Below are 57,671 nucleotides of genomic sequence, written 5' to 3' on the forward strand. Positions count from 1 at the left end.
TCGTAGATATAGCGGCTGAGCAGCGCGGCGCGGTCTTTTCCCAGCGTGGGCAGCGCCTGCACCACGGAATTTTCCAGATTAAGGATGAGCGTGCCCTGCGGCGCTGGCGCGGCCGGGCCGCCCTGATACATCCGGCTCATCTCCTGGAACCGGCGGGCATTTTCCTCGAGAAGCATGACGGCGGGCGTGGCGGAATTTTTGAGCCGCTCGGCCTTCACCGTCAGATCGTCTTTGCCCAGCAGTTCCTTAAAGGAAGACGCGACTGCTTCGGCATTTCCACCCGCCTCGCCGTCCTTGACCGCATAGCTGATGTCCGCGTCGATGCGCACGAATTTCATCTCTTTTTCCTTATATTCCAAAAAACTGATGAAATGGCTGTCGATCATATGCGACAAGACGGCGGCGTCTTTGCCCTCTTCCTTGAACAGGCGGACATACTGCGCCTGAAGATCCAGATTAGAGACATAAAAGATCTGATTGTCTTTGTCTTTGGGGAAATCCATCAGCGTTTTATACCCGCCGTTGATGGATTTGAGCAATACGATATCCTTCACGCGCTCATAGAAGCTCTCGTCGCGGATGCAGCCGAACTTAATGAACGGGGCGATGTCGTCCCAGTATTTCTCGTAGTTCTCGCGCTCGTTGTTGAAGATCTCGTGCAGCTTGTCGGACACCTTTTTAGTGATGTGCCTGGAGATCTTCTGCACATCGCCGTCGTTCTGCAAAAAGCTGCGCGACACGTTCAGCGGCAAATCGGGGCAGTCGATTACGCCCTTGAGCAACAGGAGAAATTCCGGCACGACTTCCTTGATGTTGTCGGCAATATAGACCTGGTTGTTATACAGCTTGACCTCGCCGGGCTGAACCTCCACCTTGTCGGCCTGCTGCGGAAAATACAGGATGCCCTTGAGATTGAACGGGTAATCCACGTTGAGGTGAATCCAGAATAACGGCGGATTGAAATCCATGAACAGCTCGGTGTAGAACTGCTCGTATTCCTCCTTGGTGCAGTCTTTGGGCGCTTTCAACCAGAGGGGATGGGGGTTGTTCACCGGGCGGGATCCGGCGGGCGCTTCCTCACCCTCTTTGGCTTCTTCCGGCGCTTTGGGGTTGAGGAAAATCTCATACGGCATGAACTGGCAGTATTTGCGCAGCATGCCCCGGATGCGGCCTTCCTCCAGAAATTCCACTTCTTCGCCCGAAATATGCAGCGTCACCGTCGTGCCGCGCGTGGTGCGCGTACCCTCGCCGATCTCGTAGGCCGACTCGCCCTTGGACTGCCAATGCACGGGTTTGGCGTCTTTTTGGTAGCTCAGCGTGTCGATCTCCACTTTGTCTGCCACCATGAACGCCGAATAGAACCCCAGGCCGAAGTGCCCGATGATGCCGCCCTCGTCGCCGGGCTGATCCTTGTATTTTTTTACGAATTCCTCGGCGCCGGAGAACGCCACCTGCGTGATGTATTTTTCCACTTCCTCCTCGGTCATGCCGAGGCCGTTGTCTTCCACGCGCAGGGTTTTGTCGTCCTTATCCACGAAAACATGGATGAACGGCTTGGCGTCGTCCTTTTCCGCCTCGCCCATCCCGGCCAGCCGCTCCAGCTTGCGGATGGCGTCCGAGCTGTTGGAAACCAGTTCGCGCAGAAAAATATCCTTGTCGGAATACAGCCATTTTTTGATGATGGGCAGAATATTGTCCGAATGTACCTGAATGTTGCCTTCACGCATGATATTCGATTCCTCCTGTTTGTTCGATGAGGGGATTTCCCCATATGATGACGGGCGCAGGCCCGTGTTTTACGATTGGTTTATTTGGTGGTGTCGATATACCTCCGGTAGGCCCAGAGGTATTGCAGGCCCGAAATAACCGTGAAGACCGCCGCTGCCCACACCAGCAGATAGCCGATCCAGAGCGGACCGCCCAGCCCCGCCACCAGCAGTGCAAGGATGATGGCGTACATCTGGCTGTTGGTCTTGACCTTGCCCCAGATATTGGCGGGGATGACTTCGCCGCTGCCGGCCGCCAGCAGGCGCAGGGACGTGACCAGAAATTCACGTGCGATGATGAGCACCACCGCCCAAGTGCTGGCCAGCCCGATCTGCACGAAAACGACCAACGCCGCGCAGACCAGCAGCTTATCGGCCAGCGGGTCCATAAACTTGCCGAAGGTGGTAACCTGGTTGTACTTGCGGGCCAGCTTGCCGTCGATGAGGTCGGTCACCGAGGCGACGATGAACACCGCCAACGCGGCCAGCAGCCGCCAGCGCCCGGCGGGCAGCAGCGCGAACACCATAAATACCGGCACCAGGATCATGCGAAATACCGTAAGCTTGTTGGGTGTATTCAAGCCTGCATCTCCCCTTCTTCCAGACTGCCGATCAGGTCGTCCCCACACACCTCATCGAGATGCACGGACACGAACGTGCCCGGCCGGTTTGTCTTCTGCGAACGGATGAAGATTTTGCCGTCGATCTCCGGGGCTTCCGCCGCACTGCGCCCGAACCAGCACCCGGCATAGCGGTCATAACCCTCCACCAGCACCTCGACGGTGCTGCCCAGACGGCGCTGGTTGTTTGCGTCGGCCACCAACATCTGTTCTTCCATGATCTGCTCCTGCCTGCGCTTCTTCACGTCCTCGTCGATCTGGCCGGGCAATTCGGCGGCGGGGGTGCCCTCCTCCTGCGAATAGGCAAACGCGCCCAGCCGCTCAAAGCGCGTCTCCCGCACAAACGCGGCCAGCTCGGCGAACTCTTCCTCCGTTTCGCCCGGGAAACCGACAATGAGCGTGGTGCGCAGCGTTACGTCCGGGATGCGTGCGCGCAGTTTGCACACCAGCGCGGTGATCTCCGCTTTAGACATCCGGCGGTTCATGGCGCGCACCACCCGCGGGCTGACATGCTGGATGGGCATATCGAGATAGGGCACCACTTTTTCCTCGGATGCGATGGTGTCGATCAGCTCGTCGTCGAGGGCTTCGGGGTAACAATAGAGCAGGCGCACCCAGTGCAGGCCGTCGATGCGGCAAAAGCGGCGCAGCAGCTCCGGCAGCATTCGTTTGCCGCCGGATAGATCCGTGCCGTAGCGGGTGGTGTCCTGCGCCACCAGCGTCAGCTCGCGCACGCCGCGCGCCGCCAACTGCTCCGCCTCACGCACCAGATCGTCCAGTGGGCGGCTGCGATACCGGCCGCGCAGTTTGGGAATGATGCAGTAGGTGCAGTGGTTGTCACAGCCCTCGGCGATCTTGAGGTAGCTGTAAAACGGCAATGTGGTGAGGACGCGCGTACCGCCGGCCGCCAGGCTTTCCGGCCGCCCGGAGAAATCGAGCGTGCCGCCGTCAGCCGCCGCGCGCACGGCCTCGGCGATGTCTCCTGCCCGGCCCACCTGCAAAATGCAGTTGACCTCCGGAAACTCCTGCCGCATCTCCTTGAAATACCGCTCGGACAAACAGCCGGTGACCACCAGCCCGCGGATGGCGCCCTCTTTTTTGAGCTGCGCCATTTCCAGTATATTTTCGATGGACTCCTTTTTGGCGTCCTCGATGAAACCGCAGGTATTAACAATCACCACATCCGCTGCGTCGGCGTGCGGCGTGAGAGTGAACCCCTCACCGGTCAGCTTCGCAAGCATTACTTCGGCGTCCACCTGGTTTTTAGGACATCCCAGCGAGATCATTCCCACCCGGATCGGTGTGTTTTCCATTGATTCCTCCCGGCGTGCCGGAGCACACCCGTTCAGCCGCCCGACGGGCGGCGCGGCTCACCATACGACAAAACACAACTGCATAACCCAAGCGTTACGCGGTCGTGTCCCACCCCAGCGCTTCGCGCGCCGTATCCCAGTCATAACCCGCGCGTTCCAGCGCCGCGAGCGCGCGCCGTCTGTCTTTCTCATCAGCGGACGCGTGCGGGTATTTCTTTTCCAAAAACGCCGCCGCACGGCGGACCGGCTCACCGTCCAGCTCCGCGCAGATTTCTTCCGCGAGCGTTCGGGCCACGCCGCGCCGGCAAAGCTCCAGCACGGCGCGCCGCCGGCCGTACAGCCTCCTGCCATACAGCTCGCGCGCAAAGCGCTCGGCAAACGCGCGGTCGTCCAGCAGGCCTGCGCGCTCCATCTCGTCCGCCGCCGCTTCGGCCGCTTCCGCGCCCTCGGTGCGGGCGATTTTACGCGCCAACTCCGCCTTGGCGTGGTCGCGCCCCGCCAGCAGGCGCAGCGCTTTGTTGCGCGCCTTGTCCGCCTGTGCGCGGGCAAACAGGCTTTCAAGTTCCTCATCTTCCAGCGCGTCGCCTTTGGCGACGCCCGCCTCCAGCAGCGCGCCGCCGCTGAGCGAACAGAGGAATCTATCATCCGAAAACAGGCCGTACCGCCCGTTTTTGAGCAGGCGGACCGCAGTGACCACCGTACTCAAATATCGTCTGCCTCCACATCTATGCTGGCCGCCTTGGAGCGGGCCGATACCGCCGTCGGCTCATCGTCCCCCACGCCCAGCAGTGCGTCCAGGTCGTCGTCATCCGCCTGCGCCGCAGGCGCGGCGGCTCCGGCCGGGGCCTTTTTGCCCTTTACCGGTTCTTCGGCGGGTTCTTCCTTACCCGCGGCGCGCACCTGCTTCTCGATCTCCTCGGCCAGCGCGGGGTCTTCTTCCAGCAGCTTCTTCACATTGTCGCGCCCCTGCCCCAGCCGCCTGTCTTGATACGAGAACCATGAGCCGCTCTTGTGGATGATGTCTTTCTCCACGGCGAGGTCGAGGATCTCGCCCTCGTGGGAGATGCCGGTGCCGTACATGATATCGAATTCGGCCACCTTGAACGGCGGCGCGACCTTGTTTTTCACGATCTTGACCTTGGTACGCGTACCGATGACCTCATCCCCGTTTTTGATCGCTTCTTTTTTGCGCACGTCCATCCGCACCGAAGAATAGAACTTCAGCGCGCGGCCGCCGGTGGTCACCTCGGGGTTGCCGTACACCACGCCGACCTTTTCACGCAGCTGGTTGATGAACACCGCCGCGCAGTTGAATTTGGAGAGCGCGCCGGCCAGCTTGCGCAGCGCCTGCGACATCAGGCGCGCCTGCAGGCCCACATGGCTGTCGCCCATATCGCCCTCGATCTCCGCACGGGGTACCAGCGCGGCCACCGAATCCACCACCAGCACGTCGATGGCGCCGCTGCGCACCAGCGCCTCCGCGATCTCCAGCGCCTGCTCGCCGTTATCCGGCTGCGAGACCAGCAGCGCGTCCACATCCACGCCGAGCGCTTTGGCATAGACCGGGTCAAGCGCGTGCTCGGCGTCGATGAACGCCGCGCTGCCGCCCGCTTTCTGCGCCTGCGCAATGATATGCAGCGCCACCGTGGTCTTGCCGGACGACTCCGGCCCGTAGATCTCCACGATGCGCCCGCGCGGCACGCCGCCGATGCCCAGCGCCAGATCCAGCGAAACGGAACCGGTGGAGATGGACGCCACATTCATCGCCGCATTCTGCCCCAGACGCATCACCGCGCCCTTGCCGAACTGCTTTTCGATGTTGGCCAGCGCCGTGGCCAGTGCCTTCTGTTTATCGTCTGCCGTATTGGCAGGAACGGCCGCCGCCGTACGTTTTCTGGAATCCATTCCGCGCCCTCCTGACATGCCGCTTTCTTCCTGTTATTATAGCGTTTTTTCAAAGCAAAAGCAACAAAACCGACGGAACCCGCCTTCGTTTTTTCTTTCCGCGCCGCAGACCGCAAAACTGCTAGGATTCCTGCCGCGGCGGGTCGGAAATGGCGCCGCGCGCTTTTTCCGCCAGCCGACGCAGCAGGCCGGAAAGCACCTGTTCTTCCTCTTCGGTGAGTTCCGCCGTCACCAGCGCGTCCCATTCGCGGATGGCCCCTCGGATGGCGGGCAAAACGGCGTGCCCGGCCTTGGCAAGATACACCCGATAGGCACGGCGGTCGCGCTCGTCCACCTCGCGCCGGACATACCCCTGCCGCTCCAGCTTCTGCAGGGCCTTGCAGGTGGTTGCCTTGTCGATGCCCAGCCGCTCGGAGATCTGCTCCTGGTTCTGGCCGTCGTGCCGCTCAAGCGTGAGCAAAAACACATACAGTCCCGCCACGCGTCCGAAATCGCCCAGCCGCCTGCTCATAAAGCTCTTCCGAAACCGGTAGAGCATGGAAATATACCGCCCGATGAACTGTTCACTGTCCACTGTTTCGCACCTCTGTCCGCCCGCCGGCGCGCGGGCTGTTCCTTCAGAATTATACAAAACCCTTGTAAAAAGCAGCCTGCTTTTTGCGTAAAATCCCGTATTTGATTCATATAGTTGCATACTCAACTAACTCTAGTTATAATGGAAACGGCTGTGATTGTCAAGTACGCGTGCGGGGGCACCCGTGCCCCGCGCCGATGAAATACAGGACTTTCGTGGCAAAACCCCCAAAGGAACCACCGATTCATTCCGAGCGCACGGCTGCGTCCAAAATGCTCCGCATACGGCAAGTATTCGCGCGCCTTCGTCCTTGCCGAACAAAAAACAGTCTCGGCCAGCCACGCACTCTCCATGCAATCCGCGGTTTCCAAAAGAAAGGACTGTTTGCCTTGCAAGACCAAACCGTTTCCACCGCGTCCGCCGGACGGCCTCTCCCTTCCCATTACAAATGGCTGGCGCTTTCCAACACCACGCTGGGCATTTTGATGGCGGCGCTCAACAGCAACATCATCCTCATTTCCCTGCCCGCGATCTTCCGCGGGATGCATGTGGACCCCATGCAGGCGAGCAACGTGCCCTATATGCTCTGGATGCTGATGGGCTACACCGTGGTGACCGCCACGCTGCTCGTTTCATTCGGCCGCATATCGGACATCTACGGCCGGGTGCGGCTGTATAACATGGGATTTGCCGTGTTCGCCGTCACCTCGGTGCTGCTGTTCCTCGTGCCCGGGCGGGGCGTGGCCGGTGTGCAGCAGCTCATCGTACTGCGGCTGCTCCAGGGCGTGGGCGCGGGCTTTCTCTTTTCCAACAGCACCGCCATCATCACCGATGCCTTTCCCTCCCATCAGCGCGGCATGGCCATGGGCATCAACCAGATCGCAGGCATCGGCGGCTCTCTCGTTGGGCTGATCGCGGGCGGCCTACTTGCGGACATCAACTGGCGGTTGGTGTTTCTCGTCAGCGTGCCGGCCGGCCTGTTCGGCACCGTCTGGGCCTATCTCAAACTAAAGGAAACCACCCGCCCCGACCGCTCGCAGAAGATCGACTGGCCGGGCAACATCACCTTCGCGGTGGGGCTCACCGTGCTGCTGCTCGCGCTCACCTACGGCATCATGCCCTATGGCAGCGACAAAATGGGCTGGCGCAACCCGTTCGTCATTGTGGGCTGCATCGTCGGCGTGCTGCTGTTGGCCGCGTTCATACTGGTGGAGCTGCGGGTGAAAAACCCCATGTTCCACCTGCGCCTGTTCCGCATCCGCGCGTTTTCCTGCGGGTGCATCAGCCTGTTCCTTTCCTCTGTGGCGCGCGGCGGCCTGCAGTTCATGCTCATCATCTGGCTGCAAGGCATCTGGCTGCCGCTGCACGGCTTCAGCTTCGCATCCACACCGCTCTGGTCGGGCATTTACATGCTGCCGATGATGGCGGGCTTCTTCGCCATGGGGCCGCTGAGCGGCATGCTTTCCGACCGTTTCGGCGCGCGCTGGTTCTCCACCGGCGGCATGGTACTCACGGCCGTCGGCTTCATCCTGCTGACATTCCTGCCCGCCAATTTCAGCTACGGCGTGTTCTTCCTCCTGCTGCTTGTGCTGGGCTTCGGCATGGGCATGTTCTCCGCACCGAACACCACCGCCATCATGAACGCCGTGCCGGCCAACCAGCGCGGCGCGTCGGCCGGCATGCGCTCCACCATTCAGAACACCGGCATCGCCCTGAGCATGACGCTCTACTTCACCATTCTCCTGCTGGGGATGGTGCACCAGCTGCCGCCGGTGCTGGAGCAGGGCATGGCGGCACAGGGCGTGCCGGCGGCCGCGGCGGCGCGCATCTCCCAACTTCCGCCCACGGTGGCGCTGTTCTCGGCATTTTTGGGATACAATCCCATGAGCAACCTGGTACCCGCATCCATCCTCTCGGCGCTGCCCGCCGCTTCGCGCGCCACGCTGCTGGGCACCCGGTTCTTCCCGCTTACCATCGCGCCCGCAGTGATGTCCAGCCTGCGGCTGGCATTTTATATGTCCGCGGCCATGTCGGTGGTGGCGGCGGTGGCCTCGTTTCTGCGCGGCGGCCGGTATGTCTATGGCGAAAACGAAAACAGGGCAGGCAAATAAAACGCCCGCATCCTACAACACAGAAGGCTTTCCGGTCACGGGTGGACCGGGAAGCCTTCTGTGTTTTGTCTGTTTTTATTTGAGAAAGCCGCCTTTGCGCAGCGCCTGCGCGGCGCACTGCACGCCCAGCATGCCGGTCTCGAACGTCAGGCCGCCCTGCATCCACACGGCATAGGGCGGGCGCAGAGGCGCGTCGGCCGAAAGCTCGATGGACGCGCCCAGCGTGAACGCACCCGCCGCCATGATCACCGGGCTGTCGTACCCCGGCATATCCCACGGCTCCGGCCGCACAAACGCATCAATGGGCGAGCCGCTCTGCAGCCCCTGGCAGAACGCCACCAGCGCGTCGGCATTTCCAAGCTCGATGGTTTCGATGATGTCGGTGCGGGGCGCATCCCAGCGCGGCGTGGCGCCAAAGCCAAACTGCTCGAACAGCGCCGCCGCGAACACCGCCGTTTTCAGCGCCTGCGCGGTGACATGCGGTGCAAAGAACAGTCCTTTGAACATTGCGCGCGTGTTGCCCAAACTGGCGCCCACCTCGCGCCCCACGCCCGGCGCAGTGAGACGGTAGCCCGCCAGTTCGACCAGATCGTGCCGCCCGGCGATATATCCGCCCGAATCGGCCATGCCGCCGCCGGGGTTCTTGATGAGCGAACCGATGATGAGGTCGGCGCCCACCTCCGGCGGCTCTCTGTCCTCCACAAACTCGCCGTAGCAGTTATCCACCACCACGAGCGTATCGGGGGAAACGCGTTTGACCGTCTCGCACAGCGCTGCAATGACGTCGATGCAGAGCGACGGACGCAGGCTGTAGCCGCGCGAACGCTGGAGATAGGCCACTTTCACCTTGCCCCTGCGCAGGCGGGCGGCCACCGCATCCAGATCAGGTGCGCCGTCGGGCAGCAAGTCGATCTGCTCATAGAGCACGCCGTAATCCTTCAGAGAGCCCTGCCCCTCGCCCCGCAGGCCGATGACGCCGTGCAGCGTATCATACGGCAGGCCGGAGCAGGAAAGCAGCACGTCGCCGGGGCGCAGCACCGCAAACAGCGCGGTGGAAATGGCGTGTGTGCCGGAAACAAAATGGTGGCGCACCAGTGCGTCCTCGGTGCCCAGCGCCTGCGCAAACACCGCATCCAGCGTGTCGCGCCCGCGGTCGCCGTAGCCGTAACCGGTGGACGGCGCGAAGTGCGATTCGCTCACGCGGTTTGCGGCGAACGCCGCCAGCACTTTGCGGCTGTTCTGTGCCGCCATCCGCTCGATACGCGCAAACGCGGGCGCGCAAACGCGCAGCGCCTCCTCCGAAGCATCCTCAACAGATTTGTCGATTGCAAAAATATCGTTCATAAGCCGAAGCCGGCCCTCCTATTGTTATTGATCGGCTTTCGCCCGGTATCCCCGGACCATCCGCCCGATGCCCGCATAGTCGTTACGCACCGCCACATTGCAAAGTCCCGCGTCTTCCAGCAGGCGCGCCACATCTTCCGCCTGCCCCATGCCCACCTCGCAGGCAAGCAGGCCGCCGGGGCGCAGCACCGGCACCCACGCGCAGAGCGCCCGGTAAAAACGCAGGCCGTCCGGCCCGCCGTCCAGTGCCAACACCGGCTCGCGGCGCACTTCCGCCTGGAGCGCGGGCAGCTCCTCCGTGCGGATGTACGGCGGGTTGCAGAGCAGCACGTCAAACGAGCCGGACAATACGCCGCGCGGCGGCAGGAGCATGTCCCCCTCCACCGCGCGGACACGGTCTTCCAACCCGTGCAGGGCGATGTTTGCCCGCAGATAACCCAATGCGTCGGCGGAATATTCGAGACAGACGGCTTCGCAACCGGTGGCGCGCGCCGCCGAGATGGCCACGCACCCGCTCCCCGCGCAAAGCTCCAGCAGGCGCGGCGCGGCGGCATCCGGCGGCTGCACGTTCAGATACGCAATAGCCGCTTCCACCAGCAGTTCCGTCTCCGGCCGCGGGATGAGTACACCCGGCCCCACCTTGAACGGCAGGCCCATAAACTCCCATTCGCCCAGCAGGTATTGCAGCGGCTCACCCGCCGCGCGGCGCTCCACGTCGGCCCACAGCGCGGTGCAGACGTCTTCCGCCACGGGCGTGTCGCCGCGCAGGGGCAGTTCCTCCCGCCGGAGACGCACATGCTTCTCAAGCAGGCAGGCGGCGTCGAACGCCGGTTTATCCGCCTGCGTCAGCCGCTGCCGAATAGCGCGGTAGAGCGCGCGCGCCGTCATACCGCCGCCCCGCTCACCACGCATCGTCCGCGCGGTTGCCCGTGAGCACCGCCTGAAGTGAACGGATGGCTACTTCCAACTGGCTGTCGTCCGGCTCGCGGGTGGTCAGCTTTTGCAGCCAGAGTCCGGGCGCCAGCACGGCGCGCATCAGACCGGTGTCATGCCGTCCCGCAAACTTGATGATCTCATACGAAACGCCCACCACCAGCGGCAGCAGCAGCAGCTTGAGCAACACCCGCACGGCCAGATTATCCCAGGTGATGAACGAGGAAACCACGATGCCGATGATGATGACAATAAGCAGGAAACTGGTGCCGCAGCGCGGGTGCAGGCGGGTGTAGCGGCGGGCGTTCTCCACCGTCAGCTCGTCCCCGTGTTCATAGCAGTAGATGGTCTTGTGCTCCGCGCCGTGGTAACCGTACAGGCGCTTGACATCCTCCATACGCGAAAGCAGCGCCAGATAGCCCACGAACAGCCCCAGCCGCACGGCGCCCTCCGCCAGCGAGCGGAAGGCGCCGTAGTGGACGACGCCGGATGTATATTTGACCAGCACGGCCGGCAGCACAAGAAACAGCCCCACAGCCAGCAGCAGGCCCAGCACCATGGAGAAGCCCGCCACCGCCGTCATCCCTTTGGAGGACGGCGCATCCGATTCATCTTCTTTTGCCGCCGCGGCGGTGTCCGTCTGCTCCGAAGGCGATGCGGCATCCGCCCGCACGGCCTCCTGATCGGTTTCCTCCAGCATGCCGGAGATCTCGGCCGAGGTCATCAACGTCTTGTAGCCGAACACCAGCATTTCCACAAAACTGACCACCCCGCGCAGGATAGGCAGCCCCAGAATGGGCCAGCGGTCGCGGATGCTGCTGTTTTCCCAGGTTTCCAGATGGATCTCGCCGCCCGGTCTGCGCACCGCCATGGCGGTGGACTGCGGGCCGCGCATCATCACGCCCTCGATCACGGCCTGCCCGCCGATCATCGTGCGATGGTTCGTCGTTGTCACTTGCAAACTCCTCCGTTTGTCGGCCGGCCCACAACCGCCTATTTGGAAATGACCGGCAGCGTAATGGTAACGGCCGTGCCCTTGCCTTCCTCACTGGCGATCTCCAGCGTGCCGCCATGCAGGCAGACGATCTCGTCCGCTACCGCAAGCCCGATACCGGAGCCGCGCCGCGTGGCGTTGCCCTTGAAAAACTTCTGTTTGACACGGGAGAGATCCCTTGCCGGGATGCCGCATCCCGTATCGCTGACAATAATGCGGACATGGTTGCCGCAGTCGATCGCATCCACCTTGACCACGCCGCCCGCGTCTGAATATTTGAACGCGTTGTCCAGGATATTGACGAACACCTGCCGCAGCCGGTTGCGGTCGCCCATCATGGGCGGCAGGCTGGCCGGCTCGTTGTATATGAACGTCAGGCCCTCGCGGTGCGCGCGGTCGGAAAACATCAGCACGGCCTCGCCCATTTCCGCGAGGATGTCGATCTTGTCGATGGCCATGCGGAAACGGCCGCTCTGCATCCGCGAAAAATCCAGCAGGTCTTCCACCATGGCGGAGAGCCGCCCGGTTTCATCCGTGATGACGCGCATGCCCTTATGAATGGTGTCGGTATCGCCGGGTGCGCAGCCCTGGATGGTTTCCGCCCAGCCTTTGATGGCGGTAAGCGGCGTGCGCAGTTCGTGCGAGACCGAGGAGATGAAATCGTTTTTGATGCGGTCGGCCGTGCCGAGCTCCCCGGCAAGGTTGTTGATGGTGTCGCAGAGCGCGCCGATTTCGTCGTCATAGCTTTTGCCGATGCGGGCGTTGTAATCGCCGGACGCGATGCGCCCCGCCATGGCGGTCACTTCGCGCACCGGCACCACGATGGAATTGATGAAATACATCCCCGAAAACAGAACGAACAGAATGATGGCAATGCAGATGATGCCGCTGATGAGCGAGAACAGAGCAATCTGCCAGTCCACCTCCGTCATCGAGACCACATAACGCGCGGCGCCCAGCTCTTTACCCTGAGAATCGCGCAGGATGCTGGTGACCGCCATCACCTTTTCCCCTGTGGAGGCGTTCACGCCCATCCAGTTGCCAAGGCCCTGCGCGGATGCGCTCGCCTGCGTGAAATCCGGCATGGAGAGCTTCTGGTCGGGCAAGAAATCGCTGGAGGTGAGCAGAACGTCGCCCTTTTTGTTCAGGATGAGCAGCTCCATAATACCCCTGTCCGAGAAGCTGGCCACAAAATCCTTCGCGGTAGCGTAGAAATCCGGAGTCTGCGGGTCGATGTCGCGCGTGAACTGGGTGGCGCGCACCCGCGCCTCGGTGGTGAGATAACTCTGCACCGCGCTGTAATAGTAGTTGTGCACGGCAAAGGCAAATACGACCCACACGATGCCGAGGATGGCGACGATGATGCCCATGCTGTTGAACACCCACCGCCGGGTGATGCCTTTAAATATGAAGACCTGCCTGAATTTCATGGATGACGCTCCTGCCGTCCGCGCAGAGCAGCCCGCCGGGCTGTGTCTTTACGCGGGTTCTCCTTTGCTCCACTTGTATCCGAACCCCCATACCGTGAGAATATGGCGGGGGGCCGACGGATCTTCCTCCACTTTCATCCGCAGCCGGCGGATATTGACGTCCACAATCTTCAGTTCGCCGAAATAATCCTCGCCCCACACATGGTTGAGAATATCCCCGCGGGAAAGCGCCGTGTCCGGGTTCTCCAGAAAATATTTCATGATCTGGTATTCCATCTGTGTCAGTTCAATGGGCTGGCCGCGCCGGTAAAACGTGCGGCTTTTCGTATTCAGCACAAAATCCCCCGACACGATGCCGTTTTCGTCCTCTTTTTCACCGGCTTCGAGGTTCAGCCGGCGATAGAGCGCATCCACCCGCGCCACCAGTTCGGACGGGCTGAACGGCTTGGTCACATAGTCGTCCGCACCAATCATCAGCCCGCCCACTTTGTCCATCTCCTGCGTGCGCGCCGTGAGCATGATGATGCCGAGCGTCTTGCTTTTCTGGCGCAGTTCCCGGCAGACGGCAAAGCCGTCTATCCCCGGCAGCATGATATCCAGCAGCGCGATGCGGATCTCGTTCCCGTGTGACTCATACAGCTTGAGCGCCGCCTCGCCCGTGCCTGCTTCCAGCACTTCATAGCCGGCCCGTTTGAGATTGATGATGACAAACTCACGGATGGCCTGCTCGTCTTCCACCACCAGGATGGTCTTGGTCATGCAATCTCCTTCTTTCCGTCTGCCCGCCGCCGCGCCCGGGGCGCCCGTCTGTTTCAAAGCCTGCCGCTCAGTCCACCAGTTTGAACTGCTGGCGCACCGTACCGATATCCAGCATATACGGGCTGTTTGCGCCCGCTGCATCAGCCTGATAGGCATACACCATGCCGTCGCTTTCGTCTATACGCTGCAAAGCGGTGTTTGCGCTCACGGTACTCCACACATCGCTGGAATACGCCAGGATATCAAACAGGTGCGCGCCCACCGTCCGCGTGGCGGGGTTCCATTCATAAAACGCCCAGTCGGAATCGCCGTTCTCCCGCTGAACGGTGATCGTCTGCGTGCCGGTCTCCCATTTTGCCGGAAAAAGAAACGTGTATCCCTCCGTGCTGTTGATGACCGAGGAGAGTTTGGGGACCAGCGCGCCGTTTTTCCAGATCATCCACTGCACTTTCCAGATTTTTTCGGCGGATTTTGTGCCGCTGATCTCTTCATAGCCGGGAAGCTCGATCGGTACCGGGATCTCGATGCTGCCGTCCCCGTCGATATCCTGGCAGGTAACGGACACATCGCGCAGGGTCTCCGCATTCGCCATTTTCTGGTCCGGGTCATACAGCGGGGAGGTAAGCTGCCCGTTTTTCCAAAGCACCATCTCCGTCACCATCTTATCGGGGCCCTTACGGCTGTCGATCAGCACGGCCGGAGACCCGTCCTCACTGGTGGGATACAGGCCGGCGTAACCGGTCACGGTGCTGTCGAGCGGTGCCTGGCTGACCGGCCCGACCGAACCGGCGGCGGCGCCCACCAGCTCTGCAGATGCCTTTTTGTCGGCGCCGTCAAGCTTCAGCAGCAACAGATCGTCGCGGTTGCCGCCGGTCATGTTCGCGCGGATCATCTCCGTATAGGTGTCGCGGTAGATCTTCTCATAATTGTTGCCGTGGAACGCATAGATGCCCAGCGCCATGTCGGTGCTTGTGAACGAGGTCCATCCCACGGCCAGTTCCTCGGTGCCGCTGCCGTCGAAATCACCGAACACGATCCGGTCAACTTCGTTGCCGTCCCCGCTGATGTCGCAGGTTTCCTTCCATTTAGAGCCCGCCTGATGCAGCACCATGATGTGGGTGCCGCTTTTTTCTTTGGTGGGGCTGTAAAAAGCCAGCACCGAATTGGTGGCGCCGTGGTCGAAGCTGTGCAGTACGAAGGAGGAACGGTAGTCGCCGTTGTGCGGGTATTTGAGGGTGGGCGACCCGCCGCCCAGCGCGCTTGCGAGCGCCTGCTCGATGGCCTGCTGCTGTTTGGTCAGCTTCGGCGGGTTCATCAGCGCCGTGACGTCGGTGGACACGACCGTGCAGCCCGACAGCGCCGCCGCCAGCAAAAGAACCATACCGCAGAGCAGCCATTTTAAACCCTTACGCACGCGTGACATCCTTTCCGGCATCGCCGAGCCGACCCGGCCGCCCGTTTTTCCCGCCGCACAGCGGGCGGGCGGCCATGTAAAGCAAAAAAAAACGCCGGTCAAAGCCGGCACAAAAAATGGAGGGACAATGTAATCGGAAAAATTGCCAACTGAACTTCGGCAACATGATTTCCTACCACAAATTATAGCACCACTCCCGCCGCCGGTGGTTACACTTTTATTACAAACCTATTACTTTTTCTTCAAAAAACGCGGCGTGGCCACAAATGCCGCGCCGACTGCGAAATCCACCCCTTGTGCGCGAAAAAGCGCGTTTCCGCGCTGCCCGTCCGCATACGGCGCACTTGTATTGTAACGCATTCCGGCAAAGAAGTAAACAGGCGGCGCGGGTGGAAGGTTCTCAGCGTGTAAGCTCGCGGGGCTTCACGGCTTCGATACGCTTCCGAAGAACCAGGATCGTCGTCCCGATGGTGAAGCAAACAAAGAACGCCATCTGGAAATATGCCGACACCATATACTGCGGAATGATCGGCACTTCCGAGCTGACAAAGCCATAGGCGAAGATCAGCACGCGGAGGAAAAACGTCAGGAAAACACCTGTGCAGACCAGCCAGTGCGGTCCGAAACGCAGTTTTCGTTTCCGGAACAGGCCGACCAGCAGGTAAACCGTCAGGAAAACATAGCAGCCGCAGGCGATGACAAACAAGATGGGAAATACCTTTTGATACCCAATGGTCACCAAATTCAAGAACGTCAGTTTCTGGTGATTGAAGCGAATGGCGCCCTGATACAGCATGTACCCCGATGTGCGGACAAACGGCGTCTCTTTCGAGGTATCGGCGAAATCCGACGTTTTATCCCAGCTGCCCACCTCGTTGGTAACGGCCTGATAGATATCATCGCCCGCCGGCATGGGGTCGCTTATGATCGGATACGGTGAGCAATCCTTGAACGTCACGTCATACCAGATCGCATAGAGCGTCTTTTTGACAGTCGGCACAAGGTAGGCGCCGCGCCACGGGGAAAGCATACCGACACTGATGGTCTTGGGATACGATTTGAGCTTTCCGCTGTCAAACGCCGCGTTCAGTTCGGCAGCAAGGCGCTTGTAATATGCGCTGGCAGTCGCCGCGTTTTTGCAATACCCCGCCGCAGCCACCGCGTTGCGCAGGTTCCAGGTGAAAAACGTGCCGTGCGTCTCCTGGTCGTCTGCATTAACGAAAATCGCCATCTTTTGCCCTTCCAGATACGGTTCCAGCTCCCGGAAGGCCGGACTGACCGCATACGCCGCCTGCCTTGCGGCCTTCGTCACCGGTACGTTGGGCATCCATTTGCCACCGTCGATCCGGCACAGGGCACTGTATGCGTTGATGAAATTCGCGTCGGCATATTCGTTGGTGACAAATTTCCCGTACGCATATGCGTTGGCCCCGGCGATGACGGCGCTGCACACCCCCACCAGAACAAACGGCAGAACCAAGACGGCAAGGCTTTTCACGCGCGGCTTGCCCCTGAGTTTGAAGAAGGTCATAACGGCGCATAGCAGGCTGGCCACAACAATCAGCGGGAGTACCCACGCGGAGTCCTCGCGTGTGAGCAGCGTGGCCGCAAGAGACAGACCCAGCAGAACCGCCCATGGTTTCCATGCGGTATACCGCTCCCCGACCCGGGCATAGATCGCCACCATGCTTGAAACGGCAAGGAAAGCAAAACTGGCGCAGGTAAAATCCCGGATCACACGTGCGGTGGCGGTGGCGGTATAGCTGCCCGGATTGAACAGCACCACGCAGTACGACACGGCAAGGATCGCCCGGCGGGGGATCAGCTTGCGGATGGCGACGATAAAGATGACGCAGGCAAACACGTAGAGGAGCTGCTGCGCAAGCAGCAGCGGGATCCCTGTAAAATGGACCCCCGCCACGAACAGAGAATAAAACGCGCCTTTTACCAGCGTATTCTGGGTATAGACGCCCAGCCAGTGCCCGCGGATGATAGAGGCGGCGTGGGCCAGAAACACCGTATCGTCATCTTCCTGACCCGGCAGAAACGCGATCGGCTGGGCGGCCGTCATCCAAAGCCGGAAGAGCGTGACAGCGGCCATTGCCACGAGCAAATACAGCCGTTTCCGGTCAGGATATTTTTTCCAGCATGCGCGAATATACGACATGTTTTTTCATTCCTCCGTCTTTTGCCGACCGCCCCTGAAAAAGGCCGCCTGCCCGCGACCCGTCTTCTCCCCCGCGGGGGCCGGCTTTCCCTTCCGTTTTGTCGTATCGGCCCGGGTGCCCGGAGCACCGCCGCGCCGCACGGTTCTAAATCTGTATGCCGAAAACCGAGCAGATCGCATCCACCACGCCGTTTTCATCGTTCGACTTTGCCACGTGGCGGCTGACCGCTTTGAGTTTCGGGTGCGCGTTGGCCATCGCATAATTTTCGCCGCAGACCTGGAGCATCTCGTAATCGTTGAGATAATCGCCGAAGGCCATGCACTCATCCGGCGCGATTCCATATTCTTTCTGGAACACGCGAATGGCTTCTCCCTTGTTGACGCCGGGGTTCATCAAATCCACCCAGTGGGTGCCCGAAAGGACGACACCCAGCGCGTTGTCAAACGGCTGCAGCAACGGGTATGCATGTGTTTCGGCGTTTTCCATGTCGAACACGGCAATCTTGCAGATGCGGTCGCGCCGCGCCGCCTCCAGCACATCGCCCACCCGTTGGCAGCGCGTGTAATACAACGCCACATTTTCCATAAAAAACGGCACGTCGGAGTCCACATAGGCGCTTTTTTCGCCGCTGAGAACCGGCATCAGGCCGCCGGCGCCGCGAATGGCCTCCACCACCGCCGTGACGAGCGCTTCGGGGATCTCGCTCACCCACAGGCTGCGCCCACGGTCGATGACCATCGCACCGTTTTCCGAAATAAACGAAACCTGTTCCTGGACAGGTTCAAACAGTTGCCGCAGATTATAATACTGCCGCCCGCTCGCAACGGCGAACCGCACCCCCCGGTCGAACAACTGCCGCAGCACGGGGAACAGATGCGCGGGCAATTCCTTTTGGCTGTTGAGCAGCGTCCCGTCCATATCCGAAGCCACCAGTTTCAGCACGATACCCCTCCTGACCATGTCCAGCATATCGAGCACCCCAAACGGGCCTGCCGGGCAGCTCACAAAACGGGCGCGCAGACCGAACTTCATTATATACCATTTTAACCGCCCACGCAAACCATCCCCCATCCCGCATGCCGAGCATCCGCGGCTTTTCCAAAAGGCGCAAAATCCCGCATTCCAGTCACGCGGACGCCGCTTCGCAATAGGATGAAAAAGGAAGCCTCACGCCGCCGGTGCGGATGCACCGCCATGTTCCTACATATTGGTTCTGCCGGGCACCTCATGCCCGGGCAAGACCCGCACGACAGGGTGGATTCTGATGGATCTGATAGCGATTTTTCTGTTCGCGCTCTCGGCAAATCTGGACAATTTCACGGTGGCCATCACCTACGGGATGCGCCGCATCCGGATCGGCTTTGCCGCCAATCTTCTGATTGCGGGCATTTCCGGAGCCGGCACCTGGCTGTTCATGTCGGTGGGCGTCCTGATCGGACGCTTCCTGCCGCACCCGCTGGCCACCGCCGCCGGCAGCCTGATCCTGGTGGGCATCGGTCTGTGGAGCATCAAAAGCGCACTCCGTCCCAAAACCGCCCGTCCCCCGCAGGAAACCGGCGTCCGCCTGGGCGATCTGCTGGAGCAGCCGGAAAAAGCAGACGCCGACGCGTCCGGACGCATCGACCTCAAAGAAGCGGTCATCCTCGCTTTTGCGCTGACGCTCAACAACGCCGGGCTGGGGCTCGGGGCCAGCATTGCGGGCGTCAACATCCTGTTCACCACGCTCTGCACCGCCGTTTTGAGTATGGCGCTGATCTGCGCAGGCTGTTTCGTGGGGAAAAACTGGGCTTCGCGCCTGTTTGGGCGCTTTGCCCCGCTGGTGGCCGGGATCGTCATTGCCGCGCTGGGCATTTATGAACTGCTCCCGGTTTTTTAGCCGTTGGCTCCGGCCGGAAACCCAACGGCATTTCCGGCAAAACAGACAAGTCCCTTCTCTTCTCGGAACAAGGCCTGACCTGAAACGGCCCACTGTATTTTTGCCGCCGGAACGGACATAAAGGCCTCCCTTCAGTCGTATATTCCATCAAGGGGGTCTTTCCACCGCCCCCGTTATGCATCTCCGCACATTTTATGTATCCGCCTCATATAATTCCCAACGGATATGCATTTTCTCCTTCCAGCCACAAAGTTTGTTATTTTGTAGACAATGTAGAATCACATGAAATATCTTTACATTATTTTTTCACTCTTTCACAACAATCGTCTTTACAATGTTGTGTGAATATGGTAAAATTCTAATAGAAAATCGTGATTTTAACCATGATTTGTTTGGATTGTCATGTCACGATTGGAACAATTCCACAAACATTCTAACATTTTCTTTTTAACGCTCTAAAATCGGATCATATTCATAAAACCGTTGACCGAGGTGGGAAAAATGTACACAAATGCACCAAAAAAAACAGGACGTGAACAAGAATTACAGTGTTTCCACGAGAGCGTATACCCGCTGTCCTTTGAATATTTCGGCGGGCACTCCTCTCATCGCAGCAAAAAATCCGGCGTTGTGTTCCGTGTGTGGGCACCCAAAGCAGTTTCCGTTTCCATTGTGGGAGATTTCAACAACTGGGACGCATCCAAAAACCCGATGATCTCCGTGGACGACCAGGGGGTATGGGAAGGATTTGTGCCCGGCATCAAAAGCTTCGACATCTACAAATATCAGATTGAAACAGCGGATGGGAAAACTCTTCTCAAAAGCGACCCTTATGCCACGCACATGGAAACCCGGCCGGACACCGCTTCGCGTTACTACAATCTTTCGGGATATCACTGGAAAGATCAGGAGTGGCAGAAAAAGAAAGAAAAGAAATCCGCTTACGATGTTCCCATGAACATTTATGAGCTGCATGCCGGATCCTGGAAAAAATATCCTGACGGCAATCCGTTTGAATACCGCAAGCTGGCCGAAGAGCTCATTCCCTACCTCCAGAAAATGGGGTATACCCATGTGGAACTGATGCCCATCATGGAGTATCCGCTGGACAATTCCTGGGGCTACCAGGTCACCGGCTATTTCGCCCCCACCTCCCGTTATGGCTCGCCCAGGGACTTCATGGCTTTCGTGGATTACTGCCACCAGGCCGACATCGGCGTCATCATGGACTGGGTGCCCGCGCATTTTCCCAAAGACGCGCACGGGCTGTACCGCTTCGACGGGGACTGCTGCTATGAGTATACGGACCCGCTCAAGCAGGAACACAAATCCTGGGGCACCTGCGTGTTTGATTACAGCAAAAGCGAAGTGCGCAGCTTCCTCGTCTCGAACGCCATCTTCTGGCTCCAAAAATATCACATCGACGGCCTGCGCGTGGACGCGGTCGCTTCCATGCTCTATCTGGACTATGACCGAAAAAACGGCGAGTGGCGGCCCAACCAGTACGGCGGGCACGAAAACCTTGAAGCGGTTTCGTTCCTGCAGGAACTGAACAGGGAAGTATTTTCCCGCTTCCCCAACGCGCTGATGATCGCGGAGGAGTCCACCGCGTGGCCGCTGGTGACCAAACCGGTGGACGTCGGCGGGCTGGGCTTCAATTTCAAGTGGAATATGGGCTGGATGAACGACATGCTCGATTATGTCTCCACCGACCCCTATTTCCGTAAAGACCACCACAAAGACATCACGTTCTCGTTCCACTATGCCTTTTCCGAAAACTACATCCTCCCCATCTCTCACGACGAAGTGGTGCATGGCAAGCGCTCGCTGCTTGAGAAAATGCCGGGCGATAAGGCGGAGCAATTCGCCGGCGTGCGCGTCTTCCTGGCCTACATGATCGCCCACCCCGGCAAAAAGCTGCTGTTCATGGGCAGCGAGTTTGGCCAGGTGCACGAATGGGACTGCCATGACGCGCTGCAGTGGCAGCTGCTCGGTGAAAAAGGCCATCAGAACCTGCAGGATTTCACCGCGGCCCTCAACCACTTCTATCTCGACCAGTCGCCTTTGTGGCAGAATGATTTCTCATGGGAGGGATTCCAATGGATATCTTACGACGACAACCTGCAAAACATCATCGCGTTCCGGCGTATTGACCGGAAAGGTGAAGAGCTCGTCTGCCTGTTCAATTTCGCCCCGGTAAAACGTGACGATTACCGGATCGGCATTCCTGCCGCCGGCTATTATCAGGAAGCGTTCAACACGGATGCGGAACAGTTTGGAGGAACGGGGGAAAGCAATAAGGAGCCGGTGCCAACCGAAAAGATTCCTCTCCACGGGTACCAGCAATCCATTGCGCTCACCGTTCCGCCGATGGCGGCACTCTTCTTGAAGCATCAACCAAAATGAATTTCGGCTCAACGTAATGAAAGCGGGAGGTATGGGTTATGGCTGGGAATACAAAATGCATCGCAATGCTGTTGGCCGGCGGACAGGGAAGCCGGCTCGGCGTTCTGACGAAGAGCAGGGCTAAGCCTGCTGTTCCGTTTGGCGGCAAATATCGCATCATCGACTTTACGCTGTCCAACTGCGTCAACTCCGGCGTGAGCACCGTGGGCGTGCTGACGCAATACCAACCCCTGGAGCTCAACGACTACATCGGCAACGGCCAGCCTTGGGATCTCGACCGCATGGACGGCGGGGTCCATGTCCTGCCGCCTTACCAGCACCGCAAGGGAGCCGACTGGTATTCCGGAACCGTCAACGCAATCTACCAAAACATTCCCTTCATCGACCGCTACAATCCCGACTACCTGCTGGTGCTCGGCGGCGACCACATCTACAAAATGGATTACGCGAAAATGCTCGCGTTCCATCGTGAAAAGCAGGCGGACTGCACCATTGCCGGCTTGGTGGTGCCCAAAGATCAGGCTTCGCGTTTCGGCATCATGAACACCAACGGCGACAACAGTATTTACGAATTCGAAGAAAAGCCCGCGAGGCCGAAAAGCAACTTCGCTTCCATGGGCATCTATATCTTCTCCTGGAAAAAACTGCGGGCCTACATGACCTCTGAAGAAGGCCGCAAGCTGGACGACTTCGGCAAGCACCTCATTCCCGCCATGCTTGAAGCGGGCGAACGCATTTTTGCTTACCCGTTCGAAGGCTATTGGAAAGACGTGGGCACGGTGGAAAGCTACTGGCAGTCCAACATGGATATGCTCAACCCGACTTCCGGCCTGAACATGCACGACCCCAACTGGCGCATCTACGCCCGCAGCGCCGCCGAACCGCCGCATTACACCGGGTGCAATGCCGTCATACGCAACTCGATTGTGGCGGAAGGCTGCTCGGTGGACGGCACCATCTATAATTCCGTGCTGTTCTGCGGCGCAAAGATCGAAGCCGGCGCCGTGGTGCGTGATTCGATCGTGCTGCCGGGTGCCATCATCCGTGCCGGCGCAAAGGTTCAGAAAGCCGTCATCGGAGAGACGGCGATCATCGGAGAAAACACCATCGTCGGTTTCCGCTCCGACGAGATTGGCAAACCGGTCGCCGGAATCACCGTCGTGGGCGACGGTGTGCACGTGGGCCGCAGCGCCATCGTGATGGAAGAAACCATGCTGGATGCTGATATTCCAGAGGTGAAAGCTGTATGAACAACAAAACAACCGGCATCATTTTTGCAGACATTTCCGACGGAAATCTGCATGAACTGACTGCCCACCGCCCCACCGCATCGGTGCCGTTCGGAGGAAGATATCGTCTGATCGACTTTGTCCTCTCCAATTTCCACCGGTCGGACATCACCGATGTCGGCGTGATCGTCCAGAGCAATTACCGCTCCCTGATGGATCACCTGGGTTCGGGCAAAGACTGGGATCTTTCCCGGAAACACGGCGGGCTGTCCCTCCTGCCGCCGCTGGCCGGCCAGCGCATGTATCACACCCGGCTGGAAGCGCTCTGCGGCATCCGCAACTACCTCAGCGCCAACCAGAGCGACTATGTTATTCTGGCGGACAGCGACGTCATCTACAGCATGGACCTGAGCACGCTGCTGGAGCGGCACGCGGAAACCGACGCGGACATAACCGCCGTCTATCGCATGGAGACGCTGGAAGGCGCGCCGAGTTTTTCGATCCACGCCTATGAAACCGACCAAACCGGGCGCATCACCGCCATCGTCGCCAACCCCAAACCCGGTGAGCAGCAGATCGGCATGCACCTGATGGTCTTCAACAAACCGCTTTTGCTGGAGATTATCAACGAAGCCGCTTCGTACGGCTTGAACGACCTGCACCGCGACATCCTGCAAAAACGCACGGACGTCTACCACATATACGGCTGGGAGTTCGGCGGATATGCCGCGCGCATCGATTCGCTGCCGCACTATCTGAGCACCAACATCGACCTGCTGGATGCCGATGTGCGCGAGGATCTGTTCCACCGCTACGGTTCCGTCTGCACGCGTGTGCGAGACGAAGTGCCCGCGCAGTATGGTGAAAACGCATCGGTGACCAACTCGTTCATCGCCGACGGTTGCGTCATTGAAGGAGAAGTGGAAAACTCCATCCTGTTCCGCGGCGTCACGGTGGGCAGCGGCACCAAAATCTCCAACTCCATTGTTTTAAAAAACAGCCATGTGGGCAGCAATGCCACGCTGGATTACTGCATCATCGACAAGGAAGTGCAGGTCCGCGACGACCGGTCGCTGATGGGATACGGCACATACCCCCTGTTCATCAGTTCCGGCAGCATTGTTTGATCGCAGCGGCCCCCGCCGGGCAGGCGGAAAAGGTTCCCACCCTTTCCGCCTGCCCGGTGGTCTTTCACCCCACCAACACTCCAGACCGTTTTTTAATGGTACAAAGGTTAAAAACAGATTCGGCCATTTCCGGCGGTATCAAGAACGTGTAAGAGAGGAGAACCACGCATGAAGATTTTATATGCCGCGAGCGAAGCGGTTCCTTTCGCCAAAACCGGCGGCCTTGCGGATGTAGCGGGCTCCCTGCCGAAGGCGCTTGTGGAAGAAGGCGTGGACTGCCGGGTCGTACTTCCGCTGTACGACAGCATTCAGGGCCTGCTGAGACAAAATCTGCATTTTCTCTGCCATTTTCAGGTGTCGGTATCCTGGCGCAGCAAATATTGCGGGGTTTTTGAGTCCAAGATCGGTAATGTGACCTATTATCTGATAGACAACGAATACTATTTCAAACGCCAGAACTACTATGGGCATTACGACGACGCGGAACGCTTTGCCTTTTTTGCCCGCGCGGTGCTTGAAATGCTGCCACACATCGGCTTCCAGCCGGATATCATCCATGCCAACGACTGGCAGACCGCGCTTACCCCGGTTTACCTGGCGGCCTACTACCGCAGCAACCCGTTTTTTGCCGGAATCAGATCGGTTTTCACCGTGCACAACGTGGAATATCAGGGCAAATACGGCTACGAGATTTACAACGACGTGATCGGCCTGCCGCATTATTTCTTCCATGTGATGGATTACGACGACTGTGTAAACTTCATGAAAGGCGCGGTCGTCTGTTCAGACGAGGTAACCACCGTCAGCCCGTCTTACAGCTATGAGCTGCGTTACCCGTATTTTTCGTTCGGGCTCGACCGTATCTTCAATATGTACGGCTACAAGATGCGCGGCATCCTCAACGGCATCAGCAACGAGGACTACAACCCGTCCACCGATAAATGTCTCTTTGCCAACTACACTCCGGAAGCCCCCGGCAAGAAAGCCGTCAACAAGCAGGGACTTCAGAAAATGCTGAACCTGCCGGAAGACCCGAGCGCCATGATCGTCGGCTATATCGGGCGGCTGGTGCAGGCCAAGGGCATCGAGCTCCTCCGCTACGTGCTGGAGGAACTGCTCCAGCACCATGTCCAGTTGGTCGTGCTCGGCACGGGCGACTGGAAATATGAAAACTTTTTCAGCGAAATGCAATGGCAATATCCGGGCAAGCTGTGCGCCCGCATCACGTTCTCCAACGACCTTGCCCGCAAGATTTACGCAGGGGCCGACACACTGCTGATGCCTTCGCGTTCCGAACCGTGCGGGCTCTCCCAGCTCATTGCGCTGCGCTACGGCACCATTCCCATCGTGCACCAGATCGGCGGGCTGGGCGACAGCATTTCCGACTGCGGCGACGGCAAAGGCAACGGCTTCACATTCAAGCAATTCAACGCGCACGATATGATCGGTGCCATCAGCCGGGCAGAAGGCTGCTTCACACACAAAGATGATTGGGATGTCTTGATACAGCGTGCCATGACGTGCGATTTCAGCTGGCACCATTCCGTGCAATCCTACAAGGCGCTTTATGAAAATGTACTTCACTGATAATCAGAGCCCGGACACGGGCAGACGCAGCAGCGTGATCTCCACCCTGCTGAAAATAAGACACGATAAAAAGAAGGAGGCGGACATTCCGATGCGCGCAGCCTATAATAAGGTTCAGGCAAAAACAAATGTCCAGACCAAACTGGAGTGCCATTTCGGCGTGACTCCATCTCGCGCAACACCTGAACAAATGTATAACGCCGTCGCCATGGCGGTGCAGGATATCCTTTCCGTACAGCGCAGAGAATGGACAGAAAAGCAAAACCGCAGCAAAGGCAAGACCGCCTACTACCTCTGCATGGAGTTTCTGATGGGCCGCTCCCTCAAAAACCATCTGTTCAATCTGGGTGTGACCGAAGTGTTTGCAGACTGTGTGAAAGATTTCGGGTTCGATCTGGATGACCTGTTTGAACTGGAACCGGACGCCGGGCTCGGCAACGGCGGTCTGGGCAGGCTGGCGGCCTGCTTTCTGGATGCGGCGGCCGGCCTTCGCTATCCGCTTTACGGTTATTCCATCCGGTATGATTATGGCATTTTCCGCCAGAAGGTCGTGGACGGCTGGCAGACCGAACTGCCCGATTTCTGGCTGCCGGGCGGCGAAGTGTGGCTGACCCCGCGGCCCGACGAAGCGGTTACAGTGGGGTTCGACGGCGAGATCAAAGATGAATGGAACGGGAACCGGCACTCGGTCTCCTATTCCGGGCAGCATGTGGTCACGGCGCTGCCGTATGATATGATGATTTCGGGCTATAAAAGCGGCGCCGTGGGCGTGTTGCGCCTATGGAGCGCGCGCAGCCCGTCGTTCGACATCGGCCTGTTCAACCAGGGCGATTATATGCACGCCATTGAAGAAAGCGCGATGGCCGAGGTCATCAGCAAGGTGCTCTACCCCTCCGACAACCACATCGAGGGCAAGAGCCTGCGCCTGCGCCAGCAGTATTTCCTCGTTTCCGCATCGATGCAGGACATCATCCGCAAGCACATGGAACGGTATGGCACACTGAACAACCTGACGGACAAGGTCGCCATCCACATCAATGAAACGCATCCGGCACTTTGCATCCCGGAACTGATGCGCATCCTGTTGGATGAACACGGATACGAATGGGACGCTGCGTGGTCGATCGTTACCAAAACCACCGCCTACACCAACCACACCGTCATGCACGAAGCGCTGGAGGTCTGGCCGGAAGATCTGTTTCAACGGATGCTGCCACGCATCTACCAGATCGCGCACGAGATCAACGAGCGGCTTTGCAAGCATCTCTGGATCTATTATCCCGGAGACTGGGCCAAAATCGCCAGCATGGCCATCATCTCCTATGGGCAGATCCACATGGCCAATCTGTGCATCGCCTGCTGCCACACGGTCAACGGCGTTTCCACCATTCACTCCAACATCATCAAGACCTCGCTGTTCGCCGACTATGCGCGTACGTTTCCGGAAAAATTCACCAACGTCACCAACGGCATCGCGCACAGACGGTGGCTGGCAGAATCCAACCCGCAGCTTGCCGGCCTTATCCGCGAACTGATCGGCAACGCCTATCTCACCGACGCAGGCCAGCTGAGCAAGCTCCGCGCCTATGCGGACGACCCGGCGGTGCTGGAACGGCTGGCAAAGATCAAACGCGCCAACAAAGCGCGGATGGCAGATTATATCAAAAAGGCCGAGGGCATCACGGTTGATCCCGACTCCATTTTCGATGTGCAGGTCAAGCGGCTGCATGAATACAAGCGCCAACTGCTCAACGCGCTGCACATCCTGCACCTTTACAACCGGCTGAAGTCCGACCCACAGTTGGACATCCCGCCGCAGACATTCCTGTTCGGGGCCAAAGCCGCTCCCGGCTACCTCATGGCCAAATATATCATCCGCCTGATCTGCTCCATCGCCAAAGAAGTGGACAGCGATCCGGTCATTTCCCAGAAACTGAAAATTGTATTTCTGGAAGATTACCGCGTTACCATGGCGGAAGCGCTGATGCCCGCCGCGGAGATCAGTGAACAGATCTCGCTCGCGGGCACGGAAGCCAGCGGCACCGGCAACATGAAACTGATGATCAACGGCGCCATCACGATCGGCACGCTCGACGGCGCGAACGTGGAAATGCACGAAGCCGTTGGGGATGAGAACATTCTGATCTTCGGACTGCACGCCGACGAGGTCGATCAGCTGCACGCCAGGGGCTACAGCCCCACGGCCTATTATCACAACAACGCCGACCTGCGCGCTGCGCTGGACCGGCTGAACGGCGGCATCGGCGGGATCCGGCACACCGAGATCAGCAATTCGCTGATCGGCCGGGGCAGCGGGCAGGCCGACCCCTACATGGTGCTGGCCGATTTCGCCTCCTACTGCGGCATCCATGAAGAGGCACTCAAGCGCTATGCCGACCCTGCGCAATGGAACCGCATGTCCCTGCTGAACATTGCATCGGCGGGCATCTTCTCTGCCGACCGCGCGCTCACAGAATACGCACAGCGCATCTGGAATCTGGAAGCAATGGACTGAGACGCCATTCCCCTTTGGGAACAGTCTACGTCCTGATATATTGGGAGGATCCGATTGGGCAACGAGATCTATGACGCATGGGACACCGCCTTCAAAAAGCCGTTCGGCGCGCTGCGCGCCTATCAGAGCGCATCGTTCTTTATCCGGCCGCCCCGTTCCGAAGGCGTGCATGCGGCGAGACTGTATATCCACGCAGACGGCGACGGCGGCTGGGGCATCGACATGCAGCCAATCGGCACAGACGATGCCGTCGATACGTTTTTTTGCACCTGCGCACTGGCGAAACCCGGACTGTACTGGTATACGTTCACGCTGGAAACACAGTACGGGCCGCGCAAACTGGTGCGCGGCAAAGGCGGGGCGGCGCAGCTGGCATCCGCAGAGCAAAAAGACGGCGAATGGCAACTGACCGTATACGACCCTGCTTTCCACACGCCGGACTGGCTGGCGGGCGGCATCCTCTACCAGATTTTTCCCGACCGGTTCCGCCGCGGCGGCGGCAAATTGCCGACCCGGATGCCGCCCGACCGCGTGCTGCGTGAAAAATGGGACAGCATACCTGAATATCGTGCGGAGGAAGATGAATTTGCGTTTTCCTGCACCTATTTCGGCGGAAACCTGGCCGGCATCACCGAAAAACTGCCGTATCTGCGCGAGCTGGGTATAACCGCACTGTACCTCAACCCGATTTTTGAAGCGCATTCCAACCACAGGTACAACACTGCCGATTATATGAAGATCGACCCTCTGCTCGGCACCGAGGACGATTTCCGCACCCTCTGCAAAAAAGCAAAGGCGCTCGGCATCGGCATCATCCTCGACGGCGTATTCGGCCATACCGGTGACGACAGCGTTTATTTCAACCGCACGGGCCGCTACCGCAGCGTCGGCGCCTACCAATCCAAGGAATCGCCCTATTACAACTGGTATCAGTTCACGTCATGGCCGGATCAATACCGCTGCTGGTGGAATTTCGACACCCTGCCCCAAGTGGATCAGATGGCTCCGAGTTTTCTGGAGCTCATCACCGGTGAATCCGGCGTGCTGGCACACTGGCTGGGCGCGGGCGCAAAAGGATGGCGGCTTGACGTGGCGGACGAACTCAATCCCGCGTTTATCGACCGCCTTCACGCACGCGTGAAGGCGACCGACCCGGACGGGGTGGTCCTCGGCGAGGTGTGGGAAGACGCTTCCACCAAAATCGCCTATGGGCAGCGGCGGCAGTACCTGCTGGGCCGGCAACTGGATGGTGTGATGAATTATCCGTTCCGGGAGGCCATCATCGCGTTCCTGCACGGCGGTGATGCGGACACGCTGCATTTCCTTGTGACTCAGATCGTGGAAAATTACCCTGCGCCCGCGATGCGCGTCACGATGAACTTGCTGGATTCGCATGACACCGAGCGCATCCTCACCGCGCTCGCGGGGGAAAACGGCGAAGGGCACGACCGCGCGTGGAAAGCCAAACAGCGCCTTTCCCCCGCGCAGCGAAAATACGGGCTGACCTTGCTGCGTCTCGCGTATGCCATCCTGTTCTTCCTGCCGGGCGTACCCTGCATTTATTACGGCGACGAAGTGGGTATGGAGGGATATGACGACCCGTTTTGCCGTGGCACATTCCCCTGGGGGCACGAAGACAACAACCTCTTCAACGATGTGCGCAGCCTTGCGAGACTGCGCCGCGCCTGTCCGATACTGGCCGATGGCTCCTACACTACGTTAGCGTCCAAAGGCGGTTTGTTTGTCTTCCGGAGAGGCGAAGGAGAAAGCCAGTTGATCTGCGCCGTCAACCGCTCGGAAGCGCCCGCCGCATTCACGCCGCCACCGGACGGGTTTGAATTTAAACTGCTGGCAGGCAAAGGCGAAGCTTTCTGGGATATCCCCGCCGAAAGTTTTAAATTGTTCGGCACAGGCAGCTGGACCAAAAAGTTATAAGTTTTTCTGTTTTTCATACAAAAAGCGCCGGCTGGTCCGGCGCTTTTTTATGTTGCGTTCTTTCAGGCGCGCAGGTGGCTTCCGCCATATTGAACAAACGCAGTCAGAAACCGCAGCAACGGTTTCCAGATATGCGGGTAGACCTGCTCAATCCACACGCGCGCCTGCGCCGCGTTTTCAATGGGGATCCGGCGGCTGCCGACATACAACAGAGTACCTCCGCTGTCCCGCACCACAAATGCCAGACGCGCGCTTGCCAGGCCGCCCACCGCCACATCGGAGGCAAACGCCGCGCCACCCACTGCGTATTTTCCGGCTGCCAGACCGCCGAACGCCACCGCGCCCACAGCCATGCCGCCGAACGCCATGCCGCCTACGGCCAGTCCGCCAAGCGCAATCAATCCCAGCGCCGCGCCCGCAAACCCAAGCAGCCCGAGTGCCAGCACGCCGAAACACAATCCACCGCACGCGATGATACCAAGCGAGATCGCCCCGACGGAAACGTTTCCGATTGCCAGAATACCTTTGGCAACATAAGGTCTGCCCCAGCCGACATTCACGTGAAAAAGCGGGATGCCGAATATGGTGTGTTTGCTTTTGTATTCGTAATGATAGACCGGCAGCCCAAACCGAAACTCCCGCGGCCCGGCATCCGCTTTGCCTTTCACCAGTTCATCCAGGCTGATGCCAAACAGCTTGCTTAAAAGAACAAGTTTGTCCATATCCGGCTGGGACTGCCCCGCTTCCCATTTGGACACCGCCTGCCGGGATACGCCGCACGCTTCCGCCAGCTTTTCCTGCGAAAGACCCGCCTGTTTGCGCAGGGCCTGCAGCCGCTCGCTGAATTCCATCTGTATCACCTCGCGTTTATCATACAGGAAAAACACGGGAATGGCTAGCATCCGGCGCTATCATTTTGTCAACCTCTGGTTGCGGCGGCCGATTTTTTTCACCGATCGTATAGAACAGCATAATATATACATATTATTCATGTGCCTGCGGCACGCGGCTTTGCGTTTTCCATTGCCTGCCGGATCAGGCGCATATTGTTTTGCAGGCGCGCATCACCAGGCGCGTATGCCAGCGCCCGCAAAGCATGCGCTTCCGCTCGCTCAAGCATCCCCAGGCGATAGCAGGCAATGGCACAGAGGTCATCCGGCGTCTGGTCCCACGCATATCCCATGTTGACATAAGTCTGCGAGCGCGACCGGATCTGAAGCGCCTCTTCCGTCAGCCAGAAAACCTGCGGCCAATCTTCCAGCGCATAGGCCATCTGCGCATATTCAACGTAGCCGTCACGCATCGCGGGCGCCTCGGCAATGGCGCGGGCATACCAGCGGCGGGCTTCATCCCACGCGCCGCTTTTCCACCAAGCGCAGGCGATCCAGCGCATGGCGGCGGCGCGTTCCTCCGCCCAGGTAGCCGAGGGCAGTTCCAGATAGGTCGTCAGCGTGCCGATGCAGTCATTCCAGCGCCCCGCATAGAAATATTCCCGTCCCAGATAGTAGCGCATCCGGTCGCTTTGCGGCTCTTCCCACACCGCTGCTTCCAGCAGCGGCAGATAGCTTTTGCGCGATTTTGCAGGGTCGGGGCGATGGTCGAGCGCCACGCCGTCAAGGAATACCGTCTGTTCGCTCTCGGGGTGTTCACACTCGATGTATTCGTGCACGGGATACCGCCAACGGTAGCCGTGCCGTGCATGGATCTTGGAGTATACGAACTGCACGTCAGGGCTGCCGTCCGGTTTCAGGCTCCAGTTGTACAGGTAACGCCCGCAGCCCGTTCCCGGCCGCCACGCCTGTTCCAACTTCTCACGCCAGCCCGGGCGGAACACCTCGTCCAGATCGGTGCAGACGCAGATGTCCACATCCTCCGGCAGATGCGCCAGCGAACGGTTGCGCGCCTCGTCAAACCGCCAGGGCAAGACGGTTTCGGCAAACACCTGCGCACCGCGCGCGCGCAGGTTCTCCACCGTGCGGTCGGTGGAGCCGGTGTCGGTCACCGCCACAAGGTCGGCCTCCCCCATCGAATCCATCCAGCGGTCCACAAAAGCTTCTTCGTCTTTAGAAATGGCATACACCGCCACATTCCACCGCATATACTCATACCTCATCAATCAATCGTTCATGGATCACCCGAAAATTTGCGCGCAAACGCGCATTATCCGGATGAAACGCCAGCGCCGCCGCCGCATCGCGTTCCGCCTGCGCATACAGGCCCAGGTGCCAGCACGCAATCGCACGCAGATCATGCAGCGCGCCGCTCCATGCCTCCGGCTCGGACAGATAGCTTCCCGAAGGCCGCCGGCATTCCAGTCCTTTGCAGGCCATGCCGTAGACCAGTGGCCACTCCTGCCAGCGATAGGCGGCCTGCGCTGTTTCCCAATACGGTTCGCGCAGGTGCGGGCTTTCTGCCACGGCGCGATACAGCCACGCGCGGGCGCACGGGACATCCCCTTTTTCCATAAAGCATCGTGCAAGGAACCGCATGGACGCACAACGTTCCTCTTCCCACCGGGCGGAGGGCAGTTTCAGGTGCTCTTCCAGCGTACGGATAGCGTCATCATACCGTTTGTGGAAAAAATACTCCCGCCCAAGCCAGAACACCGTACTGCTGTCCTGCGGATTCTCCTTTGCCGAAAGCTCCAGCAGCGGCAGGTACTGCCCGCGTGATTTGGATGGATCGGGATAATGGCTAAGCACCACGCCCTCTGCCCAGACCGCCTTTTGCTCCGCCCGGCCGCTGTACGCCAGCACCTCATGCACCGGATGCACCCAACGGTAATCCTTCCTGGCGTGGATCTTCTCATAGACAAATTGCACGTCCGGGCTGCCGTCCGGCTTCACTCTCCAATTATAGAAATAACGCGCCAGCCCGGCATCCGGCGTCCAGGCATGCTCCAGTTTTTCCCGCCAGCCTTTGTTGAACACTTCGTCCAGATCGGTGCAGACGCAGATGTCCGCGTCGCCCGGCACATGCGCCAGCGAGCGGTTGCGCGCCTCATCGAACCGCCAGGGCCGCACGGCTTCGGCAAACACCTCCGCGCCCCGTGCGCGCAGTTTTTCCGTCGTGCGGTCGGTGGAGCCGGTATCCGCGACGACCACCCGGTCGGCTTCTTCCATCGAATCCATCCACCGGTCCGCAAAACCTTCCTCATTTTTACAAATAGCATATACACAAACCCGGTACGGCATCGTCCCACCTCCTGTTATCGGACATTCTGTGTCCAGAATCCCCCTATCCAAAAATATGCGAAAATTCCGCACAAGTGCAAAAACCCGTTCCATTGTCGGCGGCCGATTTTGAATGTATTCCGTCCAACTCACGCAAAACCGAGCGCGATCATGTGCTTTTTCTTCATGTATTTATGCAATTTTCTTAAAATTTGCATTTTTGTGCGTGTTTTTTTAGCGATATGATTGACAATGACTGTTTGTTATTGTATGATGATGAGGGCAATGAACGTACCGTTCTCATAAAAAGAAACCATAAAGTAATGGGGAGGCTGCACGTAGCATGAAAATCAATGAATTGCTCAGTGAAACTGGCATTGAGCTGGGCGCTGTCGTCGGTTCAAAAGACGAAGCCATCGACAAACTGATCGGGCTGCTGGACGCCGAGGGATGTCTCTCGGACAAGGCGGCATTCAAAGAAGGCATCCTAAAGCGGGAATCCCACAGTTCCACCGGCATCGGCGGAGGCATCGCCATTCCGCACGCAAAAGTGGACGCCGTGAAAAAGGCCGGCCTTGCCGCCATGACGGTGCCCGCCGGCGTGGATTATCAGGCCATGGACAAAAAACCGTCCGATCTGTTTTTTATGATCGCGGCACCGGCTTCCGGCAGTGATATCCACTTGCAGGCCCTGCAGCGCCTGGCGGTTATCCTGATGGACCCGGCGTTCAAAAAGAGCCTGCTCGAAGCAAAAGACAAAAATGCATTTCTGGCGCTGATCGCCAAAAAAGAAGCGGAGAAATACCCCGAAAAGCCGGCGGCCCCGGCGCAGACGGAAAAAACCGCGGAGGCAAAATCTGAAACAAAGCCGGCAGCCAAATACCGCGTACTGGCGGTCACGGCCTGCCCCACCGGCATTGCGCACACCTTCATGGCGGCCGAAAATCTGGAGCTCAAGGGCAAACAGATGGGCATCCCGGTGAAAGCCGAGACCAACGGTGCGGACGGCGTGAAAAACCCCCTCACCACCGAAGAGATTACCGCCGCAGACGGCATCATCGTCGCGGCGGACAAAAACGTGGACATGGCGCGCTTTGACGGAAAGCCCGTCGTCATCACCAGCGTGTCCGCCGGCATCAACAAAGCCGAGGAGCTCATCCGTCAGGTGGTGGACGGCAAAGCCCCCATCTACCATCATGCCGGCGGAAAAGGCAGCGCCCGCGCAGAAGAAGCAAGCGGCGAAAGTGCCGGCCATCGCATCTACAAGCACCTGATGAACGGCGTTTCCCACATGCTGCCGTTCGTGGTTGGCGGCGGTATCCTCATCGCGCTGGCGTTCCTCATTGATTCCCTCAGCGGCGTGCACGGCGGCCCGAACTTCGGTTCCACCACGCCGGTCGCGGCCTTCTTCAAAGGCATCGGCGGCTTCTCGTTCAACATGATGCTGCCGGTTCTGGCCGGTTTCATCGCCATGAGCATCGCGGACCGTCCCGGTCTTGCGGTCGGCTTTGTGGGCGGCCTGGTCGCCCAGTATGGCGCCACGTTTGCCAACCCACAGGGCACCACGGCGGCTGCCGACATCGTAGCCAAGACGCACACCGTCAGCGCGGGCTTTCTGGGCGCGCTGCTGGCCGGTTTCGTTGCCGGTTATCTGGTCCTCCTTCTGAAAAAACTGTTCAGCTATCTGCCGAAAGCGCTTGAGGGCATCAAACCCGTTTTGCTGTATCCGCTCGTCGGCATTCTGGTCATCGGCATCATTATGGCTGCCATCGACCCGTTGATGGGCCTCATCAACATCGGCATCGGCGATTTCCTCAACTTCCTCAACAGCACCCACCTTTCGGCTCTGGTCGGCATCATCGTCGGCGGCATGATGGCCATCGATATGGGCGGCCCGATCAACAAGGCGGCCTATCTGTTCTCCACCGGCCTGCTGACCAACGCCGCACAGGCTGGCGTCTCGGCTTCCTCGGCGGCTGTCAGCTACCGCATCATGGCCTCCTGCATGGCGGGCGGCATGGTGCCCCCGCTGGCCATCGCGCTCTGCACCACGTTGTTTAAAAACCGCTTCACCCCGAAAGAGCGCCAGTCCGGTCTGGTCAACTACGTCCTGGGTCTCTCGTTCATCACCGAAGGCGCCATCCCCTACGCGGCGGGCGATCCCATCCACGTGATCCCCTCCCTGATGGTCGGTTCCGCTGTAGGCGGCGGCCTGTCTATGATTTTCGGCTGCCAACTGCGCGCCCCGCACGGCGGCATCTTCGTTCTGCCGACCATCAGCAACCCGTTGGGCTATTTCATTGCGCTGGCGGCCGGCATGATTGTGGGCGCCATTGTCCTCTCCATCCTGAAAAAGCCGCTTCCGAAAGAAGTGTATGACGCGGAACCGGTTGCGGGCGACAGCGACCTGTTCTAAACGGAACCGCATAAAAACACGCCGAGAATCTCGGCTTTGCACATAAGCGCACGACAACAGCCCCCTTTTTTGTTAAAGGGGGCTGTTGCTCTTTCGGTAGCTTTCATGGCCTTTTTCGGTTGTACGGGCATCGGGCGTTTTGCTCAATCTTCCACAATCAGGTGGGGCACTTTCATCTGGCAGTCCAGCACATCTTCCCGCAGCGGCATGGCCGGGATGGCGCCGCTTTTGCCGGTGACCAGCGACCCGACGGCATTGGCGTAATCAATGATCGTTTCGAGTTCCTGTGTGGAAAGACTGCGGAGTTCCTTCAAGCTTTTGCCCTTGAGACCATAATGCACCGCGCCGGTAAAGGCGTCGCCCGCGCCGTTTGTGTCAATGGTATGTACGTCATAGGTGGGCAGAATGTTGCTGCGATCGCCCAGACGGTAATACGCTCCCTTTTTGCCCAGCGTGACGAGAACCAGCGACGCACCGGCTTTCTGAAGCTCCCGCGCGCCCGCATTCAGATCGGTCTCCCCGGTCAGGAGGGCCAATTCCTCTTCGGACAGTTTCACCACATCCGCATACGCAAGGCCGGCTTTCATCTGCTCCACGGCTTCTTCTCTGCTGTTCCAGAGCGGCGCACGGTAGTTGGGGTCATAGCTGATGACCGCACCCGCGTCTTTGGCGGTCTGCACGGCTTTAAACGTTGCGGACCGGGCGGGTTCGTCGGTCAGCGAAAGCGAACCGAAGTGCAGGATGCCAGTCTGGCGCAGCAGATTGAGGTCGAGCTCATCCTCCCGGAGCAGCACATCCGCGCCGGGCTTGCGGTAAAAACTAAACGACCGGTCGCCGGAAGAATCCAGATGCACAAAAGCCAGCGTGGTGTGCACGTCGTCGGTCAGCACCAGATTGTGCGTATCAATACCGAGCTCGTCCAGCGTATCTTTCAGGAAACGGCCGAAATCGTCGTCGCCGACCTTACCGATGAATGCCGTTTTGGCACCCAGGCGGCTGCTGGACGCCAACACATTCGCCGGCGCTCCACCCGGATTGCGCGCAAACAGAGCAGCCCCATTGCCGCCCACTCCGGCGGGTGTGAAGTCGATGAGAAGCTCGCCAATAGCTACAACGTCAAACATAAAAATGCCTCCTAAAATATAAACATTCTCCGCCGGCGACCTTTGCGTAAATTGGCGCGGGCGGCAAAAGGACATACGGCTGCGAAACAGTTTCCCGACCGAGGGAGAGCGGACACACCGCCTTTTTTCTTCGCCACAGATCCGGGCGTCTTATTCGGACCGGCTTTGCAACGTCTGGGAACGAATCAGCTCCGTGCGCTGCAGCGTGCCGCTCGGCTGCACCTTGGGCAGAAACAGCCCGTACAGGTCGGTCGCCCTGCATTCCAGCGCATAGATGTGCCTGGCAAAGGTGCCAAGCCCCATGATGTCGGCATGACGCGTGACGATGGGCAGGCGGGCCGCCTGCCCGGCACAGCGCAATATCTCCCGTCCGCGCGGGCCCAGGCCCACCACCCGCAGATAAGGCGGACGGGCGGCCGTATGGGAACGGGAAAGGCCCAGGAACGCGCCCCAGATGGCACGGCGCACCCGCGCGAGTGTATACCGCTTGGATTTGACGGCGGCAAACAACTGCTCCAGCCCCCCCGCGTGGCGCACGGCGGCCAGCATGCGGTTTTCCAGCCCCTCGGATACATCCGGCACCCGGGCGATGGCCGCCGCATCCAAACAGCGCAGGCGCGCCAGCACGGCGCGCTCGGCATAAGCGGCGCGGTAGGGCGCCGCGCCATCCTCCAGCGCCCGCCGGTAGAGCAGAGCCGCCGCCTCGGGCACACAGTCCAGCGCCTTGTCGTCCCGCCCGGCCGCAAGCAGCGCGCGCACCCGCGCCGCGCTGGCAAATCCGCCCGGCTCCCCCTGCGCATCGTGTCCCGCAAAGATACGGCGCACCGCGACCGGCGCAAACGGCGCCTCCAGCTTGGCGCAGGCCTGCAAATACGCGATGGCAAGGGTATCGTTCGGCCGGGAAAGCGGCGTGATGTCGGCCTGCGGAAACAAGGTGCGGACGGCGTGCTGCCTTGCGCGCGGGAACGAACAGCCCGACGCGAGCGCGTCGGCAAAAGCGCCGCTGCCGTCCGCCTCTCCCAGCATTCGCACGCAGTCGGACAATTTTCCGGTGTCGCCCGTTTCACTGCCGAACACCAGCCGGTCCACACAGCCCAGCGCGCTGAGCAACGAAACCGCCCCAACGGCAAATGTGTCGGCCGCCGCCATCGCCCACGGCAGCGGCAGCTCGATCACCAGGTCTGCGCCCGCCCGCAGGGCGGCTGCGCAGCGCAGCGCGGGCGGCATACACGCAGGCTCTCCCCGCTGGGTAAAACAGCCGCTCATCACCACCGCGACGGCGTCGGCCCCCGTGCGGCGCGCCTGTTCGAGCAGATAGGCGTGCCCCTTGTGAAACGGATTGAATTCGGCGATCACTCCCGCTGCCCGCATCCGCTCACACCGTTCCTTCCCGCCGTTTGCCGCGCGCCTGACCGCCCGCCGCAAACAACCATGCCCTGATGCGATTCTGATGCAGACGCAGCCGGCCCGCAGCCTGGCTCCTGCGCGTCAAAACCGTCATAAAGCAAACAGAATCCCGCATACTACTTGCAACTGCTTTCCCTACCTTATATAATAGTACATGTTGTATCGGCATTGCAATGCTTTCATCGAATGCTTTATTTTATTATGCAGGGGGATCATACATGAAAATCTTGGTCATCAACGCGGGAAGTTCTTCGCTGAAATACCAACTGATCAACGTGGAGAACAAGGACGTGCTGGCAAAAGGCAACTGCGAGCGCATCGGCATCGACGGGCGGTTCAAGCACAAAACAGGCGACGGCCGCGGGTTTGAGCGCGAAGTGGCGCTCCCCGACCACCGCGCGGCGTTCCGTCTGGTTATCGAAGCCCTTACCACCGGTGAATTTGCCGTAATCGGCAGCACCAGTGAGATCGACGCGGTGGGCCACCGCATCGTGCACGGCGGCGATAAGTTCACACACTCCGTGCTGGTGACCGACGAGGTGCTCAAAGAATTTCAGGGAGTCATCAATTTCGCCCCCCTGCACAACCCTCCGGCACTCAGCGGCATTGAGGCCTGCCGGGAGACACTGGGCAAAGCTGTGCCCAACGTCATGGTGTTCGACACCGCATTCCACCAGACCATGCCGCCCCAGGCCTACATCTTCGGCGTGCCGTATAAATATTATGAGCAGTACCGCGTTCGCCGCTACGGCGCGCATGGCACCTCCCACCGCTATGTCAGCCTGCGTTGCGCGGAGCTGCTGGGTAAAAAGCCGGAAGAAACCAAGATCGTCACCTGCCATCTGGGCAACGGTTCCTCCATCTCCGCGGTGGACGCCGGCAAATGTGTGGACACCAGCATGGGCTTCACCCCGCTCGGCGGCATCATCATGGGCACCCGCAGCGGCGACCTCGACCCCTCGGTGGTCACGTTTATCATGGAAAAAGAAGGAATCAGCCCGCGCGATATGGAAAACCTGCTGAACAAGGAATCCGGCTTCATCGGCATCTCCGGTATCTCCAGCGACGACCGCGACCTGGAGGAAGCCACCGCCAAGGGCATTGAGCGCTCGAAGATTGCGCAGGACGCCCAGCGCTATCAGATCAAAAAACTCGTCGGCGCTTATTCGGCGGCCATGGGCGGCCTGGACGCGCTGGTGTTCACCGGCGGCATCGGCGAAAATTCCTCGCTGCTGCGCGCAGCCGTCTGCGAAAACATGGAATACCTCGGCATCACCTTCGACCCCGCGAAAAACGAAGAAACCATCCGCGGCAAAGAGGGCGACCTTTCCCTGCCCGGCGGCAAAGTGCGCGTTTATGTTATCCCCACCAACGAGGAATATATGATCGCGCTCGACACCAAGACACTCGTCGGCTAAAAGCAACCCTAATAAAACGAATATATAAAAAGCGACGTTCCAAGATCTGGAACGTCGCTTTTTAACATTCCGCCGCCGCGGAATGCGTTTTCCATACAGATGCGCGGCAATGGCGGCACTGCTTGCTTTATGACGTGTGATGCGACTCCACAATCTCGCGTTCGCGAAACAACAGCGAAATGCACCAGATGCCCGCGATGGCCACGAGCGTGAAGATGATACGGCTGACAGCGGAACCGGCTCCACCGAATGCCCAGCCGACCACATCAAAATTAAAAATGCCGACGCTGCCCCAGTTAAGCGCGCCAATAATCACCAGCAGCAAAGCGATCCTGTCCAGCATGAAATCAACTCCCTTTTGTTTGCAGCCGCGCGGTTTCCTTTACGGTAACCGCAACGGTCCGTCAAAGGTTCAAAAAACAGATGAAGCATTCAGCTACCATCCGCTTTCGCAGATAGTATGGACAAAAACGGGCGGATTATGCATCCGCCCGTTCCATCGCCTTTTATGTATTGCCGGTTATTCCTCGGCGCCGCTTCTCTGCTCTTTGAGCAAATCGCGGATCTCCTGCAAGACCACCAGATCCGGCGCGGGAGCAGCCGCTTCCTCTTTTTTTTCTTCTTTTTGATGCAGCTTGGAAACTGCCTTGACCATCAGGAAAATGCAGAACGCAATGATGATGAAATTGATAATCGCCTGCAAAAAATCACCGTACGGCAATATGATGCTCTTTGTCCCCGGAATTCCATTGATGGTATAGGTTAGCTTGGAAACGTCGATATGTCCGGTAAAAATACCAATCAGCGGTGTCATAATGTCCTTTACCAGCGCCGTCACGATCGAACTGAACGCGGCGCCGATGATGACACCGATAGCCAGATCAAACGCATTGCCTTTCATGGCAAAATCACGAAATTCTTCTAAAAATCTTTTCAATACATACCCTCCGTTGACTATAAGTGCCGTATACAAATCGGACGACCGCTTTATTTTAGCAAACAAAGAGGATATTTGTCAATTTGATCCCGTTCCGCCCATTTCCAGCTCAGTCTGCAGCAAAGGCAGCTCTTCCTCGAAATCGACGCCGAATCGCACGTCCGTGCCCGCGGCTTTGGTACGCCGGATGCTCCCCGCCGTGAAATCCACCGCGAGCTGCGTGGCCGACGGCAGCGGCAAGCCGCGCATCAGCCCAGCCAGCAGTGCGCTGCCGAACACGTCGCCCGTTCCATGATAGTATCCCTCGATTTTTTCGTTGAACGCATAGGCGATGGAACCGGCATGTTTTGCATAAGAGGCGGCACCCAGCTGCCCATCCCCGAACCAGATGCCGGTGAGCACCACGCGCGGTGCGCCCAGGGCGACCAGCGCATGCAGCAAGCGCTCCACATAGGCGCGGTCATATGGCCCTTCACGATACGGCTCACCCAGCAGAAATGCCGCTTCCGTCATGTTCGGCACGATCAGGCCCGCTTTGGCGCAGAGCCCGGCCATACCTTTGGGAAAATCGGGGGTGTAGACGCTGTAAAGCTTGCCGTTATCCGCCATCACGGGATCTACCATCACCAGCGTATCGTCCGCGCGCAGCATATCGAAGATCTCAGAAACAATGCCAAGCTGCGCGAACGACCCCAGAAACCCGGAGTAAAGCGCGTCGAAATGCACATGCAGCGATTTCCAATGCGCCGCGAAAGCTAGAAGGTCGTCGGTCAGGTCGCGGTATGTAAACCCGGTAAATCCACCGGTATGGGTGGAAAGCACAGCCGTGGGCATGATGCTGGTGCGGATACCCGCCGCGGAGAGAATAGGCAGCGCCACCGTAAGCGAACACTTGCCCATGCCGGAAATATCGTGGATGGCCGCAACGTGTTTCTGCATGGATGTTTTCCTTCTTTATCTTAAAATACCCCGGCGGAACGGCCGGAAAAATCCGTTTTGAACCATAAGAATGCCGCCCTGCGGCGGCAAACAGTGCATATGTGTGGAAAGCGGCCAGACAGTGGCGGTCAGGTCTTGTGAATGAACGCGCAATGACAGACCGGGCAGGTCACCGCCAGTTTACCGCGCCCTTTGGGCAGCCGCAGCAGCTTGTGGCAGCTGGGGCAATGTATGAACACGTGCGTTTTCCGTTCACGGATACGCAGCGCCAACGTGGAAACGGTGCGGGATATCCACAAAAACGCCCGCCGGAACGCGCGGCCGACCGGCACGAACACATGCCAAATGGTCTGCATCAAGCGCGCGAACTGCCATTGCTCCCGGCTGCGGGCGATGGTGTTGCGTGAAAAACCGCGCAGCACCACCAGCACAATGAGCGCCAGCGAAACGATCCACATGAACGGAATGCCCAGAACCGCCGCGGCCACCAGCAGCAAAAACAGGGAAAACGGATCGACGCCGTATCTGCCATCAAAAAAATGGGTATACATGATATCCTCCTTTTGCGGAAGGCTCATATGAAAAACAGCCCGCCGTGCATGCTGTTTTATTTTGTATAGCTATAGTAGCGCCTTTTTCTCCGGCTGTCAATAACCGCACATCAAAACAGCCCCCGCCGCATTGTGCGGGAGGGCTGGTGCCGCGCGCATGACCGAAAGCGTTTACCGCCCGGCCGCCGCCGCTACGCGGCTACATCCCATGTTTTTCACGTTTCTTTCTTTTGATGGAAAAACACGGCCCGTTAAAGCCGGAATACCGGCTTCAACGTTCCGTCAAGAGATTGGAGCGAGATCCTGAACGTTTGAACGCCGCAATCCTCGGTGAAGCTCTCCCCCTGCTGGAACAGCAGCACCAGTTCCGTTTTAGTCAGATAGAAATCCTGTTCCGCGCCGATCTGTTTGAAAGGCCGGCGCAACCGGTCCGTCAGTCCTTTTGCGTGGATCTGCGCCTGCACCTGCTCGCTGAGCACGCCCACATAATCCGCGTGATCGACAAACAGACCGCTCAAACTGTAAACGCGCCCGTCCGCCGTATTCACCGTCACACCTTTTTGCACTGTTCCGGTCCTGCCGTTCTGTGTGAAGGTGCGCGTCGTCACCAAGCTAAACGTCCCGCCCTCATTGCGGGTCACTTCGTAGCCAAAACTACCGCGAACCGGCGCCGCTTTCGCGGCGTATTCCGCCTGCTTCTGGGCACACAGCGCCTGCTCACGCAGAGAACGGTTCAGCTTTTGCTGGTTCTGCACGTTGCCGATACCGGAGACGTGCGGATATACGCACTCGAACTGCACGCCCGGCGCATCCAGCGGGCTGTGCACCGTTTCCACATGCACATGCCCCAGCGCCGTGGCCGGCAGTGTGAACGCAAGCGAAAGCAGGACAAGCGCTGCGAGCTTCAATCGTCTGAACATGCCGCCACCCCCTGAAAGAGTGCTTGCGCGCGGCACAATGCTAGTGTGCGCAGAGCGGCGGCAAAAATCGCAAAAAAAATCGGGCAGCCGGCGGTTATTTTGCCTTTTCATCCAATTCGAGGTGACGTACGCCGGCGGTGAAAGAACTCCTGCCCGTCCACATATACTAACAAACGAAAAGCGCATTTTTCATTTTTGGGAAACTGTTGAAAAACAAATCCGCACAACAGCAGTATTCCCACTGCACACGAAAAAAGCGCCGACCTGAACGGCGGCGCTTTCCATTTTGCGGAATATCAAAGATTACTGGCGATGGACGGATTCCATCTCGCCGATGGTGATGCCACGGACGTGCACGATGGGTTTCCACACATTGCTGCGCACGAAAAACGCGCGCAGATAGATAACCATCCATGTCAGGTAAAAATAGGGGAAATATACCACCGCCTTGCGCAGCCCGCGCAGATCCTCCGGCTTCTCGAACACCACGGTCATGAACGCCGCGCCGCAGAAGCTGCCCAGAATGCCCACGATAAGCACCAGATTGTTCAGCACGGAGGTACCGATAGGGAACACGCCAAGCACCGTCAGCGCGATGTAGACGAACGCGCTCACCGCGCCCAGCAGCGTGATGGGCAGCGTGAGCAGAAACATCAGCATATCGAATTTCACAAGGCTCGGGCGTCTTACAAACCCCCGGGACATGGGGCGAATGTATTTGCCCAGGCACTGCACGAAGCCGTTCGTCCAGCGGGTGCGCTGTGTCATCGACTGGCTCTGCGTCAGCGGCTGCTCGTCGAACACGCGGGCCGCCGGCACCCAAGCCACCCGTTCGCCCAGCATCACCGTCTGCATGGTGTATTCCAGATCCTCGGTGAGGGTACTGACATCATAGCCGTGCACGCGCAGATGGTCGGCCGCGATCATGAAGCCCGTGCCGTTGATGGACGCCGAAAGGCCCAGACAGGCGCGCGCATAGTTGGAAAACCGGTTCTGCATCCAGTAATAAATGGCGTGGCAGCCCGACACCCATGTGTCGAACGGGTTCTTGATGTCCCGGTAGCCCTGCGCCACCTTCACGCCGCCGCACAGCGCGCGGTTCATCTCCGTAAAGAAATTCTTTTCCACCAAATTATCAGCGTCGAAAACGCAGAAGGCATCGTAAACGTCCCGTTCCGCAAAAATTTTCTCAAAGGCGAATTTCAGCACATACCCCTTGCCGATTTCCGCGCGGTTAAACCGCTCGTAGACAATGGCGCCGGCCGCGCGCGCGGCATCCGCCGTACCGTCGGTGCAGTTGTCGGCTACCACGATCACATCAATCATCCCGTCGGGATATTCCTGCCTGCGGATGCTCTCGATGAGGTTGCAGATGACCTGCTCTTCATTGCGCGCGGCGATCAGCGCGGCAAAACGGTGACGGACCGGCACCTCCTGCTGCGGCTGGCTGTGCATCCGGATCGCCACAACGCTGACCGCCATCTGATACAGGAAAAAGGCGCATGTCGAAAAATTGAACAACAGCCAACAGTTGATCAGCCCGTTATAAAACCATGCCATGGAAAATCACCTCGTGCACAGCGGCGCAAACGCCGCACATGAAAAGAACGCGCGGCCTCCCCAAAACCGTGTCGGCCGCGTTTTTATCCATCACCCGATTATATCACATCGACGGCCATTTGTCGAGAGAGACACGTTCCTTTTCTTTCAAGTAATGGAGATTTCAAACGGCTGCCTGGCGCGGAAAACACAGATATGGGGAAAGCCCGCCTGTACGGCCAGCCGCATCCCTTCGTCGACGTGCGAACCCACGTCCTGCAGGGTGTGCGCGTCCGAACCGATGGTGAGAATTGTGCCGCCCAGGCTGCGGTAGAGCGAAAGCCCCCAGATATCCGGCATGGTCATGCCGTAGGCCTGCCGCAGACCGGAGGTGTTCAGTTCCAGCCCGATGCCCTTTTCAATCGCTTTGCGGAGCACGCGGGTGATCTGCCCCTCGAATTTCCGGACATCCACATTTTTCTTCTGCTCCCCGTTGATGTAGCGCAGCGGATAGGTCAGATGTGCGAGCACATCGAACTCTCCCCACTCCACCATATGCTCCATTTCCTCATAATACGCCGCCAGCAGCGCTTCGGGGTCCTGTTCTTCATAATCAAGGAATGCGAAATCGTCCACCCCTTTGATATGGTGCAGCGAGCCGAGTACGAAGTCGTATGGATGGGCGCGGATGACGTCGTGCGCCAGCTTGGTGTCATACATGACATTGCCGAGCTCGATGCCCTGCAAGATCTCCAGCCGGTCTTCAAAGACCTTTCTGGCCTTGAGAACATCGAAAAACGACTGACGCACCGAGCGGTCGTAACCGTCCACCTCATATCGGTCGATCTCGCAGTGATCGGTGACGGCGATGATGCCGATCCCCTTTTCAATGGCGCTGATGCAGATTTCGGTGGTGGAATGCTCCGCGTCGGGAGAATTGTCCGTATGGATATGCAAATCGGTGCGCATGCTTTTGCCTCCAAAAAAGCCGAACCGGCCGCCCAAACGCCCGACCCGCTCAAATTTTCTTTCAGTTTATGATGAGAAATGCATGAAAATGTGCTATGATAGGAAAGCGATTTGCGGCTGTCCGGCCATCGCCCCGCCTTCTTCATTATACACCATCCGGACGCCGCGCCAACTGCCGGAGCCGTATTTTTTGTAAAAACCCGGCTTTTTCCGGATTCCCGTCGGCATGCGTCCCGCCGTGCCGGGCGGCACACGGGCGCGTAAACTGTCCATTTCCGGCCTGCACGCTTTATGGCGCCCGCAGGCCGGCAGTCCCTTTACACAGGAGGTACGTATTTTTATGAAAGCCGTCATTACCGTCATCGGCAAGGATATGACCGGTATCATCGCCCGTGTGAGCAGCATCTGCTCCGAAAACAAGATCAACATCACGGAGGCCACGCAGTCGGTTCTGCAGGATGTGTTTGCCATGATTATGCTGGTGGACATGAGCTCCGCCCAGATCGACTGCGCCGGCCTGAGCGACAAAATGGACGGACTCGGCAAGGAAATGGGCCTGACCATCCATGTCATGCACGAAAATCTATTCAATTCTATGCACCGCATCTGAGCACCTGGCGGGTAATCTACTGGAGGGTTTTATACCATATGTTAAACGTTGGAGATATCTTGGAAACTGTGGAAATGATCGAGCACGACAACCTCGATATCCGCACCATCACCATGGGCATCTCGCTGTTCGACTGCTGCGATCCCGACATCGACAAGGCCTGCAATAAAATCTATGAAAAAATTGTGCGCAAGGCGGAAAAACTGGTAAAAACCGGGGAAGATATTGAAAAGGAATACGGCATTCCCATCATTCACAAACGCATTTCCGTCACGCCCATCTCGCTGATCGCATCCAGCTCCGGCAACCACGATTATGTCAAATACGCGCTGGCGCTGGACAAAGCGGCCAAAGCGGTGGGCGTCAACTTCCTCGGAGGCTACACCGCGCTGGTGCACAAGGGCTTTGCGGGCGCGGATTCCAAATTCATCGAGTCCATCCCCGAGGCGCTGGCCAGCACGGAATTTGTCTGCTCCTCCGTCAACGTGGGCACCACCAAGGCCGGCATCAATATGGACGCCGTGGCGCTGATGGGCCGCATTGTGCGTGAGTGCGCCGAGCGCACGGCCGACCGGCAATCCATCGCGGCAGCCAAACTGGTGGTATTCTGCAATGCACCGGAAGACAACCCCTTTATGGCGGGCGCGTTCCACGGTCCGGGCGAACCGGAAACCGTCATCAACGTGGGCGTGTCCGGTCCGGGCGTGGTGCGCGCGGCCCTGCAAAAGGCCGGCGACTGCGACCTGACCGGCGTGGCCGACTGCATCAAAAAGACCGCGTTCAAGATCACGCGCGTGGGCCAACTGGTGGCCAAAGAAGCCGCCCGTCGGCTCGGCGTGCCCTCGGGTATCGTGGACCTTTCTCTCGCGCCCACGCCCGCACGCGGCGACTCGGTGGCCCACATTCTTGAAGAAATGGGTTTGGAGTGCTGCGGCGGCGCCGGCACCACGGCGGCGCTGGCCCTGCTCAACGACGCGGTGAAAAAAGGCGGCGTGATGGCCTCCTCGCATGTAGGCGGCCTTTCCGGCGCGTTCATTCCCGTGACGGAAGACGCGGGCATGATCGCCGCGGCACGCTGCGGCGCGCTGCGCATTGAAAAACTGGAAGCCATGACCTCCGTCTGCTCGGTGGGGCTGGACATGATCGTCATCCCTGGCGACACGCCCGCAGAGGTCATTTCCGCCGTCATCGCGGACGAAGCCGCCATCGGCATGGTCAACAGCAAAACCACGGCCGTGCGCGTCATTCCCGCCATCGGCAAAACGGTGGGCGACGAACTGGAGTTCGGCGGCCTGCTCGGTTCCGGCCCGGTGATGGAAGTCAGCCGCTACTCTCCGGCCCGGCTGATTGCCCGCGGCGGCCGCCTCCCCGCCCCTATCCAGAGCTTAAAAAACTGACTAATATGTGCAGATTGGCCGAAAACAAATTTAGCCATTGTGAACATTGCAAAATAAAATAAAAAGTCTATCATAAGTAGCGTACGTGGGCGGTGCACCGCCCCGAATGAATGGAGGTACTGCCATGCAGGATATCATTCAAAAAATCATTGAAATCGATAAAATGGCACAGACTATGACGGCGGAAGCCCAGCAGCTTCGTTCCGAAGCGGAAACATCCATCCGCAAAGATAAGGACAAGCTGCGGGAAGAATATCTGGAGCGCGCGCGCAAGCGCATCGCCAAAACCGCCGCCACCGAAGAAGGGTTCCAGCAGCAGTCGCTCGCGGAAATCGAGAAGAAATACGCTGCAACCGCCGACACCCTGCGCGCGATGTATGAAAAAAATCATACGCAATGGGTCGATCAGCTTTTTAAAAAAGTGATTGGCGGGTGATGGCATGGCTGGTACATCGGATAGCATCGCACTTGCCACAAAGATCCACGCGATGTTCGGCAAGCGGATCACGGCGGACAATTACCGTGAACTGCTGCGCAAACAGAGCGTGGGCGAGATTGCCGTTTACCTCAAGCAGCAGACCAATTACAGCGATCTGCTGCACGATGTGAATGAATCCTCCGTGCACCGCGGGCAGCTCGAAAACGTGCTGCGCCGCGCAATCTACGAGGATTACACGCGGATGCTGGTCTACATTTCGCCGAACAACCGGAAGTTCTACCGGTTTTTCTTAGTGCGGATGGAGATCAACGAGATCCTCAGCTATCTGCGTTTCCTCAATGCGGGCCGCGAAACGGAATACCTGTTTTCGCTGCCCTCTTACTTCGCCGAGCATGCGGATTTTGATCTGTATGGCCTGGCAAAAGTCCGCAGCTTCGACGAGTTGCTCCGTCTGCTCGCCGACACGCCTTACGCCGACATCCTCAGGAATTATGACCCCGCGGGCGGCGACGCGCGCGACAGCGTACAGATCGACAACGCGTTTGAGCAGTATTACTACAAATACCTCAACCACGCCATCGAAAACAATTTCGCCGGGCAGGATAAAGACAAGCTCAAACGCGCCGTCGGCGTGGAAATTGATCTGCAAAACATCACACAGATCATCCGGCTCAAACGGTATTTCCATGCATCCCCCGATTACATCCGCTCCCTGCTCATTCCGCATACGGTGCGCATCAAGGCGGACGCGCTGAACAAAATGGTCGAAGCGCCCGATGCCGATGCCGCCTTGGCCATCCTCGCGGACACGGGCTATGCGGCGTTCTTCACACCGGGCAGCTTCGATTATATTGAGGAAGGCGCCAACCGCGCCGTCTACGCCTACAACAAAAAGCTGCTGGCCACTTCCAATTCTTCGGCCGTGGCCATGCTGGCCTACCTCAACCTCAAGCAGCTGGAGCTGCAGAACGTCATCACCATCATCGAAAGCGTGCGCTACGGCCTGCATCCGGCGGACACCGAAAAACTCCTGGTAGGCGTGACCGCCTGAGTTTTGCCCCGCGGATGACAGCGGCACACTTTTCATATTTTTTCAAGGAACCACGAAGGAGGCGGCTTTTGTATGGCGGTTGCCAAAATGAAGCTGGTCAACATCGTCGGTCGGCTCAAAGATTTCGACACGGTAGTGCAGCAGTGCTGTATCAACGGAAATTTTCACGTGGAGCAATCCGCCACGGCGCTCGAACACGTTGAGGAATTCCATCCCATCGATACAGTGAATCCTTATGAAAAGGATTTGCAAAAGAGCATCGATATCGGCGTTCACGCCAATATCCCCCTGCACTACAGCAATTTTGAACATCTGGATATGTCGACCGAGGAACTGAGCGCATACGTTTCCAAGGCGGGTTTCACACTCGACGCGCTGTACGCGCGTGTCCGCGATCTCACACAGGCAAGCGGGCGCTACAAACAGGTGCTGGTCCAACTGGAACACCTCAAAACGCTGCATGTCAGCCTGGACGACATTTTCAACTGTTCCTACATCGGGTTTCGCTTCGGCCGGCTGCCCAAAGACAGCTATCCGAAAGTCTATGCCGACCATGAGGGCGTTGAACTGTTGTTCGTCCCGCTTGAAGAGAGCGACCTTTTCTACTGGGGCTTTTATGTGGCTCGAAAGCCCCAACTTGCAGAAGCGGATGAGTTTTTCAATTCGCTGTATTTTGAGCGAATCCCCATCATCGAACAGGCGCACGGCACACCGTCGGAAGCGTCCGTAAAGATTCAGAAAGAGCTGGAAAAGACCGAAACCGAACGGCGGGATGCTGAAAAAGCCGTCGAAAAATACTGGACGGCCAACCGCGAAACGTTCCTCAAAGTTTACTCCAAGCTGCGCTATCTGCACGACAGTTTCGACCTGCGCAAATACGCATCGGAATACGATGACAATTTCTATATCTTCGGTTGGGTGCCGGAACAGGAAATTCCGCGTTTCACCAAGCAGTTCGACCGGTTCCCTCATGTGGACTGTGTCGTGGAAGGCATCGAGGAAGCGCCCGGCATCGAACCGCCAACCCATCTGGTCAACAATAAGATGGCGAAGCCGTATGAAGGCTATCTGGAGCTCTACGGCCTGCCGCTTTACAATGAGATTGACCCCACGCCGATCATGTCCATTACCTATTCGGTCATTTTCGGTATCATGTTCGGTGACATCGGGCAGGGCTTTGTCATTCTGTTGCTCGCACTGTTCATGAAGCTCAAGAAGAAGATGTTCTTAGGCGACATTCTGATCCGCTGCAGTATTTTCTCGATGATTTTCGGTTTTCTTTACAACTCGTTCTTCGGTTTTTCGGGTGAACGTGCCGTCCTGCCTCTCAACTTCAACCACGGCCAGTCCATCCTCCCGGTGGAAAACAGCGGCAACCTGATGTATGTGCTGCTGCTGTCGGTGGCCGGCGGCGCCTGTCTCATCATCTTTTGCATGGTGCTCAACATCATCAACGGTGTGCGGCAGAAAAACCCCGAAAAGACATTCTTCAGCCAGAACGGCGTAACCGGTCTGGTCTTCTATGTAGCCATCCTCATCGGCGTGGCGCTGATGATGTTCAAGGGCAGCAAACTCATCCTTAACCCGCTGTTCATCATCCTGCTGCTGGTGGTGCCGCTGCTCATCATCGCCTGCAAGGAACCGTTGGGGCGGCTCGTCGAGCACAAGAAAGACTGGGCGCCGCACAACATCGGCGAATTCATCATGCTGGCATTCTTTGAACTGTTCGACATCCTGCTTTCCTTTGTTTCCAACACCATTTCCTACATCAGGGTGGGGGCGTTCATCCTGAGCCACGCCGCCATGATGAGCGCCGTCTTTATCATCGCGCAGATGACCGGCAACAGCAACAACCCTATTGTGCTGATCGTCGGCAACCTGTTCGTCATCGGCCTGGAAGGGCTGATCGTGGGCATCCAGGGCTTGAGGCTCCAGTTCTACGAGATGTTCAGCCGCTTCTATGAAGGCGGCGGCAAAGCGTATGAGCCGGTGCGCATCCGGTATGAAAACTGACTGCCTGGACCGCACATGATTTTGCTTTTCCTTTATTCTTATTTTAATCCATAAACATTTTGGAGGAGAATTTTTATGTACTATCTGATTGCTTTGGGCCTGCTTGCCATCATCCTTGCCCCGCTGTTCGTCACCTACTACAACATGAAACGCGGTAAGAAAACCACCCATTCCAAACGTGCGCTCCTGTTTAACCTCGCTGCCTTCGCGGTCGTCTGCCTGACCGCCATCGTCCTGCCGCTGGGCGGCTTCGCTTCCGCCGCCACCACCGACAGCACCGGCCTTGCCACCGGTCTTGGCTATCTGGGCGCCGGCCTCTCCACCGGTCTGGCCTGCATCGGCGCCGGCGTGGGCGTCGGCCACGGCGCTGCGGCTGCCATCGGTGCGGTCACCGAGGACCCGAAGGTGTTTGGACGTGCGATGATCTTCGTGGTGCTTGGCGAAGGTATTGCGATCTATGGCCTGATCATCTCCTTCATGATCGTCGGCCGTCTGTAAGTAAAGTTGGTGAAGCGAAATGCGCTTTTACCTGATAAGCGATAATGTGGATACATTGGTGGGCATGCGGCTCACCGGCATTGAAGGCGTTGTGGTGCATGAGAAAAAAGAAGTGACCGAAGCCCTCCATGCCGCTATGGATAATCCCGACATCGGCATCGTTCTTGTAACGGAGAAGTTGGTGGCGCTCGTCCCCGACTTGGTCTATGACTTGAAACTCAACCGCAAGACCCCGCTGATTGTCGAGATTCCCGACCGGCACGGGTCCGGCCGCGCGCAGGACTCCATCACCCGCTATGTACGCGACGCCATTGGCGTAAAGATTTGAGGTGGGCGCAATGTCTGAAACAGATGTCAATCTGAAAAAATTCACTTCCGCAGTGCTCAACGACGCGGAACAGGAACGCGCAAAGATCCTTGCGGAAATCGAAGCCTACCGCCAGCAGGAACTGCAGCGCGCCGAAGAGGATGTGCTGCACGAAGCATATAATCTCATCCAAAGTGAGATCGCAAACATCCGTAACCAGCAGAGCCGCGCAATCTCGCTGGCCGAGCTGGAAGGCCGCCGCAAGCTGCTCCTGCTGCGCGAAGAGATCACGCAGAAAGTGTTCAAGGAAGCCGCCGAACGCATCGTGGCCTATACCCAAACCGACGCCTATTCCGAATGGCTGTGCGATGCCGTCAAGCAGAGCAGCGCCACCATGGCGGAAGGCGAACTGGTGATCGAGGTCAAGCGCGGGGAACACACCCCGGCAGCGAAACTGATTGCAGCCAGCGGGCGGAAAGCAACCGTACGGGAGGTGCCCGGCATCCTGATCGGCGGGTTCATCCTTGTCAACAACGAAAAAGGCTTTGTAATCGACGAAACGCTCGACCAGAAGCTGCAAAATGAAAAAGACTGGTTCGCCGCATCTTCGGGGCTCACCCTGAGACTCTGACGGGCCGGCTGTGCGCCTGCGGCCGCAGCGCATATTTTCAAGGCTTATTGAAGTAGGTGAAAAAATGGGTTCCAATAATGTGATTTACGGTATCAACGGCCCTGTTGTCACCGTGAAAGGTACCAAGGACTTCTCCATGCAGGAGATGGTGTATGTCGGCAAAAGCCGTCTGGTCGGCGAGATCATCGGCATCACCGACCAGTTCACCACCATCCAGGTCTATGAGCAGACCACCGGTCTGAAACCCGGCGAGCCCGTTTACAAGACCGACGCCCCGATGTCGGCCAACCTCGGCCCCGGCATCCTGACCAACATCTACGATGGTATTCAGCGCCCGCTGAAATACATTGAGAACAAATGCGGCCCGTTCATCGAAAAAGGGCTGGACGTGCCCGCACTGGATACCGAGAAAGAGTGGGACGTGACCGTCACCGTCAAGGTGGGCGATGAACTCAAAGGCGGCTTCATTTACGCCACCATCCCCGAAACCTCGCTCATCGAGCACCGGTGCATGGTGCCCCCGACGGTCTCCGGCAAAGTGGTAGCCGTGAAGCCGAACGGCAAATACAAGGTCAACGACACGGTCCTCACGCTGGAAAATGCGAAAGGCGAAAAACACGACCTCACGCTTTGCCACAAGTGGCCGATCCGTGTGGCGCGCCCGGCGGAAAAACGCATTCCCATCGACCGCCCGCTTATCACCGGCCAGCGTGTCATCGACGCCCTGTTCCCCATCGCCAAGGGCGGCACCGCCGCTATCCCGGGTGGTTTCGGAACCGGCAAGACGATGACCCAGCACCAGATCGCCAAATGGTGCGATGCCGACATCATCATTTATATCGGCTGCGGCGAGCGCGGCAACGAAATGACCGACGTGCTCGAAGAATTCGCCAAACTGATCGACCCGAAATCCAACAAACCGCTGACCGACCGCACCGTGCTGATCGCCAACACCTCCAACATGCCGGTGGCTGCGCGTGAAGCGTCCATTTACACCGGCATCACCCTCGCGGAATATTACCGCGACATGGGCTATCACGTCGCCATCATGGCCGACTCCACCTCCCGCTGGGCCGAGGCTCTGCGCGAGATCTCCGGCCGTCTGGAAGAGATGCCCGCGGAGGAAGGTTTCCCGGCATACCTGCCGTCCCGCCTGTCCGCGTTCTATGAACGCGCCGGCTATATGCACAACTTCAACGGCACAGAAGGTTCGGTCTCCATCATCGGTGCCGTTTCCCCGCAGGGCGGCGACCTTTCCGAACCGGTCACACAGAACACCAAACGTTTCATCCGCTGCTTCTGGGCACTGGACAAAGCGCTGGCCTACGCGCGCCACTATCCGGCCATCAACTGGATCTCCAGCTACAGCGAATATATCGCCGACCTCAAACCGTGGTTCGACGAAAACGTCAGCCCGGATTTCATCAAGTTCCGCAATGAGATCAACACCCTGCTGCACGAAGAAAATAAGCTGATGGAAATCGTCAAGCTCATCGGTTCCGACGTGCTGCCCGATGACCAGAAGCTGGTCATCGAGATCGCGCGCATCATCCGTGTCGGCTTCCTCCAGCAGAACGCGTTCCACGCCGAAGACACCTTTGTGCCCATCCAGAAACAGTTGAAGATGATGGAGATCATCCTGCATCTCTACCACCGCTCGAAAGAGATTGTGGCGGCGGCCATCCCCATCTCCAAAGTGCTGGAAACCGGGCTGTATGACAAGGTCGTCAAGATCAAATACGACATCCCCAACAACAAACTGGAACTGTTCGACGCATACAACAAGGAAATCGACGACACGTTTGACAAAATCATCGCCGGCGCAAAGGCAGCCAGCTGACCCCGACAGGTGCCGCGCCGTGCGGGTATCCCGCGCGGCGGCTGCCTGATCTTTCGATGCGCCTAACGCATGGAGGTTCATATGAGTCTTGAATATGTAGGCCTCAAAGAGATCAACGGCCCGTTGATTGCGCTTGACGGCGTCAAAGACACCGCCTTTGAAGAAATGGTGGATATTGCCCTTGACGACGGCACGCACAGAACCGGCCGTGTGATTCAGATTGAAGGCGAAAAAGCAATCATTCAGGTGTTTGAAGGCACGCAGAGCATTTCACTCACCAATACGCATACCCATTTTCAGGGCCGCCCGATGGAGATCGCCCTTTCCAAAGAAGTGCTCGGACGCATCTTCGACGGCGTCGGTCGCCCCATCGACGGCCTGGGCGAGATTTTCCCCGAGCAGCGCCGCGATATCAACGGCAACCCGATCAACCCGGTCTCCCGCATCTATCCCCGTAACTATATCCGCACCGGCATTTCGTCCATCGACGCGCTGATGACCCTGATTCGTGGCCAGAAGCTGCCGATCTTCTCCGGTTCCGGTATGCCGCACAACGAGCTGGCCGTGCAGATCGTACGCCAGTCGCAGATCGCGGCGGAGGAAGGCTCCGAATTCGCCATCGTGTTCGCCGCCATGGGCGTCAAGAACGACGTTGCGGACTATTTCCGCCGCTCGTTCGAGGAATCCGGCGTGCTCCAGCGCGTGGTCATGTTTCTCAACCTCTCCAACGACCCGATCATCGAACGTATCCTCACGCCGCGCTGCGCGCTGACGGTCGCCGAGTATCTGGCGTTTGAGAAAGACATGCACATCCTCGTCGTGATGACGGATATGACATCCTACGCCGAGGCTCTGCGTGAATTTTCCTCCTCCAAGGGCGAGATTCCGGGTCGTAAAGGGTTCCCGGGCTACCTCTACTCCGATCTGGCTTCGCTGTACGAGAGAGCCGGCATGATCAAGGGCCGCAAAGGTTCCGTCACGCAGATCCCCGTGCTCACGATGCCGAATGACGACATCACCCACCCGATTCCTGACCTCACCGGTTACATCACCGAGGGCCAGATCGTGTTGGATCGCAACCTCGACCAGACTGGCATCTACCCGCCGGTGGGCATCCTGCCTTCCCTGTCTCGTTTGATGAAAGACGGCATCGGCGAAGGCTATACCCGCGGCGACCACTCCGCCGTTTCCAACCAGTTGTTTGCCTCTTACGCCAAGGTGCAGGATGCGCGTTCGCTCGCCTCCGTTATTGGTGAAGAAGAGCTTTCGGCGGTTGATAAGAAATATCTGGAATTCGGCCGGAAATTCGAGAAATTCTTCGTTGGGCAGAGCGCAAATGAAAACCGCGCCATTGACTATACGCTCGATCTGGGCTGGAAACTGCTTTCCCTGCTGCCTAAAGAAGAACTCGACCGGGTGGACAGCAAACTGCTGGACAAATACTACAAACCCGAATCTGCAGAGGATCTGAAGGGGGAATAACGCATGGCGGAAACTGTATTCCCCACAAAAGGTAATCTGATCGCCATCAAGCGTTCCCTTTCGCTGGCGAAGCTCGGCTATGACCTGATGGATCGCAAGCGCAACATCCTCATCCGTGAGATGATGGGCTTGATCGACACAGCCAGCAAGGTACAGGGCCAGATTAACGACACCTATGCGCGCGCCTACAATGCGCTGCAAAAAGCCAATATCACGCTGGGCATCATCGACAACATTTCCAAAACGGTGCCCATCGAAACCGGCATCAATATCACGTCGCGGAGCGTGATGGGTGTGGAGATCCCCATCGTCACCTATGAGGACCAGGCACCCAAACCGTATTACAGTTTCTCCACCTCCAACTCCATGCTGGACGATGCCTATATCAGTTTCTACCATGTCAAGCAGCTTACGGCTGTGCTGGCAGAAATCGAAAACAGCGTCTACCGGCTGGCCAACTCCATCCGCAAGACACAACGCCGCGCCAATGCATTAAAGAACATCATCATCCCCCGTTTTGAGGAAAATGTGAAGTTCATCACCGAAGCGCTGGAAGAAAAAGAGCGTGAGGAATTCTCCCGCCAGAAGGTTATCGGCAAGACCAAAGAGCGCAAACGCCTCGAGGCCGCCGAACTCGAAAGCGAGACAAAAGCCGCGTCCTAAGCCAATCATGGAATGCAAAAAACCGCCGCTGCCAAGCTAAACTTGACAGCGGCGGTTTTTTATATAGTGTTTGGAACAGCCCCAACTATTGTATAAAGGAACAGCCGGTTTTGCATGTCCTCTTTAATGGAATGATTTTGCCAACTGCGCAATTTTGGTTTCAATCGTCTGGATAACCGAAAGGAATGCCTCATCGTTTTTACCGGTTGGGTCTGGAAGCCCCCAATCTTCACGGCGCTTGCAGGGCAGGTAGGGGCATTTCACATTGCAGCCCATCGTGATAACCACATCCACAGGAGGAATATCTGAAAGCAGCTTTGGATGCTGGTTTTCTTCCATATCGATCTTGTAAAGCTGCTTCATAATGCGAACCGCGTCAGGGTTGATACGGTCTTTTACCTCTGTCCCTGCAGAATAGCTTTCAAAAATATCATCGGCAAAATGTTTCCCAAGCGCTTCGGCAATCTGGCTGCGACAGGAATTGTGAACACAGATAAAAGCAACCTTGGGTTTACTCATATTCAAACCATCCTTTCGTATTGTTTGCAACCCAAATAAGCATAACTAGTACCTCAACGAGAACGCCGACTGTGGTCGCCAGTGCCACAGGGCTTTGTGCACCAAACAGTGCAATGGTGACAGCAAACGACCGTTCAAAGAAACCGGAGTGAAAAGATGATGACCAACGTCAGCAACAAGCCAGCGATGGTGATGTCACCAAATTTTGGAACATCCCTCTTTTCAAGGTGATCAAGCCCATGTTTTTGTGATATAACGGCGCGTGATTACCCCACCTATCCCAAGAAGGAACGCGACCATGGGCGTAAACACTATCAGGATAATCATATCGTTTTACTCGAAACGCTCAAGGAACGCCGGAATGCCCAAAAGAAATCTGCCGATCAACACGCCCGCTGCCATGCACAAAACAACCCCTATTGTCAGATACTTTTCAAAGAAGCTGATTACCATATTTTATTTTTTATATTCATGCCCCCAAGCATGACCGAAATGTCATCTGACCCGCTGCAGAATCTTCAAAACCTCTTCGGTTCTGAGGACTTTCCCGTAAGAAACCACTTTCCCGTCTACGACAAGGGCGGGCGTAGACATCACTCCATAGGCCGCGATCTGTGAAAAATCCGTTATGTGGTCTATTGCCGTGTCCATGCCGAGTTGCTCCAGTGCAGCTTTTGTTGCCGCTTCAAGCTGATTGCACTTGGCGCAGCCGCTGCCCAAAATCTTGATACGCGCACCCTCGGTTTTTTCATGTTCCGCCTTGGCCATACCCGTGGCATCACAGTTGCCGCAGCAGCGGGAGGAAGTTTCTTCCTTTTTCTT

At 58.3% G+C, this 57,671-nt stretch carries 50 protein-coding genes (2 of these 50 running past the window's edge); 21 read left to right on the forward strand and 29 right to left on the reverse strand.

Features of this window, described 5'->3' with window-relative positions:
- The 6 genes from htpG to ETHHA_RS09940 form a co-directional block, all read right to left on the reverse strand.
- A protein-coding gene (gene htpG / locus ETHHA_RS09915) for a molecular chaperone HtpG (protein ID WP_013485842.1) crosses the window boundary here: on the reverse strand, positions 1–1,727 show its 5' portion. The gene continues 133 nt to the left of window position 1, outside the view; 1,727 of the gene's 1,860 nt are visible here — the first part of the coding sequence; its start codon is at positions 1,725–1,727; its stop codon lies beyond the left edge, outside the window.
- A gap of 80 nt (positions 1,728–1,807) precedes the next feature.
- A complete protein-coding gene (gene pgsA / locus ETHHA_RS09920; protein WP_013485843.1) occupies positions 1,808–2,347 on the reverse strand; it encodes a CDP-diacylglycerol--glycerol-3-phosphate 3-phosphatidyltransferase in 540 nt (179 codons plus the stop codon).
- Positions 2,344–3,699 carry a 30S ribosomal protein S12 methylthiotransferase RimO gene (gene rimO / locus ETHHA_RS09925; protein WP_013485844.1) on the reverse strand — a complete coding sequence of 452 codons (1,356 nt, stop codon included), beginning with the start codon at positions 3,697–3,699 and terminating at the stop codon, positions 2,344–2,346. Before rimO ends, pgsA begins: the two co-directional genes overlap by 4 nt.
- A gap of 94 nt (positions 3,700–3,793) precedes the next feature.
- Positions 3,794–4,396, reverse strand: a complete 603-nt coding sequence (locus ETHHA_RS09930; RefSeq protein ID WP_242822119.1) for a regulatory protein RecX — start codon at positions 4,394–4,396, stop codon at positions 3,794–3,796.
- A gap of 5 nt (positions 4,397–4,401) precedes the next feature.
- Entirely contained in the window at positions 4,402–5,604 is a 1,203-nt protein-coding gene (recA, locus tag ETHHA_RS09935) for a recombinase RecA (RefSeq protein WP_013485846.1), read from the reverse strand.
- A 121-nt stretch (positions 5,605–5,725) separates the two neighbouring features.
- Positions 5,726–6,178: a MarR family winged helix-turn-helix transcriptional regulator gene (locus tag ETHHA_RS09940; RefSeq protein ID WP_013485847.1), complete on the reverse strand. Its 453-nt coding sequence runs from the start codon at positions 6,176–6,178 to the stop codon at positions 5,726–5,728.
- Between the two features lie 389 nt (positions 6,179–6,567).
- On the opposite strand from ETHHA_RS09940, the gene ETHHA_RS09945 reads away from it, so the two are divergent.
- On the forward strand, positions 6,568–8,289 hold the full coding sequence (locus ETHHA_RS09945; RefSeq protein ID WP_013485848.1) for an MFS transporter: 1,722 nt from the start codon (positions 6,568–6,570) through the stop codon (positions 8,287–8,289).
- Positions 8,290–8,364: 75 nt separating this feature from the next.
- On the opposite strand, the gene ETHHA_RS09950 is transcribed toward ETHHA_RS09945, so the two are convergent.
- The 8 genes from ETHHA_RS09950 to ETHHA_RS09985 all read right to left on the reverse strand — a co-directional run bounded on the left by ETHHA_RS09950 (position 8,365) and on the right by ETHHA_RS09985 (position 18,363).
- Complete coding sequence (locus tag ETHHA_RS09950) at positions 8,365–9,633, reverse strand: methionine gamma-lyase family protein (RefSeq protein WP_013485849.1); 1,269 nt, start codon at positions 9,631–9,633, stop codon at positions 8,365–8,367.
- A gap of 24 nt (positions 9,634–9,657) precedes the next feature.
- Positions 9,658–10,521: a peptide chain release factor N(5)-glutamine methyltransferase gene (prmC, locus tag ETHHA_RS09955; RefSeq protein WP_013485850.1), complete on the reverse strand. Its 864-nt coding sequence runs from the start codon at positions 10,519–10,521 to the stop codon at positions 9,658–9,660.
- 13 nt (positions 10,522–10,534) lie between these two features.
- A complete protein-coding gene (locus tag ETHHA_RS09960) occupies positions 10,535–11,521 on the reverse strand; it encodes a DUF1385 domain-containing protein (protein WP_013485851.1) in 987 nt (328 codons plus the stop codon).
- Between the two features lie 38 nt (positions 11,522–11,559).
- Entirely contained in the window at positions 11,560–12,990 is a 1,431-nt protein-coding gene (locus ETHHA_RS09965) for a sensor histidine kinase (RefSeq protein WP_013485852.1), read from the reverse strand.
- Between the two features lie 48 nt (positions 12,991–13,038).
- The gene (locus ETHHA_RS09970; protein ID WP_013485853.1) at positions 13,039–13,749 is read right to left on the reverse strand and encodes a response regulator transcription factor; all 711 of its coding nucleotides are present in this window, start codon (positions 13,747–13,749) and stop codon (positions 13,039–13,041) included.
- Positions 13,750–13,816: 67 nt separating this feature from the next.
- Positions 13,817–15,163, reverse strand: coding sequence for a hypothetical protein (locus tag ETHHA_RS09975; protein WP_013485854.1), 1,347 nt, complete (start codon positions 15,161–15,163; stop codon positions 13,817–13,819).
- A gap of 400 nt (positions 15,164–15,563) precedes the next feature.
- On the reverse strand, positions 15,564–17,330 hold the full coding sequence (locus ETHHA_RS09980; protein ID WP_013485855.1) for a hypothetical protein: 1,767 nt from the start codon (positions 17,328–17,330) through the stop codon (positions 15,564–15,566).
- Positions 17,331–17,475: 145 nt separating this feature from the next.
- Entirely contained in the window at positions 17,476–18,363 is an 888-nt protein-coding gene (locus ETHHA_RS09985; protein WP_242822072.1) for an HAD family hydrolase, read from the reverse strand.
- A gap of 232 nt (positions 18,364–18,595) precedes the next feature.
- On the opposite strand from ETHHA_RS09985, the gene ytaF reads away from it, so the two are divergent.
- From ytaF to ETHHA_RS10020, 7 genes are all read left to right on the forward strand, one after another.
- Positions 18,596–19,207, forward strand: coding sequence for a sporulation membrane protein YtaF (gene ytaF, locus ETHHA_RS09990; protein WP_013485857.1), 612 nt, complete (start codon positions 18,596–18,598; stop codon positions 19,205–19,207).
- Between the two features lie 501 nt (positions 19,208–19,708).
- Entirely contained in the window at positions 19,709–21,613 is a 1,905-nt protein-coding gene (gene glgB, locus ETHHA_RS09995) for a 1,4-alpha-glucan branching protein GlgB (protein ID WP_013485858.1), read from the forward strand.
- A gap of 38 nt (positions 21,614–21,651) precedes the next feature.
- Positions 21,652–22,863: a glucose-1-phosphate adenylyltransferase gene (locus ETHHA_RS10000; RefSeq protein ID WP_013485859.1), complete on the forward strand. Its 1,212-nt coding sequence runs from the start codon at positions 21,652–21,654 to the stop codon at positions 22,861–22,863.
- A complete protein-coding gene (gene glgD, locus ETHHA_RS10005; protein WP_013485860.1) occupies positions 22,860–23,969 on the forward strand; it encodes a glucose-1-phosphate adenylyltransferase subunit GlgD in 1,110 nt (369 codons plus the stop codon). The genes ETHHA_RS10000 and glgD overlap by 4 nt, the downstream gene beginning before the upstream one ends.
- Positions 23,970–24,137: 168 nt before the next feature.
- Positions 24,138–25,556 (forward strand): glycogen synthase GlgA, encoded by a 1,419-nt coding sequence (glgA, locus tag ETHHA_RS10010; protein ID WP_013485861.1) that lies wholly within the window; start codon positions 24,138–24,140, stop codon positions 25,554–25,556.
- The gene (locus ETHHA_RS10015) at positions 25,537–28,071 is read left to right on the forward strand and encodes a glycogen/starch/alpha-glucan phosphorylase (RefSeq protein ID WP_013485862.1); all 2,535 of its coding nucleotides are present in this window, start codon (positions 25,537–25,539) and stop codon (positions 28,069–28,071) included. The genes glgA and ETHHA_RS10015 overlap by 20 nt, the downstream gene beginning before the upstream one ends.
- Before the next feature lie 54 nt (positions 28,072–28,125).
- On the forward strand, positions 28,126–30,006 hold the full coding sequence (locus tag ETHHA_RS10020) for a glycoside hydrolase family 13 protein (protein WP_013485863.1): 1,881 nt from the start codon (positions 28,126–28,128) through the stop codon (positions 30,004–30,006).
- Between the two features lie 62 nt (positions 30,007–30,068).
- On the opposite strand, the gene ETHHA_RS10025 is transcribed toward ETHHA_RS10020, so the two are convergent.
- From ETHHA_RS10025 to ETHHA_RS10035, 3 genes are all read right to left on the reverse strand, one after another.
- Positions 30,069–30,857: a helix-turn-helix domain-containing protein gene (locus tag ETHHA_RS10025; protein ID WP_013485864.1), complete on the reverse strand. Its 789-nt coding sequence runs from the start codon at positions 30,855–30,857 to the stop codon at positions 30,069–30,071.
- A 137-nt stretch (positions 30,858–30,994) separates the two neighbouring features.
- A complete protein-coding gene (locus ETHHA_RS10030) occupies positions 30,995–32,104 on the reverse strand; it encodes a tetratricopeptide repeat-containing glycosyltransferase (protein ID WP_013485865.1) in 1,110 nt (369 codons plus the stop codon).
- A gap of 4 nt (positions 32,105–32,108) precedes the next feature.
- Positions 32,109–33,200 carry a glycosyltransferase gene (locus ETHHA_RS10035; RefSeq protein ID WP_013485866.1) on the reverse strand — a complete coding sequence of 364 codons (1,092 nt, stop codon included), beginning with the start codon at positions 33,198–33,200 and terminating at the stop codon, positions 32,109–32,111.
- Positions 33,201–33,522: 322 nt separating this feature from the next.
- On the opposite strand from ETHHA_RS10035, the gene ETHHA_RS10040 reads away from it, so the two are divergent.
- Positions 33,523–35,595, forward strand: a complete 2,073-nt coding sequence (locus ETHHA_RS10040; protein WP_013485867.1) for a PTS fructose transporter subunit IIABC — start codon at positions 33,523–33,525, stop codon at positions 35,593–35,595.
- 143 nt (positions 35,596–35,738) lie between these two features.
- Here the strand turns inward: ETHHA_RS10040 and ETHHA_RS10045 are convergent, their stop codons facing one another.
- Both ETHHA_RS10045 and ETHHA_RS10050 read right to left on the reverse strand, forming a co-directional pair.
- Positions 35,739–36,719 carry a carbohydrate kinase family protein gene (locus tag ETHHA_RS10045; protein WP_013485868.1) on the reverse strand — a complete coding sequence of 327 codons (981 nt, stop codon included), beginning with the start codon at positions 36,717–36,719 and terminating at the stop codon, positions 35,739–35,741.
- 150 nt (positions 36,720–36,869) lie between these two features.
- A complete protein-coding gene (locus ETHHA_RS10050; protein ID WP_049776598.1) occupies positions 36,870–38,090 on the reverse strand; it encodes a tRNA(Met) cytidine acetate ligase in 1,221 nt (406 codons plus the stop codon).
- 254 nt (positions 38,091–38,344) lie between these two features.
- Between ETHHA_RS10050 and ETHHA_RS10055 the strand changes: the two genes are divergently transcribed.
- Complete coding sequence (locus ETHHA_RS10055) at positions 38,345–39,544, forward strand: acetate/propionate family kinase (RefSeq protein ID WP_013485870.1); 1,200 nt, start codon at positions 38,345–38,347, stop codon at positions 39,542–39,544.
- 127 nt (positions 39,545–39,671) lie between these two features.
- Here ETHHA_RS10055 and ETHHA_RS10060 read toward each other — a convergent pair whose 3' ends face one another.
- The 8 genes from ETHHA_RS10060 to ETHHA_RS15620 form a co-directional block, all read right to left on the reverse strand.
- Complete coding sequence (locus ETHHA_RS10060) at positions 39,672–39,887, reverse strand: DUF378 domain-containing protein (protein ID WP_013485871.1); 216 nt, start codon at positions 39,885–39,887, stop codon at positions 39,672–39,674.
- 177 nt (positions 39,888–40,064) lie between these two features.
- On the reverse strand, positions 40,065–40,481 hold the full coding sequence (gene mscL, locus ETHHA_RS10065) for a large-conductance mechanosensitive channel protein MscL (protein WP_013485872.1): 417 nt from the start codon (positions 40,479–40,481) through the stop codon (positions 40,065–40,067).
- Positions 40,482–40,559: 78 nt separating this feature from the next.
- Positions 40,560–41,420: a pyridoxamine kinase gene (locus tag ETHHA_RS10070; protein WP_013485873.1), complete on the reverse strand. Its 861-nt coding sequence runs from the start codon at positions 41,418–41,420 to the stop codon at positions 40,560–40,562.
- A gap of 128 nt (positions 41,421–41,548) precedes the next feature.
- Positions 41,549–41,971 (reverse strand): hypothetical protein, encoded by a 423-nt coding sequence (locus ETHHA_RS10075; RefSeq protein WP_013485874.1) that lies wholly within the window; start codon positions 41,969–41,971, stop codon positions 41,549–41,551.
- A 251-nt stretch (positions 41,972–42,222) separates the two neighbouring features.
- Complete coding sequence (locus ETHHA_RS14665) at positions 42,223–42,891, reverse strand: DUF3298 and DUF4163 domain-containing protein (RefSeq protein ID WP_013485875.1); 669 nt, start codon at positions 42,889–42,891, stop codon at positions 42,223–42,225.
- A gap of 303 nt (positions 42,892–43,194) precedes the next feature.
- Complete coding sequence (locus tag ETHHA_RS10085; RefSeq protein ID WP_013485876.1) at positions 43,195–44,451, reverse strand: glycosyltransferase family 2 protein; 1,257 nt, start codon at positions 44,449–44,451, stop codon at positions 43,195–43,197.
- Between the two features lie 147 nt (positions 44,452–44,598).
- Positions 44,599–45,399: a histidinol-phosphatase HisJ family protein gene (locus tag ETHHA_RS10090; protein WP_013485877.1), complete on the reverse strand. Its 801-nt coding sequence runs from the start codon at positions 45,397–45,399 to the stop codon at positions 44,599–44,601.
- Between the two features lie 93 nt (positions 45,400–45,492).
- Entirely contained in the window at positions 45,493–45,672 is a 180-nt protein-coding gene (locus tag ETHHA_RS15620; protein ID WP_137143884.1) for a hypothetical protein, read from the reverse strand.
- A 67-nt stretch (positions 45,673–45,739) separates the two neighbouring features.
- Between ETHHA_RS15620 and ETHHA_RS10095 the strand changes: the two genes are divergently transcribed.
- From ETHHA_RS10095 to ETHHA_RS10145, 11 genes are all read left to right on the forward strand, one after another.
- A complete protein-coding gene (locus ETHHA_RS10095) occupies positions 45,740–46,009 on the forward strand; it encodes an ACT domain-containing protein (protein WP_013485878.1) in 270 nt (89 codons plus the stop codon).
- A 38-nt stretch (positions 46,010–46,047) separates the two neighbouring features.
- Positions 46,048–47,406: a PFL family protein gene (locus tag ETHHA_RS10100; protein ID WP_013485879.1), complete on the forward strand. Its 1,359-nt coding sequence runs from the start codon at positions 46,048–46,050 to the stop codon at positions 47,404–47,406.
- Positions 47,407–47,530: 124 nt separating this feature from the next.
- The gene (locus tag ETHHA_RS10105) at positions 47,531–47,842 is read left to right on the forward strand and encodes a hypothetical protein (RefSeq protein WP_013485880.1); all 312 of its coding nucleotides are present in this window, start codon (positions 47,531–47,533) and stop codon (positions 47,840–47,842) included.
- Between the two features lie 4 nt (positions 47,843–47,846).
- A complete protein-coding gene (locus ETHHA_RS10110; protein WP_013485881.1) occupies positions 47,847–48,896 on the forward strand; it encodes a V-type ATPase subunit in 1,050 nt (349 codons plus the stop codon).
- A 72-nt stretch (positions 48,897–48,968) separates the two neighbouring features.
- Complete coding sequence (locus ETHHA_RS10115; protein WP_013485882.1) at positions 48,969–50,909, forward strand: V-type ATP synthase subunit I; 1,941 nt, start codon at positions 48,969–48,971, stop codon at positions 50,907–50,909.
- A gap of 75 nt (positions 50,910–50,984) precedes the next feature.
- Entirely contained in the window at positions 50,985–51,407 is a 423-nt protein-coding gene (locus ETHHA_RS10120) for an ATP synthase subunit C (RefSeq protein ID WP_013485883.1), read from the forward strand.
- A 19-nt stretch (positions 51,408–51,426) separates the two neighbouring features.
- Positions 51,427–51,735 (forward strand): V-type ATP synthase subunit F, encoded by a 309-nt coding sequence (locus ETHHA_RS10125; protein ID WP_013485884.1) that lies wholly within the window; start codon positions 51,427–51,429, stop codon positions 51,733–51,735.
- 10 nt (positions 51,736–51,745) lie between these two features.
- A complete protein-coding gene (locus ETHHA_RS10130; RefSeq protein ID WP_013485885.1) occupies positions 51,746–52,345 on the forward strand; it encodes a V-type ATP synthase subunit E in 600 nt (199 codons plus the stop codon).
- A 64-nt stretch (positions 52,346–52,409) separates the two neighbouring features.
- Positions 52,410–54,185: a V-type ATP synthase subunit A gene (locus tag ETHHA_RS10135; RefSeq protein WP_013485886.1), complete on the forward strand. Its 1,776-nt coding sequence runs from the start codon at positions 52,410–52,412 to the stop codon at positions 54,183–54,185.
- Between the two features lie 81 nt (positions 54,186–54,266).
- A complete protein-coding gene (locus ETHHA_RS10140; protein ID WP_013485887.1) occupies positions 54,267–55,667 on the forward strand; it encodes a V-type ATP synthase subunit B in 1,401 nt (466 codons plus the stop codon).
- 3 nt (positions 55,668–55,670) lie between these two features.
- On the forward strand, positions 55,671–56,330 hold the full coding sequence (locus tag ETHHA_RS10145) for a V-type ATP synthase subunit D (protein WP_013485888.1): 660 nt from the start codon (positions 55,671–55,673) through the stop codon (positions 56,328–56,330).
- Positions 56,331–56,453: 123 nt separating this feature from the next.
- On the opposite strand, the gene ETHHA_RS10150 is transcribed toward ETHHA_RS10145, so the two are convergent.
- Positions 56,454–56,849 carry an arsenate reductase ArsC gene (locus ETHHA_RS10150; protein ID WP_013485889.1) on the reverse strand — a complete coding sequence of 132 codons (396 nt, stop codon included), beginning with the start codon at positions 56,847–56,849 and terminating at the stop codon, positions 56,454–56,456.
- A 495-nt stretch (positions 56,850–57,344) separates the two neighbouring features.
- Positions 57,345–57,671 carry the 3' portion of a thioredoxin family protein gene (locus tag ETHHA_RS10155; protein WP_013485890.1) on the reverse strand. 21 nt of this gene lie beyond the right edge of the window, so 327 of the gene's 348 nt are visible here — the last part of the coding sequence; the start codon falls outside the window, past its right edge; it ends in the stop codon at positions 57,345–57,347.

It is taken from the genome of Ethanoligenens harbinense YUAN-3, assembly GCF_000178115.2.
GTDB lineage: Bacteria > Bacillota > Clostridia > Oscillospirales > Ethanoligenentaceae > Ethanoligenens > Ethanoligenens harbinense.

Coding starts and splice junctions, on each gene's coding strand:
- rimO (WP_013485844.1), bottom strand. CDS start 3,699: ATGGAAAACACACCGATCCGGGTGGGAATGATCTCGCTGGGATGTCCT.
- ETHHA_RS10000 (WP_013485859.1), top strand. CDS start 21,652: ATGGCTGGGAATACAAAATGCATCGCAATGCTGTTGGCCGGCGGACAG.
- ETHHA_RS14665 (WP_013485875.1), bottom strand. CDS start 42,891: ATGTTCAGACGATTGAAGCTCGCAGCGCTTGTCCTGCTTTCGCTTGCG.
- ETHHA_RS10055 (WP_013485870.1), top strand. CDS start 38,345: ATGAAAATCTTGGTCATCAACGCGGGAAGTTCTTCGCTGAAATACCAA.
- ETHHA_RS10115 (WP_013485882.1), top strand. CDS start 48,969: ATGGCGGTTGCCAAAATGAAGCTGGTCAACATCGTCGGTCGGCTCAAA.
- ETHHA_RS15620 (WP_137143884.1), bottom strand. CDS start 45,672: ATGGACAGTTTACGCGCCCGTGTGCCGCCCGGCACGGCGGGACGCATG.
- ETHHA_RS09970 (WP_013485853.1), bottom strand. CDS start 13,749: ATGACCAAGACCATCCTGGTGGTGGAAGACGAGCAGGCCATCCGTGAG.
- ETHHA_RS10075 (WP_013485874.1), bottom strand. CDS start 41,971: ATGTATACCCATTTTTTTGATGGCAGATACGGCGTCGATCCGTTTTCC.
- ETHHA_RS10040 (WP_013485867.1), top strand. CDS start 33,523: ATGAAAATCAATGAATTGCTCAGTGAAACTGGCATTGAGCTGGGCGCT.
- ETHHA_RS10130 (WP_013485885.1), top strand. CDS start 51,746: ATGTCTGAAACAGATGTCAATCTGAAAAAATTCACTTCCGCAGTGCTC.
- ETHHA_RS10105 (WP_013485880.1), top strand. CDS start 47,531: ATGCAGGATATCATTCAAAAAATCATTGAAATCGATAAAATGGCACAG.
- ETHHA_RS09950 (WP_013485849.1), bottom strand. CDS start 9,633: ATGAACGATATTTTTGCAATCGACAAATCTGTTGAGGATGCTTCGGAG.
- ETHHA_RS10125 (WP_013485884.1), top strand. CDS start 51,427: ATGCGCTTTTACCTGATAAGCGATAATGTGGATACATTGGTGGGCATG.
- prmC (WP_013485850.1), bottom strand. CDS start 10,521: ATGACGGCGCGCGCGCTCTACCGCGCTATTCGGCAGCGGCTGACGCAG.
- ETHHA_RS10035 (WP_013485866.1), bottom strand. CDS start 33,200: ATGCCGTACCGGGTTTGTGTATATGCTATTTGTAAAAATGAGGAAGGT.
- ETHHA_RS10060 (WP_013485871.1), bottom strand. CDS start 39,887: ATGCTGGACAGGATCGCTTTGCTGCTGGTGATTATTGGCGCGCTTAAC.
- recA (WP_013485846.1), bottom strand. CDS start 5,604: ATGGATTCCAGAAAACGTACGGCGGCGGCCGTTCCTGCCAATACGGCA.
- ETHHA_RS10145 (WP_013485888.1), top strand. CDS start 55,671: ATGGCGGAAACTGTATTCCCCACAAAAGGTAATCTGATCGCCATCAAG.
- ETHHA_RS10085 (WP_013485876.1), bottom strand. CDS start 44,451: ATGGCATGGTTTTATAACGGGCTGATCAACTGTTGGCTGTTGTTCAAT.
- ETHHA_RS09965 (WP_013485852.1), bottom strand. CDS start 12,990: ATGAAATTCAGGCAGGTCTTCATATTTAAAGGCATCACCCGGCGGTGG.
- ETHHA_RS10090 (WP_013485877.1), bottom strand. CDS start 45,399: ATGCGCACCGATTTGCATATCCATACGGACAATTCTCCCGACGCGGAG.
- ETHHA_RS10070 (WP_013485873.1), bottom strand. CDS start 41,420: ATGCAGAAACACGTTGCGGCCATCCACGATATTTCCGGCATGGGCAAG.
- ETHHA_RS10095 (WP_013485878.1), top strand. CDS start 45,740: ATGAAAGCCGTCATTACCGTCATCGGCAAGGATATGACCGGTATCATC.
- ETHHA_RS10030 (WP_013485865.1), bottom strand. CDS start 32,104: ATGCGGTGGAATGTGGCGGTGTATGCCATTTCTAAAGACGAAGAAGCT.
- ytaF (WP_013485857.1), top strand. CDS start 18,596: ATGGATCTGATAGCGATTTTTCTGTTCGCGCTCTCGGCAAATCTGGAC.
- ETHHA_RS10150 (WP_013485889.1), bottom strand. CDS start 56,849: ATGAGTAAACCCAAGGTTGCTTTTATCTGTGTTCACAATTCCTGTCGC.
- ETHHA_RS10120 (WP_013485883.1), top strand. CDS start 50,985: ATGTACTATCTGATTGCTTTGGGCCTGCTTGCCATCATCCTTGCCCCG.
- ETHHA_RS10045 (WP_013485868.1), bottom strand. CDS start 36,719: ATGTTTGACGTTGTAGCTATTGGCGAGCTTCTCATCGACTTCACACCC.
- ETHHA_RS10100 (WP_013485879.1), top strand. CDS start 46,048: ATGTTAAACGTTGGAGATATCTTGGAAACTGTGGAAATGATCGAGCAC.
- glgA (WP_013485861.1), top strand. CDS start 24,138: ATGAAGATTTTATATGCCGCGAGCGAAGCGGTTCCTTTCGCCAAAACC.
- ETHHA_RS09980 (WP_013485855.1), bottom strand. CDS start 17,330: ATGTCGTATATTCGCGCATGCTGGAAAAAATATCCTGACCGGAAACGG.
- ETHHA_RS10025 (WP_013485864.1), bottom strand. CDS start 30,857: ATGGAATTCAGCGAGCGGCTGCAGGCCCTGCGCAAACAGGCGGGTCTT.
- glgB (WP_013485858.1), top strand. CDS start 19,709: ATGTACACAAATGCACCAAAAAAAACAGGACGTGAACAAGAATTACAG.
- ETHHA_RS10015 (WP_013485862.1), top strand. CDS start 25,537: ATGAAAATGTACTTCACTGATAATCAGAGCCCGGACACGGGCAGACGC.
- ETHHA_RS09985 (WP_242822072.1), bottom strand. CDS start 18,363: ATGAAGTTCGGTCTGCGCGCCCGTTTTGTGAGCTGCCCGGCAGGCCCG.
- ETHHA_RS10140 (WP_013485887.1), top strand. CDS start 54,267: ATGAGTCTTGAATATGTAGGCCTCAAAGAGATCAACGGCCCGTTGATT.
- ETHHA_RS10050 (WP_049776598.1), bottom strand. CDS start 38,090: ATGCGGGCAGCGGGAGTGATCGCCGAATTCAATCCGTTTCACAAGGGG.
- ETHHA_RS10135 (WP_013485886.1), top strand. CDS start 52,410: ATGGGTTCCAATAATGTGATTTACGGTATCAACGGCCCTGTTGTCACC.
- ETHHA_RS10110 (WP_013485881.1), top strand. CDS start 47,847: ATGGCTGGTACATCGGATAGCATCGCACTTGCCACAAAGATCCACGCG.
- glgD (WP_013485860.1), top strand. CDS start 22,860: ATGAACAACAAAACAACCGGCATCATTTTTGCAGACATTTCCGACGGA.